The sequence below is a fragment of the Pseudomonas brassicacearum subsp. neoaurantiaca genome (genome assembly GCF_013608025.1).
GTDB lineage: Bacteria > Pseudomonadota > Gammaproteobacteria > Pseudomonadales > Pseudomonadaceae > Aquipseudomonas.
The window spans coordinates 110,782-166,016 of the sequence record NZ_VDLV01000013.1; the positions used below are offsets into that span (position 1 = coordinate 110,782).

55 protein-coding genes (2 of these 55 only partly in view) are annotated in these 55,235 nt (G+C 62.2%); 23 read left to right on the top strand and 32 right to left on the bottom strand.

What is annotated here, in order from left to right:
• Positions 1-1,297, bottom strand: partial view of a DUF2868 domain-containing protein gene (locus FHK92_RS11390; RefSeq protein ID WP_181288157.1) — the 5' portion only. 71 nt of this gene lie to the left of the window's left edge; 1,297 of the gene's 1,368 nt are visible here — the first part of the coding sequence; its start codon is at positions 1,295-1,297; its stop codon lies off the left edge, out of view.
• A gap of 77 nt (positions 1,298-1,374) precedes the next feature.
• On the opposite strand from FHK92_RS11390, the gene FHK92_RS11395 reads away from it, so the two are divergent.
• Entirely contained in the window at positions 1,375-1,887 is a 513-nt protein-coding gene (locus FHK92_RS11395; RefSeq protein ID WP_181288158.1) for a dihydrofolate reductase, read from the top strand.
• Positions 1,888-2,006: 119 nt separating this feature from the next.
• On the opposite strand, the gene FHK92_RS11400 is transcribed toward FHK92_RS11395, so the two are convergent.
• Positions 2,007-3,398, bottom strand: coding sequence for an L-cystine transporter (locus FHK92_RS11400; protein ID WP_181288159.1), 1,392 nt, complete (start codon positions 3,396-3,398; stop codon positions 2,007-2,009).
• 241 nt (positions 3,399-3,639) lie between these two features.
• Between FHK92_RS11400 and FHK92_RS11405 the strand changes: the two genes are divergently transcribed.
• A complete protein-coding gene (locus FHK92_RS11405; protein WP_181288160.1) occupies positions 3,640-4,695 on the top strand; it encodes a haloacid dehalogenase-like hydrolase in 1,056 nt (351 codons plus the stop codon).
• A 232-nt stretch (positions 4,696-4,927) separates the two neighbouring features.
• Here FHK92_RS11405 and ilvD read toward each other — a convergent pair whose 3' ends face one another.
• The 3 genes from ilvD to FHK92_RS11420 form a co-directional block, all read right to left on the bottom strand.
• Positions 4,928-6,769 (bottom strand): dihydroxy-acid dehydratase, encoded by a 1,842-nt coding sequence (ilvD, locus tag FHK92_RS11410; protein WP_181288161.1) that lies wholly within the window; start codon positions 6,767-6,769, stop codon positions 4,928-4,930.
• Positions 6,770-7,174: 405 nt separating this feature from the next.
• On the bottom strand, positions 7,175-8,371 hold the full coding sequence (locus FHK92_RS11415) for a class I SAM-dependent rRNA methyltransferase (protein ID WP_181288162.1): 1,197 nt from the start codon (positions 8,369-8,371) through the stop codon (positions 7,175-7,177).
• Positions 8,372-8,474: 103 nt separating this feature from the next.
• On the bottom strand, positions 8,475-9,014 hold the full coding sequence (locus tag FHK92_RS11420) for a type 1 glutamine amidotransferase domain-containing protein (RefSeq protein WP_181288163.1): 540 nt from the start codon (positions 9,012-9,014) through the stop codon (positions 8,475-8,477).
• Here FHK92_RS11420 and FHK92_RS11425 point away from each other — a divergent pair.
• The 4 genes from FHK92_RS11425 to FHK92_RS11440 all read left to right on the top strand — a co-directional run bounded on the left by FHK92_RS11425 (position 9,013) and on the right by FHK92_RS11440 (position 11,280).
• Positions 9,013-9,156, top strand: a complete 144-nt coding sequence (locus FHK92_RS11425) for a hypothetical protein (RefSeq protein ID WP_181288164.1) — start codon at positions 9,013-9,015, stop codon at positions 9,154-9,156. The two genes, FHK92_RS11420 and FHK92_RS11425, sit on opposite strands and share 2 nt — an antisense overlap.
• A gap of 90 nt (positions 9,157-9,246) precedes the next feature.
• Positions 9,247-10,062 carry an HDOD domain-containing protein gene (locus tag FHK92_RS11430; protein ID WP_181288281.1) on the top strand — a complete coding sequence of 272 codons (816 nt, stop codon included), beginning with the start codon at positions 9,247-9,249 and terminating at the stop codon, positions 10,060-10,062.
• 30 nt (positions 10,063-10,092) lie between these two features.
• On the top strand, positions 10,093-10,905 hold the full coding sequence (gene mutM, locus FHK92_RS11435; protein ID WP_181288165.1) for a bifunctional DNA-formamidopyrimidine glycosylase/DNA-(apurinic or apyrimidinic site) lyase: 813 nt from the start codon (positions 10,093-10,095) through the stop codon (positions 10,903-10,905).
• 54 nt (positions 10,906-10,959) lie between these two features.
• Complete coding sequence (locus tag FHK92_RS11440; RefSeq protein ID WP_181288166.1) at positions 10,960-11,280, top strand: multidrug transporter; 321 nt, start codon at positions 10,960-10,962, stop codon at positions 11,278-11,280.
• Between the two features lie 139 nt (positions 11,281-11,419).
• Here the strand turns inward: FHK92_RS11440 and FHK92_RS11445 are convergent, their stop codons facing one another.
• From FHK92_RS11445 to FHK92_RS11465, 5 genes are all read right to left on the bottom strand, one after another.
• Positions 11,420-11,671 carry a YfhL family 4Fe-4S dicluster ferredoxin gene (locus FHK92_RS11445; RefSeq protein ID WP_003206534.1) on the bottom strand — a complete coding sequence of 84 codons (252 nt, stop codon included), beginning with the start codon at positions 11,669-11,671 and terminating at the stop codon, positions 11,420-11,422.
• 133 nt (positions 11,672-11,804) lie between these two features.
• Positions 11,805-12,284 (bottom strand): pantetheine-phosphate adenylyltransferase, encoded by a 480-nt coding sequence (coaD, locus tag FHK92_RS11450; protein WP_007897855.1) that lies wholly within the window; start codon positions 12,282-12,284, stop codon positions 11,805-11,807.
• Positions 12,285-12,399: 115 nt separating this feature from the next.
• Positions 12,400-13,995, bottom strand: coding sequence for a GMC family oxidoreductase (locus tag FHK92_RS11455; protein ID WP_181288167.1), 1,596 nt, complete (start codon positions 13,993-13,995; stop codon positions 12,400-12,402).
• Positions 13,996-14,138: 143 nt separating this feature from the next.
• Positions 14,139-14,684, bottom strand: coding sequence for a twin-arginine translocation pathway signal protein (locus FHK92_RS11460; protein WP_181288168.1), 546 nt, complete (start codon positions 14,682-14,684; stop codon positions 14,139-14,141).
• A 27-nt stretch (positions 14,685-14,711) separates the two neighbouring features.
• Positions 14,712-16,142: a coniferyl aldehyde dehydrogenase gene (locus FHK92_RS11465; protein WP_181288169.1), complete on the bottom strand. Its 1,431-nt coding sequence runs from the start codon at positions 16,140-16,142 to the stop codon at positions 14,712-14,714.
• Between the two features lie 151 nt (positions 16,143-16,293).
• Here FHK92_RS11465 and FHK92_RS11470 point away from each other — a divergent pair, with 151 nt between their 5' ends.
• Both FHK92_RS11470 and FHK92_RS11475 read left to right on the top strand, forming a co-directional pair.
• Positions 16,294-16,965 carry a TetR/AcrR family transcriptional regulator gene (locus FHK92_RS11470; protein ID WP_181288170.1) on the top strand — a complete coding sequence of 224 codons (672 nt, stop codon included), beginning with the start codon at positions 16,294-16,296 and terminating at the stop codon, positions 16,963-16,965.
• Between the two features lie 36 nt (positions 16,966-17,001).
• Positions 17,002-17,856, top strand: a complete 855-nt coding sequence (locus FHK92_RS11475) for a sulfurtransferase (RefSeq protein ID WP_181288171.1) — start codon at positions 17,002-17,004, stop codon at positions 17,854-17,856.
• 126 nt (positions 17,857-17,982) lie between these two features.
• On the opposite strand, the gene FHK92_RS11480 is transcribed toward FHK92_RS11475, so the two are convergent.
• From FHK92_RS11480 to FHK92_RS11495, 4 genes are read right to left on the bottom strand one after another with little or no spacing between them, the layout of a single operon-like run.
• Positions 17,983-18,981, bottom strand: a complete 999-nt coding sequence (locus tag FHK92_RS11480) for a hydrolase (protein WP_181288172.1) — start codon at positions 18,979-18,981, stop codon at positions 17,983-17,985.
• Between the two features lie 31 nt (positions 18,982-19,012).
• Positions 19,013-19,624, bottom strand: a complete 612-nt coding sequence (rsmD, locus tag FHK92_RS11485; protein WP_181288173.1) for a 16S rRNA (guanine(966)-N(2))-methyltransferase RsmD — start codon at positions 19,622-19,624, stop codon at positions 19,013-19,015.
• On the bottom strand, positions 19,624-21,114 hold the full coding sequence (locus tag FHK92_RS11490; protein WP_181288174.1) for a M16 family metallopeptidase: 1,491 nt from the start codon (positions 21,112-21,114) through the stop codon (positions 19,624-19,626). The genes rsmD and FHK92_RS11490 overlap by 1 nt, the downstream gene beginning before the upstream one ends.
• Complete coding sequence (locus FHK92_RS11495) at positions 21,107-22,462, bottom strand: M16 family metallopeptidase (protein WP_181288175.1); 1,356 nt, start codon at positions 22,460-22,462, stop codon at positions 21,107-21,109. Before FHK92_RS11495 ends, FHK92_RS11490 begins: the two co-directional genes overlap by 8 nt.
• A 344-nt stretch (positions 22,463-22,806) precedes the next feature.
• On the opposite strand from FHK92_RS11495, the gene ftsY reads away from it, so the two are divergent.
• The 4 genes from ftsY to rpoH all read left to right on the top strand — a co-directional run bounded on the left by ftsY (position 22,807) and on the right by rpoH (position 26,870).
• Positions 22,807-24,216 (top strand): signal recognition particle-docking protein FtsY, encoded by a 1,410-nt coding sequence (gene ftsY / locus FHK92_RS11500; protein WP_181288176.1) that lies wholly within the window; start codon positions 22,807-22,809, stop codon positions 24,214-24,216.
• Positions 24,213-24,884, top strand: a complete 672-nt coding sequence (gene ftsE / locus FHK92_RS11505) for a cell division ATP-binding protein FtsE (protein WP_003177474.1) — start codon at positions 24,213-24,215, stop codon at positions 24,882-24,884. Before ftsY ends, ftsE begins: the two co-directional genes overlap by 4 nt.
• Entirely contained in the window at positions 24,881-25,903 is a 1,023-nt protein-coding gene (ftsX, locus tag FHK92_RS11510; protein ID WP_181288177.1) for a permease-like cell division protein FtsX, read from the top strand. Before ftsE ends, ftsX begins: the two co-directional genes overlap by 4 nt.
• Positions 25,904-26,015: 112 nt before the next feature.
• Entirely contained in the window at positions 26,016-26,870 is an 855-nt protein-coding gene (gene rpoH, locus FHK92_RS11515) for an RNA polymerase sigma factor RpoH (protein WP_030137921.1), read from the top strand.
• Between the two features lie 183 nt (positions 26,871-27,053).
• Here the strand turns inward: rpoH and mtgA are convergent, their stop codons facing one another.
• Positions 27,054-27,776, bottom strand: a complete 723-nt coding sequence (gene mtgA, locus FHK92_RS11520; RefSeq protein WP_181288178.1) for a monofunctional biosynthetic peptidoglycan transglycosylase — start codon at positions 27,774-27,776, stop codon at positions 27,054-27,056.
• A gap of 73 nt (positions 27,777-27,849) precedes the next feature.
• Here mtgA and FHK92_RS11525 point away from each other — a divergent pair, with 73 nt between their 5' ends.
• From FHK92_RS11525 to trmB, 4 genes are all read left to right on the top strand, one after another.
• A complete protein-coding gene (locus FHK92_RS11525; RefSeq protein WP_181288179.1) occupies positions 27,850-28,230 on the top strand; it encodes a DUF423 domain-containing protein in 381 nt (126 codons plus the stop codon).
• 84 nt (positions 28,231-28,314) lie between these two features.
• Positions 28,315-28,515: a sulfur carrier protein ThiS gene (thiS, locus tag FHK92_RS11530; RefSeq protein WP_018609493.1), complete on the top strand. Its 201-nt coding sequence runs from the start codon at positions 28,315-28,317 to the stop codon at positions 28,513-28,515.
• 54 nt (positions 28,516-28,569) lie between these two features.
• Positions 28,570-29,364, top strand: a complete 795-nt coding sequence (locus tag FHK92_RS11535) for a thiazole synthase (RefSeq protein ID WP_003177480.1) — start codon at positions 28,570-28,572, stop codon at positions 29,362-29,364.
• 9 nt (positions 29,365-29,373) lie between these two features.
• Positions 29,374-30,099, top strand: a complete 726-nt coding sequence (gene trmB / locus FHK92_RS11540; RefSeq protein ID WP_181288180.1) for a tRNA (guanosine(46)-N7)-methyltransferase TrmB — start codon at positions 29,374-29,376, stop codon at positions 30,097-30,099.
• Positions 30,100-30,244: 145 nt separating this feature from the next.
• Here the strand turns inward: trmB and FHK92_RS11545 are convergent, their stop codons facing one another.
• The 9 genes from FHK92_RS11545 to FHK92_RS11585 all read right to left on the bottom strand — a co-directional run bounded on the left by FHK92_RS11545 (position 30,245) and on the right by FHK92_RS11585 (position 37,034).
• On the bottom strand, positions 30,245-30,568 hold the full coding sequence (locus FHK92_RS11545; protein ID WP_014340681.1) for a DUF3392 domain-containing protein: 324 nt from the start codon (positions 30,566-30,568) through the stop codon (positions 30,245-30,247).
• A gap of 18 nt (positions 30,569-30,586) precedes the next feature.
• On the bottom strand, positions 30,587-31,786 hold the full coding sequence (hemW, locus tag FHK92_RS11550) for a radical SAM family heme chaperone HemW (protein ID WP_258232645.1): 1,200 nt from the start codon (positions 31,784-31,786) through the stop codon (positions 30,587-30,589).
• Positions 31,783-32,379: an RdgB/HAM1 family non-canonical purine NTP pyrophosphatase gene (gene rdgB / locus FHK92_RS11555; RefSeq protein WP_181288181.1), complete on the bottom strand. Its 597-nt coding sequence runs from the start codon at positions 32,377-32,379 to the stop codon at positions 31,783-31,785. The genes hemW and rdgB overlap by 4 nt, the downstream gene beginning before the upstream one ends.
• Positions 32,376-32,810 (bottom strand): DUF4426 domain-containing protein, encoded by a 435-nt coding sequence (locus FHK92_RS11560; protein WP_181288182.1) that lies wholly within the window; start codon positions 32,808-32,810, stop codon positions 32,376-32,378. The genes rdgB and FHK92_RS11560 overlap by 4 nt, the downstream gene beginning before the upstream one ends.
• A 25-nt stretch (positions 32,811-32,835) precedes the next feature.
• Positions 32,836-33,456: a methionine biosynthesis protein MetW gene (metW, locus tag FHK92_RS11565; protein ID WP_181288183.1), complete on the bottom strand. Its 621-nt coding sequence runs from the start codon at positions 33,454-33,456 to the stop codon at positions 32,836-32,838.
• 7 nt (positions 33,457-33,463) lie between these two features.
• Positions 33,464-34,603: a homoserine O-succinyltransferase MetX gene (gene metX / locus FHK92_RS11570; protein WP_181288184.1), complete on the bottom strand. Its 1,140-nt coding sequence runs from the start codon at positions 34,601-34,603 to the stop codon at positions 33,464-33,466.
• Between the two features lie 289 nt (positions 34,604-34,892).
• A complete protein-coding gene (locus FHK92_RS11575) occupies positions 34,893-35,483 on the bottom strand; it encodes a YggT family protein (protein WP_030137912.1) in 591 nt (196 codons plus the stop codon).
• Between the two features lie 10 nt (positions 35,484-35,493).
• On the bottom strand, positions 35,494-36,312 hold the full coding sequence (gene proC, locus FHK92_RS11580; protein WP_181288185.1) for a pyrroline-5-carboxylate reductase: 819 nt from the start codon (positions 36,310-36,312) through the stop codon (positions 35,494-35,496).
• Between the two features lie 29 nt (positions 36,313-36,341).
• Positions 36,342-37,034: a YggS family pyridoxal phosphate-dependent enzyme gene (locus FHK92_RS11585; RefSeq protein ID WP_181288186.1), complete on the bottom strand. Its 693-nt coding sequence runs from the start codon at positions 37,032-37,034 to the stop codon at positions 36,342-36,344.
• Positions 37,035-37,090: 56 nt separating this feature from the next.
• Here FHK92_RS11585 and FHK92_RS11590 point away from each other — a divergent pair, with 56 nt between their 5' ends.
• The gene (locus FHK92_RS11590; RefSeq protein WP_030137909.1) at positions 37,091-38,125 is read left to right on the top strand and encodes a type IV pilus twitching motility protein PilT; all 1,035 of its coding nucleotides are present in this window, start codon (positions 37,091-37,093) and stop codon (positions 38,123-38,125) included.
• A gap of 127 nt (positions 38,126-38,252) precedes the next feature.
• Here the strand turns inward: FHK92_RS11590 and FHK92_RS11595 are convergent, their stop codons facing one another.
• Positions 38,253-38,864: a C40 family peptidase gene (locus tag FHK92_RS11595; protein WP_181288187.1), complete on the bottom strand. Its 612-nt coding sequence runs from the start codon at positions 38,862-38,864 to the stop codon at positions 38,253-38,255.
• Positions 38,865-39,112: 248 nt separating this feature from the next.
• Here FHK92_RS11595 and FHK92_RS11600 point away from each other — a divergent pair, with 248 nt between their 5' ends.
• Positions 39,113-39,541, top strand: a complete 429-nt coding sequence (locus FHK92_RS11600; RefSeq protein ID WP_181288188.1) for an NINE protein — start codon at positions 39,113-39,115, stop codon at positions 39,539-39,541.
• Between the two features lie 124 nt (positions 39,542-39,665).
• Here FHK92_RS11600 and FHK92_RS11605 read toward each other — a convergent pair whose 3' ends face one another.
• The 7 genes from FHK92_RS11605 to gshB all read right to left on the bottom strand — a co-directional run bounded on the left by FHK92_RS11605 (position 39,666) and on the right by gshB (position 45,716).
• On the bottom strand, positions 39,666-40,937 hold the full coding sequence (locus FHK92_RS11605) for a dihydroorotase (protein ID WP_181288189.1): 1,272 nt from the start codon (positions 40,935-40,937) through the stop codon (positions 39,666-39,668).
• Positions 40,934-41,938: an aspartate carbamoyltransferase catalytic subunit gene (locus FHK92_RS11610; protein ID WP_003177495.1), complete on the bottom strand. Its 1,005-nt coding sequence runs from the start codon at positions 41,936-41,938 to the stop codon at positions 40,934-40,936. Before FHK92_RS11610 ends, FHK92_RS11605 begins: the two co-directional genes overlap by 4 nt.
• Before the next feature lie 24 nt (positions 41,939-41,962).
• Positions 41,963-42,469 carry a bifunctional pyr operon transcriptional regulator/uracil phosphoribosyltransferase PyrR gene (gene pyrR, locus FHK92_RS11615; RefSeq protein ID WP_181288190.1) on the bottom strand — a complete coding sequence of 169 codons (507 nt, stop codon included), beginning with the start codon at positions 42,467-42,469 and terminating at the stop codon, positions 41,963-41,965.
• Between the two features lie 82 nt (positions 42,470-42,551).
• A complete protein-coding gene (ruvX, locus tag FHK92_RS11620; protein ID WP_181288191.1) occupies positions 42,552-42,989 on the bottom strand; it encodes a Holliday junction resolvase RuvX in 438 nt (145 codons plus the stop codon).
• Positions 42,989-43,558, bottom strand: a complete 570-nt coding sequence (locus tag FHK92_RS11625) for a YqgE/AlgH family protein (RefSeq protein WP_181288192.1) — start codon at positions 43,556-43,558, stop codon at positions 42,989-42,991. The genes ruvX and FHK92_RS11625 overlap by 1 nt, the downstream gene beginning before the upstream one ends.
• 193 nt (positions 43,559-43,751) lie before the next feature.
• Positions 43,752-44,648: an energy transducer TonB gene (locus FHK92_RS11630; RefSeq protein WP_181288193.1), complete on the bottom strand. Its 897-nt coding sequence runs from the start codon at positions 44,646-44,648 to the stop codon at positions 43,752-43,754.
• 96 nt (positions 44,649-44,744) lie between these two features.
• Complete coding sequence (gshB, locus tag FHK92_RS11635; protein WP_181288194.1) at positions 44,745-45,716, bottom strand: glutathione synthase; 972 nt, start codon at positions 45,714-45,716, stop codon at positions 44,745-44,747.
• A gap of 224 nt (positions 45,717-45,940) precedes the next feature.
• Here gshB and FHK92_RS11640 point away from each other — a divergent pair, with 224 nt between their 5' ends.
• The 5 genes from FHK92_RS11640 to FHK92_RS11660 all read left to right on the top strand — a co-directional run.
• A complete protein-coding gene (locus FHK92_RS11640; RefSeq protein WP_181288195.1) occupies positions 45,941-46,372 on the top strand; it encodes a response regulator in 432 nt (143 codons plus the stop codon).
• Positions 46,373-46,416: 44 nt separating this feature from the next.
• Positions 46,417-46,779, top strand: a complete 363-nt coding sequence (gene pilH / locus FHK92_RS11645) for a twitching motility response regulator PilH (protein ID WP_181288196.1) — start codon at positions 46,417-46,419, stop codon at positions 46,777-46,779.
• Between the two features lie 10 nt (positions 46,780-46,789).
• Complete coding sequence (locus tag FHK92_RS11650) at positions 46,790-47,329, top strand: chemotaxis protein CheW (RefSeq protein WP_181288197.1); 540 nt, start codon at positions 46,790-46,792, stop codon at positions 47,327-47,329.
• A gap of 157 nt (positions 47,330-47,486) precedes the next feature.
• Positions 47,487-49,547, top strand: coding sequence for a methyl-accepting chemotaxis protein (locus tag FHK92_RS11655; RefSeq protein WP_181288198.1), 2,061 nt, complete (start codon positions 47,487-47,489; stop codon positions 49,545-49,547).
• A gap of 203 nt (positions 49,548-49,750) precedes the next feature.
• Positions 49,751-55,235: the 5' portion of an Hpt domain-containing protein gene (locus FHK92_RS11660; RefSeq protein ID WP_181288199.1), read on the top strand. The gene runs 434 nt beyond the window's last position; only the first 5,485 of its 5,919 coding nucleotides appear in the window; its start codon is at positions 49,751-49,753; the stop codon falls past the right edge of the window.

The following is a 55,235-nucleotide window of genomic DNA, read 5'->3' on the forward strand; positions in this document are numbered from 1 at the left end:
CGTTGTGCCAGTCTCCCAGGCGCTCGGCATCCAAGGCTTCGCCGGGTGGCGCCTGCAGCAGCCAGACGCGGGTGGCGCTGGCGCTGCGGGCCAGTTCGGCGATCAACGCGAGGCTGCCGCGATCCGGCGAGCGCCGAGGGTCACAGGCGATCGCCAGGCGCGCCGGAGGAAAGCGCGACAGTTGTTCCAGGAGTTTGTGGCGAGACTCGCGGCTGTCGAGGATGCCCGCGTTTTTGACGAATTCGGGCAGCTTCGGCGGCCAGGGACGTTCGTCCAGCTCGATCGCCACCAGCAACGCGCCGTTGCTTTCCATCGCACCCACAGCGCTTTCGATTGGATGAAGCTGCGCGGGTGCGGCATCGTTGACCCCCAGGCGTTCGCTGCTGGGCATCAATCGCTCGCGCAACTGCGCGTAGCCGGGCAGATTCAAGTCCAGGCGAAGGCTGGCGCGACCACGATGCCAACGCCACAGGCACAGCAGCGTCAGGCACAGGCGTGGAAACACACCGTAGACCAACAGGACGCCGACCAACCAACCGGCCCAGGCCTGGCGGGCGCTTTCGATATTCAGAGCGGTGTCACCGCTGGCGCGGATCATCTCGACGGTCGGCACGCTGAAGCCCAGCACGGCCGGCAGCGCACCGAGGGCCTGGGTCATGGCGACAAAGGTCTCGCCACCGAGGATGGTGGTTTCCCAGACGAAGCCATAACGCCGGGTCGCCATCAGCAGCAAGACGATGACCAACGCGCTGAGCATCGCCAGTAGCCACAAGCCGTTGACCAGCGCGCCGAGTGCCCAGCGGCTGAGCCGGTGCCGTTGTAGCAATAGCAGCAAGGCTGGCGCCAGTTGGGCAGCCTTGGCGTCGCGGGCCAGTTTTTCGCTGAGCCACAGCCAAAGGCGTCCCAGCGTGGCGCCTTGCTCCCCGGCGAACAGCAGGCCAAGGGCCCAGCCGATGAGCAGAATCAGATTCAACCCCAACAGGCTGCCCAAGGCCCAGAAGACATTGACCGGCGCACGTCCATCGCCCAGGGCGGCAAACCCCAGGCCGGCACCGCTGATGATCGCGACCAGGGCCAGTGCGATCAGCGCCAGTCGGGCCCCTTGCAGCCAATGGCGCAGGGCTTGGGTTAGGCCATCGCGGTCGGCCAGCCAGCGGGCGCGGTGGCGGATGCGGGTGGATAAATCGCCTCCTGCCGCGCGGGCGAGGCGATTGGCTTCCTGGTCCTCGAGCGGGCCGGCGTGTTCTTCACGCAGGCGTATCGTCTCGGTCAACCAGAGGTTTTGCAGTTCTGTCACGGGGGCTTCCGTTGCTCGAATGAGCAAAGAGCATAACCGCTGTGGCGCCGGTCCGGGCCTCTGGTATCCTCGCGGTCATGAAAAAAACACTTCCCTTAAGCCTGATCGCAGCCCTCGGTGAGAACCGTGTGATCGGCATCGACAACAGCATGCCCTGGCACCTGCCGGGGGATTTCAAGTACTTCAAGGCCATCACCTTGGGCAAGCCGATCATCATGGGGCGCAAGACCTGGGATTCCCTCGGTCGGCCGCTGCCGGGACGCTTGAACATCGTGGTGAGCCGCCAGCCGGACTTGGTTTTGGAAGGCGCGGAAGTTTATTCCACGCTTGAAGCCGCTGTGGAGCGGGCCGAAGCCTGGGCGTTGGAACAGGGCGTGGATGAGCTGATGCTGATCGGCGGTGCCCAGCTCTATGCGCAGGCGCTGGATCACGCCGATCGGCTGTACCTGACCCGCGTGGCGCTGAGCCCGGAAGGGGATGCGTGGTTTCCGGCGTTCGATTCGAGCCAGTGGACACTGGTGTCGAACCAGCCGAATCCGGCCGAAGGGGACAAGCCGGCCTACAGTTTCGAAGTCTGGGAAAAGCGCTAAAAGCATCGCGAGCAAGCTCGCTCCCACATTGGATTTTTGGCGAACACGAAATCTGTGTTCAGTGCTGATCCCTGTGGGAGCGAGCTTGCTCGCGATAGCTATCTATCAGGCGCCACCCATCAAGCGTGCACCAACTCCCCATGCTCCTCGGCATCCAGCAGCGCCTTGTCAGTCTGTTGCATCACCTGGCTGGTGATCGCCCCGGCGGTGATCGAACCACTGACGTTCAACGCGGTGCGGCCCATGTCGATCAGCGGCTCGACTGAAATCAGCAGCGCCACCAGCGAAACCGGCAAGCCCATCGCCGGCAGCACGATCAGCGCGGCAAACGTCGCGCCGCCACCGACGCCGGCCACCCCGGCCGAGCTCAACGTCACGATGGCGACCAAGGTTGCGATCCACACCGGGTCCAGCGGGTTGATGCCCACCGTCGGCGCGACCATCACCGCCAACATCGCCGGATAGAGCCCGGCGCAGCCGTTCTGGCCGATGGTGGCGCCGAACGAGGCGCTGAAACTGGCGATCGCCCGGGGAATGCCGAGGCGACTGGTCTGGGCTTCGATGCTCAACGGGATGGTTGCAGCGCTCGAGCGGCTGGTGAAGGCGAACGTCAGCACCGGCCAGATCTTGCGGAAGAAGCGCAACGGGTTGATCCCGGCAGCCGATACCAGCAGGCCATGGACCACGAACATCAAGCCCAGCCCCAGATAGGACACCACCACGAAACTGCCAAGCTTGATGATGTCCTGCAGGTTGGAGCCGGCGACCACTTTGGTCATCAATGCCAATACGCCGTACGGCGTCAGTTTCATTACCAGGCGTACCAGACGTGTCACCCAGCTTTGCAGGGTGTCGATGGCATTGATCACTTTCTGACCTTTCTCGGCGTCATCCTTGAGCAACTGCAATGCCGCGACGCCAAGGAACGCGGCGAAAATCACCACGCTGATGATCGACGTCGGCTTCGCTCGTGCCAGGTCGGCAAACGGGTTCTGCGGGATGAAGGAAAGCAACAGTTGCGGAATATTCAGGTCGGCGACCTTGCCGGCGTAGTCGCTCTGGATCACTTGCAGGCGCGCCAGTTCCTGTGTGCCGGCCACCAGCCCCTCGGCGGTCAGGCCGAACAGGTTGGTCAGGCCGATGCCGATCAGCGCCGCGATGGCGGTGGTGAACAGCAGCGTGCCAATGGTCAGGAAACTGATCTTGCCCAAGGACGAGGCGTTATGCAGTCGCGCCACGGCGCTGAGGATCGAGGCGAAGACCAGCGGGATCACGATCATCTGCAACAACTGCACGTAGCCATTGCCCACCAGGTCGAACCAGCCGATCGACGCTTTGAGCACCGGGTTGCCTGCGCCATAAATCGTATGCAGGGCGATGCCGAACACCACGCCCAGCACCAGCGCCAGCAATACCTTCTTTGCCAGGCTCCAAGAGCCGTGGCGGGTTTGCGCCAGGCCGAGCAGCAGGCCAATGAACACCAACAGGTTGAGTATCAGCGGCACATTCATGAAATAGCTCCGATAAGACTTTGCCAGCCGCCAAGCGCCGCGACTGTGAGCCGGAGAGCCTAACAGTCTGAAATCTAAAGAATTAATACTAAAAAAGAATGTTTACTGTCGCTTTTGGAATAAGCCGCTGGCGCTCAGGGACATGCCGCTGCCGTTATCGAGACGCAAGCGGTCGCCCACAGGCGAGATTTGTCACAGGCATTTGTTAGCGTCGAACTCTTACAACCTGGGAGTAATGCCGATGAAGCTCGTACCTCACTTGCTCGCTGTCGCTTTAGGCCTGAGCCTCGCCGGCCAAGCGCTCGCCACCGACCTCAAGCACTGGCCGGCGGAACAGGCCAAGGCCTTGGAGGCCATGATTGCGGCCAATGCCAACAAGGGTAACTACGCGGTGTTCGACATGGACAACACCAGTTACCGCTATGACCTCGAAGAGTCGTTGTTGCCGTTCATGGAGAACAAGGGGCTCATTACCCGGGAAAAACTCGATCCATCCTTGAAGCTGATGCCATTCAAAGACACGGCAGATCACAAGGAAAGCCTGTTCAGCTATTACTATCGCCTGTGCGAAGTGGACGATATGGTTTGCTACCCGTGGGTGGCCCAGGTCTTCTCCGGGTTCACGCTCAAGGAGCTGAAGGGTTACGTCGATGAATTGATGGCTTCCGGCAAACCGGTGCCGACCACTTATTACGATGGCGACAAGGTGGTCCAGTACAACGTCAACCCACCGAAAGTCTTCACCGGCCAGGCCGAGCTGTACAACAAGCTGATGGAAAACGGCATCGAGGTCTATGTCATGACCGCCGCTTCCGAAGAACTGGTGCGCATGGTCGCCTCGGATCCGAAGTACGGCTACAACCTCAAGCCGCAGAACGTGATCGGCGTGACCACGCTGCTCAAGGATCCCAAGACCGGTGAGCTGACCACGGCACGCAAGCAGATCACTGCCGGCAAGTATGACGAAAAGGCCAACCTGGACCTGGAATACACCCCTTATCTGTGGACCCCGGCGACCTGGATGGCTGGCAAGCATGCCGCGATCCTGACCTACATCGACGAATGGAAAAAACCGGTACTGGTGGCAGGCGATACGCCGAGCAGCGACGGCTACATGCTGTTCCACGATGTGGACGTGGCCAAGGGCGGCATCCACTTGTGGGTCAACCGCAAGGACAAGTACATGACTCAGATCAACGGCATGATGGCCAAGCACGCCGCGGCCCAGGCCAAGGAAGGACTGCCGGTGACGGCGGACAAGAACTGGGTGATCGTCAAGCCGGAAGATATCCAGTAAATCTCCCGTCCCATGGAAACCAAAGAGCCCCGTGGCGAGGGAGCTTGCTCCCGCTGGGCTGCGCAGCTGCCCCAAAGTCGTCAGCCCACGCATTGAGGTGAGGGCCGAATTTTGGGGCCGCTTCGCGACCCAGCGGGAGCAAGCTCCCTCGCCACAAGTCATCACCTGGCTCAAATGGCCGAACTGAAGCCATGAAAAAGCCCCGCACTTGGCGGGGCTTTTTTATCGGCGCTTAAAGGCCGTCAAGCATCGCCTTGTTGCGCACCGCGCCCTTGTCGGCGCTGGTGGCGAGCAGGGCGTAGGCCTTCAGGGCCGTGGTGACTTTGCGCGGACGCACTTCCACCGGTTTCCAGCCTTTCTTGTCCTGTTCGATGCGGCGCTCGGCCAGTTCTTCGTCGCTGATCAGCAGGTTGATCGAGCGGTTTGGAATGTCGATCAGGACCTTGTCGCCATCACGCACCAAGCCGATGGCACCGCCAGCCGCCGCTTCCGGCGAGGCGTGGCCGATGGACAAGCCCGAGGTACCGCCGGAGAAACGACCGTCGGTCAGCAGGGCGCAGGCTTTGCCCAGGCCCTTGGACTTCAGGTAGGAAGTTGGGTAGAGCATTTCCTGCATGCCCGGGCCGCCCTTCGGACCTTCATAACGAATGATCACGATATCGCCGGCCTTCACTTCGTCGGCGAGGATGCCGCGCACGGCGCTGTCCTGGCTTTCGAAAATCTTCGCGTTGCCTTCGAATACATGGATCGACTCGTCGACGCCGGCGGTCTTCACCACGCAGCCGTCCAGGGCGATGTTGCCGTACAGCACGGCCAGGCCGCCTTCCTGGGAGTACGCGTGCTCGACGCTGCGGATGCAGCCGTTTTCACGGTCGTCGTCCAGGGTTTCCCAGCGGGTCGACTGGCTGAACGCGGTTTGTGTCGGGATGCCCGCCGGGCCGGCCTTGAAGAAGTGATGCACGGCCTCGTCGGTGGTCTGGGTGATGTCCCACTTGGCGATGGCCTCGGCCATGGTCTTGCTGTGCACGGTCGGCAGGTCGGTGTGCAACAGGCCGCCACGGGCCAGGGAACCGAGGATGCTGAAGATCCCGCCGGCGCGGTGCACGTCTTCCATGTGGTACTTCTGGATGTTCGGCGCGACCTTGCACAGTTGCGGTACGTGACGTGACAGGCGGTCGATGTCGCGCAGGTCGAAATCGATCTCGGCTTCCTGGGCCGCGGCCAGCAAGTGCAGGATGGTGTTGGTGGAACCGCCCATGGCGATGTCCAGGGTCATGGCGTTTTCGAACGCCTTGAAGTTGGCGATGTTGCGCGGCAACACCGACTCGTCGTTTTCGCCGTAGTAGCGCTTGCACAGCTCGACGATAGTCCGGCCAGCCTGCAGGAAAAGTTGTTCGCGGTCGCTGTGCGTGGCGAGGGTCGAACCGTTGCCCGGCAGGGCCAGGCCCAGGGCTTCGGTCAGGCAGTTCATCGAGTTGGCGGTGAACATGCCGGAGCACGAACCGCAGGTCGGGCAGGCGCTGCGCTCGTACTCGGCAACCTTCTCGTCAGAGGCGCTGGAGTCGGCGGCGATCACCATGGCGTCCACCAGGTCGAGGCCATGGCTGGCGAGCTTGGTCTTGCCGGCTTCCATCGGGCCGCCGGAAACGAAGATCACCGGGATGTTCAGGCGCAGGGCGGCCATGAGCATGCCGGGGGTGATCTTGTCGCAGTTGGAAATGCACACGATGGCGTCGGCGCAGTGGGCGTTGACCATATATTCGACGGAGTCGGCGATGATCTCGCGGCTCGGCAGCGAATAGAGCATGCCGTCGTGGCCCATGGCGATGCCGTCGTCCACGGCGATGGTGTTGAATTCCTTGGCAACGCCGCCGACGCGCTCGATTTCACGGGCAACCAGTTGGCCGAGGTCCTTGAGGTGGACGTGGCCCGGTACGAACTGGGTGAAGGAGTTGGCAATGGCGATGATCGGCTTCTTGAAGTCGTCATCCTTCATCCCCGTGGCGCGCCACAAGGCACGGGCGCCGGCCATGTTGCGGCCATGGGTGGATGTTTTCGAGCGGTAATCAGGCATGGAGCACTCCGGGCGGCTAATCAAAATATCAAAGGGGGAGTGAGCTTCTGTTGACCTCTGGAACACTCGGGATTGGCTGTGTGTGCAGACGTGGCCGATGACTTTGCAGGATCGCTGCGCGCCTCAGCATGAGCTCATAAACCCGCCGGGGATGAATGGCGATGAATGGGCCGATTCTACACCGCTGGCGCCAGGATGAAATGACGCAAAGCGCTGAACCGACGCCAATGTCGCGCTCGGGATGACGACTGGCAACGTTCAGCCAGGTAATGTCCTTCGTTGACGGCGGTGCATACGCGTATTGAGCGTTATCAGGCACAGCAAAAAAACTCGCAGCCAAGGCTGCGAGTCGGATATCGGTCAAAAGGAAGTGCGAGGCGGCGTTCAGTACCGCCCCGCAAGGGCTCAGCTGTTCGGTAGCAACCGGCAGGTGATGCTTTTGATATAGCGCGTTTCGGCAATGGCCGGATGCACCGGGTGATCGGGGCCCTGCCCGCCACGCTCCAACAGTTGAATGTTACGGTCCAGGTGACGGGCACTGGTCAGCAGGATGTTCTGCAGATCGTCTTCGGGCAGGTGCATCGAGCACGAAGCGCTGACCAGGATGCCGTCCTTGGTGAGCAGGCGCATGGCTTGCTCGTTCAGGCGGCGGTAGGCGCCTTCGCCGTTCTTCATGTCTTTCTTGCGTTTGATGAAGGCCGGTGGGTCGGCCACGATCACATCGAAGCGTTCTTCGCTGGCTTTCAGTTCCTTGAGGGCTTCGAACACGTCGCCTTCGATGCAGGTCATTTTTTCGGCGAAACCATTCAGTGCGGCGTTGCGCTCGACACCGTCGAGGGCGAAGGCCGAAGCATCGACGCAAAATACTTCACTGGCGCCGAAAGCGGCGGCTTGCACGCCCCAGCCGCCGATGTAGCTGTACAGGTCCAGTACGCGTTTGCCTTTGACGTACGGCGCCAGGCGTGCGCGGTTCATGCGGTGGTCGTAGAACCAGCCGGTTTTCTGGCCTTGGATGACTGGCGCTTCGAATTTTACGCCGTTCTCCTCGAGGGCAACCCACTCCGGCACCAGGCCGAACACGGTCTCGACGTAGCGTTCCAGGCCTTCGGCGTCACGGGCTGCGGAGTCGTTCTTGAACAGGATGCCGCTGGGCTTGAGCACTTGGGTCAGCGCGGCGATCACGTCGTCTTTATGGGCTTCCATGGTGGCGGAGGCGATCTGCACCACCAGGATATCGCCGAAACGGTCGACCACCAGACCCGGCAGAAGATCGGAGTCACCGTAGACCAGGCGATAGAAAGGCTTGTCGAACAGCCGCTCGCGCAACGACAACGCCACATTGAGGCGATGCACCAGCAGGGACTTGTCCAGTGGCAGCTTCGCATCGCGGGACAGCAGGCGCGCGCAGATCAGGTTGTTGGGGCTCATCGCGACGATGCCCAGCGGCTTGCCACCTGCGGCCTCGAGGATTGCCTGGTCGCCGGCCTTGAAGCCGTGCAGCGGGGTGGCGGCTACATCGATTTCGTTACTGTAGACCCACAAGTGGCCGGCGCGCAGGCGACGGTCGGCGTTGGCTTTGAGGCGCAGGCTAGGCAGGGACATGACGTCGCTCCGGAAAAAAGAGCGGGAGTATACCGTGTTGCAACCGTTGCGGGGCTTGTGGTGGACATGCGGCGAGGGAGCTTTGCTCGCCTCGCCACCATGGTCACGCAGACAACGCGCTGATCAACTCGCGATTGAACGCCGGAATGTCGTCCGGCTGGCGACTGCTGATCCAGGTTCCGTCCTTTACCACTTCCTGATCGACCCAGTTCGCGCCGGCGTTGACCAGGTCGTCCTTGAGGGTCTTGTAGCTGGTCATGGTCTTGCCCTTGACCAATCCGCTCGACACCAGCAACCAGCCGCCGTGGCAGATTACCGCGATGGGTTTGCCTGCCGCCTCGAAGCCCTTGACCAGGTTCTGGGCGTCGGGGTCGATGCGGATGGTGTCGGAGTTCTGCACACCGCCGGGCAGCACCACGGCATCGTATTGGTCGATATTGGCGGCCTTGAAAGTCAGGTCGACCTTGAAGTCGTCGGCCGGCTTGTCATGGTTCCAGCCTTTGACCTGGCCTTCGCTGGCCGAGACGATCTCCACCTTGGCCCCGGCCTGCTCCAGCGCTTGCTTGGGGCCGGTCAATTCGGCCTGTTCGAAACCGTTTGTCACCAGGATGGCCACGCGTTTGTCATTCAGGGAGCCAGGCATGAAAAATCTCCTCAAGCTGAGTGGGTTGGCTGCCGACCTAAGCCTGTATGCAGGCTTGGCTGTCGGCCCTACGAAATCCGAAGCCGAGGCTTTAATGAAAGTTCCGCCGAGCTACCCGGCGGTGTATCGGATTGCGCTTTAAGCGTTAGAATCCCCGCCTGGCCCAGAGTGCGTACCCATGTCCAAAGAGCTTTCCGCCGAACAGATCCAACAGTCCCTGCAAGGCATCAGCGTGCCGCCCCAGCCGCAAATCATGGTGGATTTGCAGATGGAGCAGTACATGCCCGACCCGGACCTGGAGACCATCGCCAAGCTGATATCCCAGGACCCGGGCCTCTCGGGCGCGTTGCTCAAGATCGTCAATTCGCCGTATTACGGCCTGAGCAACAAGATCACCTCGATCCAGCGCGCGGTGAACCTGCTGGGCAGCCGTTCGATCATCAACCTGATCAATGCGCAGTCCATCAAGGGCGAATTACACGATGACGCGATCGTCACCCTGAACCGTTTCTGGGACACCGCCCAGGATGTGGCGATGACCTGCCTGACCCTCGCCAAGCGCGTCGGCCTGCAGAACGGTGACGAAGCCTATGCCCTGGGCTTGTTCCATGATTGCGGCATACCGCTGATGCTCAAGCAGTTCCCCACGTACATGAGTGTGCTGGAAGAGGCCTACGCCAATGCCAGCCCCGAGTGCCGGGTGGTCGACACCGAGAACCGCGTGTTCAACACCAACCATGCGGTGGTCGGTTATTACACCTCCAAATCCTGGCGCCTGCCGGATCACGTCAGCCAGGCCATCGCCAATCACCACAATGCCCTGGCGATTTTCAGTGACGAAACGTCGCGCAATAACAGCCCACTGAAGAACCTGCTGGCGATCCTCAAGATGTCGGAGAATATTTGCGCCTCCCATCGCGTGCTGGGCAACCAGGCCGACGATCACGAGTGGGACTGCGTCGGGCCGCTGGTGCTCGATTACATCGGGTTGTCGGAATACGATTTCCAGACCCAGAAACAGGAAATTCGCGACCTCGCCTCTCGTTGAGTGCCAGCGTTCGCCTGATTCGAGAGCCCCATGCCAGAACTGCCGGAAGTCGAAACCACCCGTCGAGGCATCGCGCCTCATCTTGAAGGCCAACGGGTCAGCCGCGTGGTGGTCCGTGACCGCCGCCTGCGCTGGCCGATCCCGGAAGACCTCGACGTGCGGCTCTCGGGCCAGCGCATCGTGCAGGTGGAGCGGCGGGCCAAGTACCTGTTGATCAATGCCGAGGTCGGCACGTTGATCAGCCATCTGGGCATGTCCGGGAACTTGCGGCTGGTTGAGATCGGCATGCCGGCCGCCAAGCATGAGCATGTCGACATCGAGCTGGAGTCCGGCCTAGCCCTGCGCTACACCGACCCTCGCCGTTTCGGCGCGATGCTCTGGAGCCTGGATCCGCTCAACCATGAGCTGCTGATTCGCCTCGGCCCCGAGCCCTTGACCGACCTGTTCGATGGCGAACGACTGTTCCAGCTGTCGCGCGGGCGTTCGATGGCGGTCAAGCCGTTCATCATGGATAACGCAGTGGTGGTGGGCGTGGGCAACATCTACGCGACCGAAGCGCTGTTCGCCGCCGGGATCGATCCGCGTCGCGAAGCGGGAGGCATCTCGCGGGCGCGCTATTTGAAACTGGCGATCGAGATCAAGCGCATCCTTGCCCATGCCATCGAGCGCGGCGGCACCACGCTGCGGGACTTCATCGGCGGCGATGGCCAGCCGGGCTATTTCCAGCAGGAACTGTTCGTCTACGGTCGGGGCGGGGAGTTGTGCAAAGTCTGTGGCACGGGGCTGCGGGAAATCCGCCTGGGCCAGCGCGCCAGTGTCTGGTGTCCGCGCTGCCAGAGATGATCTGTCCTACGGTCTATAGTCAGCTATCAGACTGCTTAGACGAAGGATGGCCTCATGAATCTGCTTCGACCTATCGTTCTGGCGCTCTTGCTGGGCGCCAGTTTGCCTGCTTCTGCGAACACCGAGAGCGGTGACCCGCGCTACACCATCCAGAATCCGCCGGCCTACGCCATGATTGGCGATTTGCTGATTGCACGGCCGTTGCTGCTCGCCGCCACGGTGATTGGCGCCGGGGCGTTTGTCGTGTCGTTGCCCTTTACCGCGCTAGGCGGTGGGGTTGGCGATGCGGGGAAGGCGCTGGTGGTGGATCCGGCGAAGGCTACCTTCGTGCGTTGCCTGGGGTGTATCGGGGAGGGGTTTGAGCGGCAGGATTGAGCATTGGGCGCGGCTGACGCCCTCATCGCGAGCAAGCTCGCTCCCACAAGTAGTTTGCGTCAGCCGCCAATAATGTAAGCAGAGCAATCCCTGTGGGGGCGAGCTTGCTCGCGATGAGGCCAGTAGGGCCCCTGAAAATTCAAGCCTTGCCAGTAATCTTGCGATACTTCGCCATCAACTGTTCTTCAGTTTCCGGGTGCGCTTCGTCCAACGGGATGCAATCCACCGGGCACACCTGCTGGCACTGGGGCTCGTCGTAATGGCCGACGCATTGGGTGCACAGGTTCGGGTCGATGACGTAGATCTCTTCGCCTTGGGAAATGGCTTCGTTCGGGCATTCGGGTTCGCAGACGTCGCAATTGATGCAGTCGTCGGTGATGATCAGGGACATGCAGGCTCCTGCCGGGGCATTGGGCCCGGGCATCTGAAAACGTATGGGCGCAATTGTGCCGCATTGGCGAGCGCAGTGCACGCGGGCGCGATGGACTGCGCCGTGCTGCGAGGCGACTCGCAGCGCCGACAGGTTATTTCTTGAAGCGCAGGGTCAGCGCGTCGGCCACGGCCGGGTGGACAAACTTGGTGATGTCCCCGCCCAACGCTGCGATTTCCCGAACCAGGGTCGAGGAAATGAAGGAATAGCGCTCCGACGGCGTCAGGAACAGGCTTTCAACGTCCGGCGCCAGTTGCCGGTTCATGTTCGCCAGCTGAAATTCGTATTCAAAGTCCGAGACCGCGCGCAGGCCGCGCAGGAACACGTTGGCGTTCTTTTCCTTGGCGAAATGCGCCAGCAGCGTCGAGAAGCCGACCACTTCCACATTGGGCAGGTGCTTGGTGACCTCGCGGGCCAGTTCCACACGTTGTTCCAGCGGGAACAGCGGGTTTTTCTTCGGGCTGGCGGCGACGGCAATGATCACATGGTCGAACAGGCGCGAGGCGCGTTCGACCAGATCGCCATGGCCCTTGGTAATAGGGTCGAAGGTACCTGGGTACAACACTCGGTTCATCGCGTCGTCCTGGCGGGAGTGCGTTGGGGAGTCGGATGGTATCGCAGCCTTCTCGGTCGGCCAAGTCGGCTGTTACGTAGAAAAGAACTATAGACGCTGCGAATGGTGCGGATTTTCATGGTTTTTTCAGGCGTTCGGCCAGGTTCGATGCCAGTTGTGCCGTCAGCCCATACACCGACAACTGTGGGTTGGCGCCGATGCTGGTGGGGAACAGCGAACCGTCGTGGATCGAAAGGTTGCCCAGTTGATGGTGGCGGCCAAGGCTGTCGGTCACGGCTGACCTTGGATCATCGCCCATGGCGCAGCCGCCCATTACATGGGCACTGCCCAGACGCGTGCGGTAGAGAGCGAGGTCGAGCCCGTCGATCATCGCCCGTGCTTCAGCCAGGGTGTTTACGTAACGGGCATCGCTGTGCATAGGCATGACCGCCCTGGCTCCGCCGGCAAACTGGATTTCGGCCATGCTGTGGAACGCTCGGCGCAGGCCGTCCCAGGCATAGGGCGAAACCTGATAGTCGAGCACCGGCGTGCCGTCGCTGCGTAACTCGACGGTACCGCCGGGGCTGTCGGGATGAAAGCCATCACGCAGCAGCGCCAGCATGGCGTGGGTATGGGGCAGGTGCGCCATGTGCCCGGCATTTTCCGCGCCGAAACCGCCTAGCAACGTGGCGGCGAGCGCGGGATGCAAGGGCGGCACTTCAAGCTTGTAGGACATTTTGCCGGTGACACCGTCCTGCCATTGGAAGTGGTCCGAGTAGATCGACTGCGGCGCGCCGTAGAACGGATTGATGACTTCATCGAACTGGCCGGCCGACATGTTCACCAAATGCAGGAACGTGCGCTTGCCCAGGCGCTCGTGAGGGGCCGGCGCATTGGAGCGCAGCAACAGCGCGGGGCTGTTGATGCCGCCGCCGGCAAGCACGTAGTGCCGGGCCTTGACGGTGATGCGTCGCCCGGTCGGCGCCACGCAACGCTCGTCCATGGCTTGGCATTCCAGGCCGACGACAATGTCGTTTTGGATCGTCAGGCGCTCGGCCCGGGCCAGGTAAAGCAGCGCGCCGCCCTTGTCCAGCGTGGCAGGGATGGTGGTGACGAGCATCGACTGCTTGGCGTTGGTCGGGCAGCCCATGCCGCAATAACCCAGGTTCCAGCAACCGCGCACGTTGCGCGGGATGACGTGCCAGCTATAGCCCAACTGCTCGCACCCTTTGCGGATTACGTCGTTGTTGGCGTTGGGGGGAATCAGCCAGGGCGCTACACCAAGACGCTGTTCCATGCGTTCGAACCAAGGCGCCATTTCGGCGGCACTGTGACCTTTGACGTTGTGCTCGGCGGCCCAGTGTTCGAGGGTTTGCGTCGGCGTGCGAAAGCTTGAAGTCCAGTTGATCAGGGTCGTGCCGCCCACCGCCCGCCCTTGGAGAATGGTAATGGCGCCGTCCTTGCTCATGCGCCCGAGACCCTCCTGGTACAGGCTGGTATAGGCCTCGTCCTCCCGCAGCTTGAAGTCCTGGCTGGTCTTGAGCGGTCCTTCCTCGATCAGCAGCACCTTGTAGCCCGCGGCGCTGAGAATCTCCGCCGTGGTACCGCCGCCGGCACCGCTGCCGATGATCGCCACATCGGCTTCCAGCGTCAGGTCCTCGGCCAGTTGCGCGCCGTTGTAGGTGGTCCAGCCACGGGCGAGGCCTTCGCGGAACGGGTCGGGTACGGGCATGCCAAGGTTCCCTTGTTGTTATGGATTGCGAGGAAGATCCCGGTGGGAGCGAGCCTGCTCGCGAAGGTGTCGGACAGTTGCGCTGTGTCGGCTGACACACCGCAATCGCGAGCAGGCTCGCTCCCACAGTGTTCGCTTGGTCTTCAAACCACTGGCGGTCCTGGATACCCGCAATGGGCCCAGGATTCGGGGCAGCTGTACCAGGCCATCATCACCATTTGCAGCAACGAGCCGTGGCCTTGGCGCAGCAAGCTCAGCGAGCTGTTTTCCCATCGCGCCAGGAACGCTTGGATCTCCTCGGCGCTGGCGTTTTCCCACGTCCCCCAGATACCGGTCAGTGGTCCGCGAGTGAGGCCCAGCGTGAGCACATCGAAGAGTTGGCGTGTGAGCTTGAGCATGGACGGGGACAGATGCGCCAGGCCGCGATCCAGGCTCTGCAAGGTGGCCTCGGTGGCGGCGTCGAGTGTTTGCACCGTCACCGCGCCGCCCAGCATCACCGCGATGACCGCACGCAGAAACGGCAGGTCGCTATCACGCAATGCCGCCAGGCCGCTGGCCGGTTGGCTGGCGGAGCACCCGCTCAACGTGGCCCCCAATCCGACCGTGGCGAGAAATGCGCCGGCGCCGAGGCTCAAGTGCAGCAAGCCCCGCCGCGACAGGGTGGGCGTATCGGTCAGGCTTGGGTTCATTATTGTTATTCCCCTGGAAGGCACTTGTCAGCGGATGAAAAGCTTCTGGATCAGTTTCTGCAACGGCTTGCCGTAGGGCGGATAAATCAGTTTCGCGGCGTTGAATCGCTGCTTCACCAGCACGCCCTTGGCCTTGCTGAAGGTCAGGAAACCCTCGTGTCCGTGATAGTGCCCCATCCCGGAGGCACCGATGCCGCCGAACGGCATGTCGTCCTGGGCCACATGCAAAAGCGTGTCGTTCAGGCAGACGCCGCCGGAGTGGGTTTCGTTGAGTACGCGGCTCTGCTCGGCCTTGTTGTAGCCGAAATAGTAGAGCGCCAGCGGACGAGGCCGCTGATTGATGTAGGCAAACGCCTGGTCCAGACCTGCATAAGGCACGATCGGCAGCAGCGGGCCGAAGATTTCGTCCTGCATGACGGTCATCTCATCCGTGACGTTGAGCAGCAGACTATGGGCCATGCGTCGTCCCTGGCCCTGGTCGAACAACTCGATCAGCAAGGCGCCCTTGCTGGTGGCATCGCTGATGTAGCCGTTGAGCCGTGCCAGTTGTCGCTCATTGATGATTGCGGTGTAGTCCGGGTTGTCAGCCAGCGTCGGATAAAACCCGCGCACCGCCTCACGGTACGCCTCGACGAACGCCCCGACGCGGTTCTGCGGCACCAGCACGTAATCGGGCGCGACGCAGGTCTGTCCGGCGTTGAGGGTCTTGCCGAAGGCGATGCGTTCTGCGGCGTCCTTGAGTGGGACATCCTCAGACACGATGGCGGGGGACTTGCCACCCAGCTCAAGGGTGACGGGGGTGAGGTTCTCAGCGGCGGCACGCATCACATGCTTGCCGATGCTGGTGGCGCCGGTAAACAACAGGTGGTCGAAGGGCAGCCGGGAGAACGCAACGCCGACGTCCGCTTCGCCCAGCACGACGCACACCAGGTCCTGGGGAAAGATCCGCGCCAGTAATTGCTTGATCAGCAAACCGGTGGCAGGCGTCGACTCGCTGAGCTTGAGCATCACCCGGTTGCCCGCCGACAGCGCCCCCACCAACGGCCCGATAGCCAGGAAAAGCGGGTAGTTCCAAGGCACGATGACCCCGACGACGCCCAGCGGTTGATAGACGACCTTGGCCGACGCCGGCTGGAACGCCAAGCCGACCTTGCGTCGGGAGGGTTTCATCCAGCCCTTCAGGTGCCGGCTGGCGTAATGGATGCCATGCAGGCTCGGCATCAGCTCGGCGAGTAGCGTTTCGTCTGGACTGCGGTGGCTGAAATCCTGGCTGATCGCACTGATCAACGCCTGCCGTTCATCACTCAACAGTTCGCCCAATGCCTTGAGCCATTGCAGGCGCTGTTCAGCCGGTGGCATGGGATGGGCTGCGTAGGCGTGGCGCTGGGCATCGAACAATGCCCGGAGCTCTTCCAGTTGCTGTTGGGATTCGTGCAGGTAAGCAACGTCGGCGGGCATGGCGGGCACCGGATTTATTGTTGGATTCGGTGCTTTCTAGAGCTAATGCTCTAGAAAGTCAAATGAGGATCTGTAAAATTGCTTGGGTTTTATCCCGTGACCGATAGGTCGTAAGATGCCTTCCACTGACTTTTGAATTAAAGCCCAACCCATGGCCCCACGAATAAAAACCAGCGAGCGCATCGTGCAGAACAGCCTGGAGTTGTTCAATCGGCAGGGCGAGCGCAGTGTCAGCACCAATCACATTGCCGCCCACATGGACATGTCCCCGGGCAACCTCTATTACCACTTCCCCAACAAGCAGGCGATCATCGCCGTGCTGTTCAGCGAATACGAAAACCTGGTGGACAGCTTCCTGCGTCCGCCCCAGGGCCGCGCGGCCACGGTGGACGACAAGCGCTTCTATCTGCAGGAACTGTTGTCAGCGATGTGGCGCTACCGCTTCCTGCACCGAGACCTGGAGCATTTGCTCGACAGTGACGCGGAACTGGCGGCTCGCTATCGGCGGTTCTCCCAGCGCTGCCTGATCCACGGCACCGCGATCTACGAAGGCTTCGTCGCCGCCGGCATCCTGAAGATGGACCGGGTGCAGATCGAATCCCTGACCCTCAATGCCTGGATTATCCTCACCTCCTGGGTGCGTTTCCTATGCACGACCCGGGAAAACTCCAGCCATCTGAGCGAGCAGGCCATCAAGCGCGGTGTCTATCAGGTGCTGGTGTTGGAGGCGGGTTTTGTGACCGATGAAGCCCGTGAAGCGGTGGATGATTTGTTCAAAGAGTATTACGTCCCGCTGGCCCAGACCCTTGAGGAGGGGCAGTAGGTTCGGTCGTCCTTGTTTCAATTTCAGGAGTTCACCATGCCCATCGCGCAACTTATCAGCCCCCAGGCCCTTGAACAGAGGCGGTCGCAGCCCGGGTTGGTCATCCTTGATTGTCGTTTTGCCCTGGATGATCCGGACTATGGCCAGCGCAGTTATGCCGAAGGCCATATTGCCGGCGCGTCGTTTGCGGACCTGGAGCGGGATTTGAGCGGGCCGGTTCTCAAGGGTGTGACCGGGCGCCACCCGTTGCCCGGTCCAGACGCCTTGATCGCGCGCCTCCGGGCCTGGGGCATCAATAACGACAGCGACATCGTGCTGTATGACGATGGCCCCGGTGCCTATGCCGCCCGGGCCTGGTGGCTGCTGGCCTGGCTGGGCAAGCGGGACGGCGTCTATCTCCTCGACGGAGGGCTCAAGGCCTGGCACGCAGCCGGCTTGCCCCTGAGTCTGGATCCGCCTGCCACGGTGCCCGGAACCTTCATTGGCGCGCCGGATGCGGATTTGCTGGTCGATGCCGACACGTTGCAGCAACGCCTTGGCCAACCGGACATGACCTTGTTGGATGCACGAGCGCTGCCGCGCTTCAAGGGTGAAGTCGAGCCGATCGACCCGGTGGCCGGACACATCCCGGGGGCGCAATGCGCGGCCTTCACCGACAACCTCGGCGCGGATGGCCGGTTCCTGCCGGCCGACCAACTCAAGCAGCGCTTCGCTGAAAAACTGGGCGATCGCTCGCCGACTGGGCTGGTGGCCTACTGCGGTTCCGGCGTGACGGCGTGTCATAACCTGTTTGCCTTGAGCCTGGCTGGTTATACCTTGGGGCGGCTGTATGCCGGCTCGTGGAGTGAATGGATCAATGATCCTCAGCGCGGTGTGGCGAAGGGCGAGTAATAGCTGCTCAGAGCCAATGTAGGAGCGAGCTTGCTCGCGATGACGGTGTGTCAGTCAAGTTCAATGCGGCTGACCCACCGCTATCGCGAGCAAGCTCGCTCCCACAGGGTGAGGCTTGTGTCTTCGTCACCCGCGGCCCAGGCTGGCCAGCCAATCCGGGATGCGCCGTTCCAAGTAATACCCGGGACACCGCAAGGTTCCGTCGACAAACCCCACATGCCCACCCCGGGCGTGTAGCTCAAATTGGGTCGAGGCGGATAACTCGCCGGGTTCGGGCAGGCTGTGGGGGAATACGAACGGATCGTCGGCGGCCTGGATGACCAGGGTCGGCGTGCTGATATCCGCCAGGAAGTAACGGCTGGAGGCACGACGGTAATAATCCGCTGCATCGGAAAACCCATGCAGCGGTGCCGTTACCCGGCCGTCGAAGTCCCAGAATGTGCGCATGTTCTCCAGCGGACCAAGCGCCGCCAGGGTTGCCAGGCCCTCATGGCGACCGTCGTGCAGGAACTGGCGTTGCTTGTTGCGCACGTAGGCCACCAGTTGCCGCATGAAGTGCGCCTGATAGAACTTCGAAAATCCCTGGCCGATGCGATCGGCGCACTGGTCGAGGCGAAACGGTACCGAGACTGCCACCGCGCCCTGCAGTTGACTGTTGCTGCCGGTTTCCCCCAAGTGCTTGAGCAATACATTGCCGCCCAATGAATAACCCACTGCAAACAATGGCGCCAAGGGTCGCCGGGCTCGCAGATGAGTCAGGGTGGCCGCCAAGTCTTCGCTGACGCCTGAGTGATAGCTGCGGGGCAACAGGTTCGGCTCGCCCGAGCAACCGCGCCAATTCAACGCCGCACTGGCCCAGCCCTGGCGATCGAGAGCCTGCTGCAACCCGGCCACATAAGGCGAGTTGGAAGAGCCCGTCAACCCATGAAGCACCAGTACCAGTGGCGCCTCGGCGCTGTGGGGGCCGTACCAGTCGAGATCGAGGAAATCGCCATCCTCGAGCCACAAGCGCTCGCGTTGGCGATCGATGTGTGTGGTCTTGCGCCACAAGGGGCCCCACAAGGTTTGCAGGTGTGGGTTACCGAGCCCCGCAGCAGGGACGAAGCGTTCAGATGCGGCGGACATCATTATTGTTCTCGATGCACTGGTCAGCCGTTCAGCCAATGTCCTTTGTCAGACGCTGCCATAAGGCGTAATACACCCGTCCGGATTTCTGCTCGCGGTGCAAGCGCCAGTTGCCCGGCAAGCCCAGGGTGGACGGGGCGGATTCGCTTTCAGTGTAGACCCAGGCATCCTCGGCCAGCCACTGACGTTCCTCGAGCAAGGCACAGACCGTCGGCAACAGGTTCTGGTTGAAAGGCGGGTCGAGAAACACCAGGTCGAAGGCCGTCGCCGGTTGGCTGTCGAGGTAGCGCAGCGCATCGGCGGTTTGCACCTGGCCAACGGTGCAGCGCAGGGTGCCCAGGTGTTCCTTCAGGCTGGAGACTGCAATATTGCTGGCGTCCAGCGCCTGGCCCATGGCGGCGCCACGGGACAGTGCCTCGAGAAACAGCGCGCCGCTGCCGGCAAACGGGTCGAGCACCTTGGCGCCAGCCACGTAAGGGGCGAGCCAGTTGAACAGGGTTTCGCGTACCCGGTCTGGGGTCGGCCGCAGGCCAGGTGCATCGGGGAAGCTGAGGCGCCTGCTGCGCCATTCGCCGCCAATGATGCGCAACTGGTTCACACCGTTATGCGCGGGCTTCTTGCTGGGATTGGATGGACGGGCCATTAGTGCTCCGGGACCCCGAGCGGCTGCTCGGCAGGTTTGTCAGTGGGGGCCGGCAACGGCTTTTGCGGCACGCTCGGGCCAGCGGTGACGATGACCATCTTGTCGGTGCTCAAGTGTTTGTTGAGCGCGGTCTTCACCTGCTCGACCGTCAGTTCCTGGGTCTGGCGCATGAAGTCCTCCAGGTAGCTCAGCGGCAGGTCATAGAAACCCATGGCGCCGAGCTGGCCGACGATGTCGGCATTGCTGGCGGTGGACAGCGGGAAGCTGCCGGCCAGCTCGCGTTTGGCGTCATCGAGTTCCTTCTGGGTGGGACCGTTCTTGAGGTAGTCGGCGAACACGTCCTGCACCAGTTTCAGGGTGCCCTCGCTCATTTCGGCGCGGGTTTGCAGGTTGATCATGAACGGGCCACGGGCTTGCATCGCCGTGAAGCCGGAGTAGACGCCATAGGTCAGGCCGCGCTTCTCGCGGACTTCCGTCATCAACCGCGTACCGAAACCGCCGCCACCAAGGATCTGGTTGCCGAGGGTAACGGCCGCATAATCCGGATCGTCGCGATCGATGCCCAGTTGCGCCAGCATCAGGTTGGTTTGCTTGGACGGGAACTCGATATGGCCGATGCTCGCCTTCGGTTCTGTCGGTGGTGGGGTTTTCGCCAGGGCCGGACCTTTGGGCAGCGCGGCGGAGACCTCGCTGGCAACCGCTTCGGCTTCGGCACGGGACAAATCCCCCACCAGCGCAATCACCGCGTTGCCGGCGGCATAGGCCTTGGCGTGGAACGCCCGGGCCTGGGCCAGGGTGATCGGCGGGATGCTGTCTGCGGTGCCATCGCTGGAGTGGGCATACGGATGTTCGCCGTACAGGCGCTTCATCAGCTCCAGGCCCGCCAGTTTGCCGGGGTTCTGCTTCTGATACTCGAAGCCGTCGAGCATCTGGTTCTTGATGCGAGCGAAGGAATCGGCGGGGAAGGTCGGTTTGCCGACGACTTCGGCGAACAGCTTCAGCGCCGGCTCACGCTTGTCCGCTGCGCTGAGGCTGCGCAGGGATGCCACGGCCATGTCCCGGTAGGCGCCGTTGCCGAAGTCCGCGCCAAGGCTTTCGAACCCTTGGGCAATGGCACTGACGTCTTTGCCGGCCACGCCTTCGTTGAGCATGGCATTGGTCAGCAGGGCGAGGCCGGGGGCGTCGCCGTCCTGGCTGCTGCCTGCGGCAAAGGTCAGGCGCAGGTCGAACATCGGCAGCTCCCGGGCTTCGACGAACAGCACCTTGGCGCCCTCGGCGGTTTTCCAGGTCTGCACGTCAAGCTGGCGTCGACTGGGCGCCTTGTCGTTCAGTTCGGCCAGGGATTGCAGTTTGCTGGTGGACTTGGCCTTGTCCAATGCCTGGCTGGCCTTGGGGGCGCTTGAAGGTACCAGGTAAAAGGCCAGGGCGCCGACCAGGGCGATCAAGACCAGGCCGATCAGCACCAGGCGCGATGATTTGCGCTCACTCATGAGCTTTCTCCTCGGGCAGGACGTGCGCAACGCTCAGGCGCGAGCGGGTGAAATACAGCTGGGCTGCCTTCTGGATATCTTGCGGGGTCACGCTTTGCAGTTCGGCGAGTTCGCTGTCCATCAGCTTCCAGGACAGCCCGACGGTTTCCAGCTGGCCGATGGCGGTGGCCTGGCTGGTGATCGAGTCGCGCTCATACACCAGGCCGGCGATGACCTGGGCGCGGACGCGTTCCAGTTCCTCGGCGGTCGGTGCGGTGGTTTTCAACTGTTCAAGCAAGCGCCACAAGCCCGCTTCGGCCTGTGCGAGGGTCTTGTTTTTCTGTGTGTTGGGCGTCGCCGACAAGGTGAACAGCGTGTCGCCGCGGGTAAAGGCGTCGTAGTTCGACGAGCCGCCGGACACCAGCTCTTCGCCGCGCTCCAGCTGGGTTGGGATCCGGCCGCTATAGCCGCCGTCCAGCAGCGCCGAGATCAGCCGCAGCGCATTGACCGAAGCCTTGTCCGTCGCGGTGGCAATGCTTGGCACATTGAAGGCCAACATCACGCTGGGCAGTTGGGTCTGCACATGCAGGGTGATCTGGCGCTCGCCGGGTTCGGCCAGCTCCAGCGGGATTTTCGCGACCGGCACCGGGCGCCGGCCAATCGGACCGAAATAACGCTGGGCCAGGGATTTGACCTCGTCTGGCGTCACGTCGCCGACTACCACCAGCGTGGCGTTGTTAGGGGTGTACCAGGACTCGTACCAGTGGCGCAGCTCCTCGACCGTCATCCGATCCAGGTCGGCCATCCAGCCGATCGTCGGCGTGTGGTAGCCGCTGGCCGGGTACGCCATGGCCTTGAAGCGTTCGAAGGCCTTGGACATCGGCTTGTCATCGGTGCGCATACGGCGCTCTTCCTTGATGACTTCGATCTCGCGGCTGAACTCTTCTGGGGGCAGGCGCAGGCTGGCCATGCGGTCGGCTTCCAGTTCGAAGGCCACGCCCAGGCGATCGCGCGCCAGCACCTGGTAGTAGGCGGTGAAGTCGTCGCTGGTGAAGGCGTTTTCTTCGGCACCGAGGTCACGCAGGATCAGCGACGCTTCGCCGGGGCCGACTTTCTCGCTGCCCTTGAACATCATGTGTTCCAGGGCATGGGACAAACCGGTCTGGCCCGGAGTTTCGTAGCTGGAACCAACCTTGTACCAGACCTGGGACACCACTACCGGCGCGCGATGGTCTTCGCGAACGACGACCTTCAGGCCGTTGTCGAGGGTAAATTCGTGGGTGGGTTGTGGATCGGCAGCCAGGGCTGAAAAAGGCAGGCAGACCGTGCCGAGCAGCAGGCCAGCGGCGCAGCGGGCAAGAGCATTCATTCGTGTTTAAACCTGTTGGGCTGCCTGCCGGGTCTTAGCCGCAGCAGGCGAGGAGGTGCTAGGATAACGGTCCGTTTTACTGGCGGCCACGCCTATCGGGTCTTTTGTCGGCCCAAGGTTGTCTGGGTTCTAGGCATTAACGGTGGGTTTTTTCGTGGATCCCCGCGTTTTCGCCGATGATGCCGTACCAGTCCTTCGAAAAAATTGACCAAGAGGTGTCCTGGCGACATTTCGACAATCTGTTGCGCGTGAACAAGCTGGATGAAACGCAGTCTGTTCAGCATCGAATATTTATCACCGAGGCGCCCTCGTGGCGCGTCGCTACCGTGAGATAGCCGTCCTCCATGTTTGGTTCCAACGACGACAAGAAGACCCCAGCTGCGGCTGGCGAGAAGAAAAGCCTGTTCGGATGGCTGCGCAAGAAGCCGCAGGAAACCGTTGCCGAACAGCCACAACCGCAGCCCGAGCCCGTTGAAGCCCCGGTGGCCGAAGAGGCCGCGCCCATTGTCCTGCCGATTGCCGAACCGGTATTGCAGCCGGCCGAGCCTGAAGCCGAGCCAGTGGTCGAGCCGGTGCTCGAGCAACCGCTGACTCCGCCCGCCGGACAGACGCCCTGGCTGACCCTGCCCGTGGCGGAAGAGCCGGTCGCGCTGGTGGAGGACGCCCAGGCGCCCCACGTCACTCCGCCAATTCCTGCCCCGACGCAACCGGAGGAAGCATCGACCGCCGTAGTCGTGCCTCCGTTACCAGAACTTGTACCAGAGCCAGAGCCAGCAGAAATCCCGGTCCCGGCCGAAGCGCCCCGGCCCATCGAAGAGAACAAAGTCGGCTTCTTTGCTCGTTTGAAGCAGGGCCTGTCCAAGACCAGCGCCAGTATCGGCGAAGGCATGGCCAGCCTGTTCCTGGGCAAGAAAGTCATCGACGATGAATTGCTGGAAGACATCGAAACCCGCCTGTTGACCGCCGATGTCGGCGTCGAGGCCACTTCCGTGATCATCCAGAGCCTGACCCAGAAGGTCGCGCGCAAACAGCTGACCGATGCCGATGCACTGTACAAATCCCTGCAAGGCGAACTGACCAACCTGCTCAAACCGGTGGAACAACCCCTGGTGGTGGCCTCGCAGAACAAGCCGTTCGTGATTTTGGTCGTCGGCGTCAACGGCGCTGGCAAGACCACCACTATCGGCAAGCTGGCGAAGAAGCTGCAGCTCGAAGGCAAGAAGGTCATGCTTGCTGCCGGCGATACCTTCCGTGCCGCCGCGGTCGAGCAACTGCAAGTGTGGGGCGAACGCAACAAGATCCCAGTGATCGCCCAGCACACCGGCGCCGATTCCGCCTCGGTGATCTTTGATGCCGTACAAGCGGCCAAGGCACGGGGCATCGATGTGCTGATCGCCGACACGGCCGGTCGCCTGCACACCAAAGACAACCTGATGGAAGAATTGAAGAAGGTGCGCCGGGTGATCGGCAAGCTCGACGCCGATGCGCCCCACGAAGTGCTGCTGGTGCTGGATGCCGGTACCGGCCAGAACGCCATCAACCAGGCCAAGCAATTCAACCAGACCGTCGAACTGACGGGGTTGGCCCTGACCAAACTCGACGGCACCGCCAAGGGCGGGGTGATTTTCGCCCTGGCCAAGCAGTTCGGCCTGCCGATTCGCTACATCGGCGTGGGCGAAGGCATCGATGACTTGCGCACCTTTGAAGCCGAGCCTTTTGTCCAGGCACTGTTTGCCGAGCGGGAGCATTCATGATTCGTTTCGAACAGGTCGGTAAACGCTATCCGAACGGCCACGTCGGCTTGCATGAGCTGAGCTTTCGGGTCCGTCGGGGCGAGTTTCTGTTTGTCACCGGCCATTCCGGCGCCGGCAAAAGCACCTTGCTGCGCCTGTTGCTGGCGATGGAGCGACCGTCCACCGGTAAACTGCTGCTGGCCGGCCAGGACCTGAGCACCATCAGCAATGCCCAGATCCCGTACCTGCGGCGGCAGATCGGCGTGGTATTCCAGAATCACCAATTGCTGTTCGACCGCACGGTGTTCAACAATGTGGCGTTGCCATTGCAGATCCTTGGCCTGTCCAAGGCCGAGATCATCAAGCGTGTGGACTCGGCGCTGGAGCGCGTGGCCCTGTCGGACAAGACCGACCTGTACCCGGGCGACCTGTCCACCGGCCAGCAGCAGCGCGTGGGCATCGCCCGCGCCATCGTCCACCGTCCGGCCTTGCTGCTGGCGGATGAACCCACCGGTAACCTCGACCCGCGACTGGCGGCAGAGATCATGGGCGTATTCGAAGACATCAACCGCCTGGGCACCAGCGTACTGATCGCCAGTCACGACCTGGCCCTGATTGCACGCATGCGTCATCGCATGCTCACCTTGCAGCGCGGTCGACTGATTGGTGACGGGGAGGCTGGTGTATGAGCGCAACTCGAAGCCCTAAAGTGGCCGAACGCGTGGCACCCAAGGCCACCGATCCGCAGCCGCCGAAAAAGAAACGCGACGATGACGACGGTCCGGATTTCGCCACGCTGCTGCATGCCTGGATCGAAAGTCATCGCGCCAGCTTGGTCGACAGCCTGCGGCGCCTGGGCAAGCAGCCCATCGGCAGTTTCTTTACCTGCATGGTGATGGCAGTGGCCTTGAGCCTGCCTATGGGCCTGTCATTACTGCTGAATAATGTCGAGCGCCTGGGCGGCTCCTGGCAGCGAGCGGCGCAGATCTCCCTGTATTTGCAACTGGATGCGACGCCAGGCGAAGGCGAGGCGCTGCGTGAGCAGATCAAGGCCATGCCGGGCGTGGCCGATGCCGAGTACGTGGGGCGTGAACAGGCGCTTGAAGAGTTTCAGCAACAATCTGGCCTGGGCGAAGCGCTCAAGGAGCTGCCGGAAAACCCGCTGCCGGGCGTGGTGCTGGTGACCCCGAACGAGGTCGACAAGCCGACCCTTGAAGCATTGAGACAAAGACTTTCCGAGTTGCCGAAGGTACAACAGGCACAACTTGATCTAGTCTGGGTCGAGCGTCTGGCGGCGATACTCAAGCTCGGCGACCGGTTTGTCTTCGGCCTGACGGTGCTGCTGGTTTCCGCATTACTTTTGGTGATAGGCAATACCATTCGTCTTCATATTGAAAACCGCCGCACCGAGATAGAAGTGATTAAACTCGTCGGCGGTACGGACAGTTATGTACGCAGGCCCTTCCTTTATATGGGGGCGCTGTATGGCTTCGGTGCCGGCATCCTGTCCTGGGGAGTTTTGGCGTTCGGCCTGGATTGGCTGAACGATGCGGTAGTGGGGCTGGCCGGTTTGTACGGCAGCGATTTCTCGCTGGCCGGTGTGCCAGTCGCCGACGGTCTGTCGCTCTTGCTTGGCGCGGTGCTGTTGGGTTATATCGGTGCATGGATTGCGGTAGCACGCCACCTGCGTGAGCTTGCTCCAAAATAGTGTTTTTTGCGCGTATTGACCTTTCAGTTTTTGTGGGAACTTGTCCTACGGTTCCCGGTCAATTTTCGCAGTGCTGAACTGCACGAGTTATGTGAGTCGGAGGTTTTTTCGTATGACCACTTCTTTGCAACCTGCTTATGCTCTAGTCCCGGGTGCAAACCTTGAGGCCTATGTGCACACGGTGAACAGCATTCCATTGCTGTCGCCCGAGCAGGAGCGTGAACTGGCCGAGAGTCTCTATTATGAGCAGGATCTTGAGGCGGCTCGGCAGATGGTGCTCGCCCACCTGCGTTTTGTCGTACATATCGCCCGCAGCTATTCCGGCTACGGGCTGGCCCAGGCCGACCTGATCCAGGAAGGCAACGTTGGCCTGATGAAAGCGGTCAAGCGTTTCAACCCGGAAATGGGTGTACGCCTGGTGTCGTTTGCGGTGCACTGGATCAAGGCGGAAATCCACGAATTCATCCTGCGCAACTGGCGCATCGTGAAAGTCGCGACCACCAAGGCCCAGCGCAAGCTGTTCTTCAACCTGCGCAGCCAGAAGAAGCGTCTGGCCTGGCTGAGCAACGAGGAAGTCCATCGCGTAGCCGAAAGCCTTGGCGTAGAGCCTCGGGAAGTGCGCGAGATGGAAAGCCGCCTGACTGGCCATGACATGGCCTTCGACCCGGCCGCGGAAGCGGACGACGACAGTGCTTTTCAATCGCCGGCCAACTACCTGGAAGACCACCGGTATGACCCGGCGCGTCAACTGGAAGACGCCGACTGGAGTGACAACTCCAACACCAACCTGCACGAAGCGCTGGAAGTGCTGGACGAGCGCAGCCGCGACATTCTCTACCAGCGCTGGCTGGCCGAGGAAAAGGCCACGCTGCACGACCTGGCGCAGAAGTACAACGTGTCGGCCGAGCGGATTCGCCAGCTTGAGAAGAGCGCGATGAACAAGCTCAAGGTGTCGATCGCTGCTTGACCTGCGATAGAGGCCACAAACAAAACGCCCCGATCAGTGATGATCGGGGCGTTTTTGTTTGTACGATGTAATCCCCTGTGGGAGCGAGCTTGCTCGCGATAGCGGTGGGTCAGCCATATTGAGTTGACTGATACACCGCCATCGCGAGCAAGCTCGCTCCCACAGGGGCCTTCAATGTTGCGGCTACTGCGCCCAGGGCGCCCGCCGCGCATGATCGAGTTCCAGCAAATAACCGTCGCCCCCCAATTGGCTCATCTGCTGGCGAATCCAGCCTGCTCGCCGCAGTACATAGGGGCTCGGTCGGCTGGCGCTCCATTTTCGCGGGTTGGGCAACACCGCGGCCAACAAGCTGGCCTGCTGCCGGGACAAGGCACCAGCACCGACACGAAAATGATGCCGCGCCGCTGCTTCCGCCCCGAACACCCCGTCGTCCCACTCGACGCTATTCAGATAGACCTCAAGGATCCGCTGCTTGGGCCAGAACACCTCGATCAGTGCGGTGAACCAAGCCTCCAGTCCCTTGCGCAGCCAACTGCGGCCCGACCACAAGAACAGGTTCTTCGACACTTGCTGGCTAAGGGTGCTGGCGCCACGAATTGAACCGCCGCGCCCGTTATGGGCGAACGCGGCCTGGATTGCGCTGATGTCGAAGCCCCAGTGCTCGGGGAATTTCTGGTCTTCGCCAGCGATCACTGCAACCTTGAGATTGTCGGAAATCTGGTCCCATGGTTGCCAGTCACGCTGCAGGTCGATGGGTTCGCCACCGAACCAGGATTCAACCTTGCGCTCGATCATCAGCGCGGTGAACGGCGGCGGCACCACGCGAAACAGCAGGACCAGCACAACACTGCCGACGGCGAACCAGAGCAGGGCTTTAACGAATCGTCGAAACAATGTACGCAGCATAGAGATGGCTTGGCCGAACCCGTCGAGCGGGCCATTATACAGACCCTGTCCACCGAGTCTGATCGGAGTTCCCATGTTGCGTAGCTTTCTGATGCTGGCGGCTTTTTTCGGCTTCACCGGCGTGGCGCTGGGTGCGTTTGCCGCCCATGGCCTGAAAAACCGTCTGAGCGCCGACTACCTGGCGATTTTCCACACCGGTGTCACCTATCAACTGGTGCATACCCTGGCGCTGCTGGGTGTCGCGCTGCTGGCCACGCACATTCCGGGTCGTATCGTTACTTGGGCCGGGATCTCATTTGTGATCGGCATTCTGCTGTTCTCGGGCAGCCTGTATTTGCTGACCCTTACAGGCATCACTAAGTTGGGCATGATCACGCCTTTGGGCGGCGTAGCCTTTCTGATCGGCTGGTTGTGCCTGGGCATCGCGGCGTGGCGCCTGCAACTTGCGGCTTGAAGCTTGTAGCTGACCAAGGGACTTGGGTCACCCAGACTGATCGGGCTAGAATGCCAGCCCCTAAAAATGATGACGGCATCCGGCATGCGCATTCAATTGAACGGCGAACCCCTTGACCTGCCCGACGGTGAAACCGTTGCGGCCCTGCTGACCCGTCTGGAACTCACCGGGCGCCGCGTCGCGGTGGAACTCAATCTGGATATCGTCCCGCGCAGCCAGCACGCCGAAACCACGTTGAACGACGGTGATTCGGTCGAAGTGGTCCACGCCATCGGCGGCGGCTAGTCGCCTCGGTTTCGCAGCATTTCGCAAGAACCTCACCCCTACAGAGGATTTCCCATGAGCATCGTTCGTAGCGACAAGCCCTTCGTCCTGGCCGGTCGTACCTACCAGTCGCGCTTGCTGGTAGGCACCGGCAAGTACCGCGACATGGAAGAGACCCGCCTGGCCATCGAAGCCTCGGGCGCCGAGATCGTGACCGTCGCCGTGCGCCGGACCAACATCGGCCAGAACCCGGGCGAGCCGAACCTGCTGGATATCCTGCCGCCGGATCGCTACACCATCCTGCCAAACACCGCCGGTTGCTTCGACGCCATCGAGGCCGTGCGCACCTGCCGCCTGGCCCGTGAGCTGCTCGATGGCCATAACCTGGTGAAGCTGGAAGTGCTGGCGGACCAGAAAACCCTGTTCCCCAACGTGATCGAAACCCTCAAGGCTGCCGAGACGCTGGTCAAGGAAGGTTTCGACGTGATGGTCTACACCAGCGATGACCCGATCATCGCCCGGCAACTGGCGGAAATCGGCTGCATCGCGGTCATGCCGCTGGCCGGCCTGATCGGCACCGGCCTGGGGATCTGCAACCCGTACAACCTGCAGATCATCCTCGAAGAAGCCAAGATTCCGGTGTTGGTGGATGCCGGTGTCGGTACCGCCTCCGACGCCACCATCGCCATGGAGCTGGGCTGCGAAGCGGTGCTGATGAACTCGGCCATCGCCCATGCCCAGCAACCGATCCTGATGGCCGAAGCCATGAAGCACGCCATCGTTGCCGGTCGCCTGGCCTACCTGGCCGGCCGCATGCCGAAAAAACTCTACGCCAGCGCGTCCTCGCCGCTGGATGGTCTGATCAAGTAAGAGCCATTGATGACTGAATCGAACGACACGCCTGTCCTCCCGGAAGAAGGCGAAGAGCGCCAGCACCGCCGCATCAAGAGTTTTGTGATGCGCGCCGGGCGCATGACTGAAGGCCAGCAACGCGGCCTGGAGCAGGGCGCCCCGCTTTACGTCCTGCCCCTGGCCGATGCGCCGGTGGATTTTGACCAGGTCTTCGGCCGCTCGGCCCCGCGCTCGCTGGAAATCGGCTTCGGCATGGGCCATTCGTTGCTGGAAATGGCCGCCGCTTCGCCGGAGCAGGACTTCATTGGCGTGGAAGTGCACCGCCCGGGCGTCGGAGCATTGCTCAACGGCGTGCTGACCCAAGGCCTGACCAACCTGCGGGTCTACGATTGCGACGCCATCGAAGTGCTCAACCGTTGCGTGGCCGATAACAGCCTCGACCGGCTGATGCTGTTTTTCCCGGATCCGTGGCATAAAAGTCGTCACCACAAGCGCCGGATTGTTCAGGCGTCGTTCGCTGAGCTGGTGCGCAGCAAGTTGAAGGTTGGCGGTGTGCTGCACATGGCCACCGACTGGGAGCCTTACGCCGAGTACATGCTGGAAGTGATGAACGTCGCCCCGGGTTATCGCAACCTGGCCGAAGACGGCAAGTGCGTACCGCGCCCGGCCGAACGGCCGATCACCAAGTTCGAACGCCGTGGCGAACGGCTTGGGCATGGAGTTTGGGATTTGAAGTTCGAGAAGTTGGCGTAAACACCAGAAGACCCATGGTGAAATGAGACCCCCTGTGGGAGCGAGCTTGCTCGCGATGAGGGCATGACATTCAACATCAATGTTGACTGTTACACCGCCATCGCGAGCAAGCTCGCTCCCACAGTTGTTTTTGGTTGTGGCTGGCTCAGCGGCGATCCGCCACCACCCCGATTAATACCAATACGACTAACAACACCGGCGCCAGGCTGTAGTTATTGAACTGGCTCAAGCCCCGGACGATCCACGGCGTGGCGTAGATCAGCGCGGCGCCGCTGCCGATCATGCACAGCAGGGCAATCAGCGGGACGCGCAACGCGCCGGCGATGCTGCCCAGGCGTTGTTCGACCCAGCCCTTGATGTCGGCACCAAACAGCACCAGCAGGCAGCCTACCAATGCCAGGGAGATTTCCGACAGGTTGCTGCGGCTCCAGCGGGACACGGTGGCGAGCAGGTCGAGTACCAGATCCATTCGATTTCCTTGTATTGATCAGCTCAGAAATTTCTGCAGCAAGTCGTTGAGAAACAGCTGTCCGCGCTCGGTCGCCGCCAGACGTGACGGTTCGACCTGCAACAACCCACTTTGTTCGGCCTCGCGCCGGCCTTCGGCGAGGCTCTCCAGGGGCAGGCCGGTGCGCTCCGGGTACAGCCGCGCTTCCACACCTGCGGTCAGGCGCAGGGCATTCATCAGGAACTCGAACGGCAGCTCCTCGTTGGCCAGGGTTTTCTCACCCGCCTGGAAGCTTTTGGCCGGGTTCAGGTAGTCCTTGGGCAAGCGTGTCTTCCAGGTGCGCACGATGCGCCCGTCCGGATGGCTGAGCTTGCCGTGGGCCCCGGCGCCGATGCCGATGAAGTCGCCGAAGCTCCAATAGTTGAGGTTGTGCCGCGCCGCCCGGCCGGGCTGGGCATACGCCGAGACTTCGTACTGGGCGTAGCCGTGCTCGGCCAGCAATGTCTGCCCGGCTTCCTGGATGTCCCACAGCGTGTCGTCTTCCGGCAACGTCGGCGGCTGGTTCCAGAACACGGTGTTCGGCTCCAGCGTCAGCTGATACCAGGACAAATGAGTGGGCTTCAGCGCAATGGCCTGGCGCAGGTCGCTCAACGCATCTTCGAGGGACTGGTCGGGCAAGCCGTGCATCAGGTCGAGGTTGAAGTTATCGAACCCGGCCTGGCGGGCCATGCCAGCGGCGCGCACCGCCTCGTCACCGTTGTGGATCCGGCCCAGTGCTTCGAGCTTGGCCTGCTGGAAACTCTGGATGCCAATGGACAGGCGATTGATGCCCAGCGCCCGGTAGGCGACGAACTTCTCTTGCTCAAACGTGCCCGGGTTGGCTTCCAGGGTGATTTCAATGTCCGGCGCGAAGGGGATGCGTGCCTCGACACCTTGAAGCAACCGCCCCAAGGCTTTGGCGCTGAAAAGGCTTGGCGTACCACCGCCGAAAAATATCGAACTCAGTTCACGACCATGAACCGCATGTAGATCCTGATCGAGGTCGGCCAGCAGGGCGTCGACATATTCTTCTTCCGGCAACTGCGGACTGGCGGTGTGGGAGTTGAAGTCGCAATACGGACATTTGCGCACGCACCACGGGATATGTATGTACAACGCCAAGGGCGGCAGCGCCGGCAGCGGCGCTCGAGGGGTTTGTGCGCCGCCGTGGATCAGCGGTGCGGGGGCGTCGGTGGTCATTGCAGGCCCAGGCGCTGGCGCAGCAGGGCCATGGCGCGGGCGCGGTGGCTCAGTTGGTTCTTTTCCACGGGGCCCAGCTCGGCGCTGGAGCAATTGCGCTCAGGTACCCAGAACAATGGGTCGTAGCCGAAACCGTGCTCGCCGCTGGCCTCGGTCAGAATACGTCCTTGCCACAAGCCTTCGCAGAGGATCGGCAACGGATCGTCGGCATGGCGTACCAGGGCGAGCACACATACGAACTGCGCACCGCGCTCGGCTTCAGGAACGTCCTTGAGGGCTTCGAGCAGCTTGGCGTTGTTCGCCGCGTCACCCTTGCCATCGGCGTAACGGGCCGAATAGATGCCCGGCGCGCCGCCGAGGAAGTCCACCGCCAGGCCGGAGTCGTCGGCCAGCGCCGGCAGGCCGGAAATGCGCGCGGCGTTGCGGGCCTTGAGAATGGCGTTTTCGACGAACGACAGGCCGGTCTCTTCCGGTTCCACCTGGCTGAACTCGCCGATCGAGCGCAATTGCACCGACCCGCCGAGCATGGCCTGGAGTTCCTTGAGTTTGCCGGCGTTGTGGCTGGCCAGCACGAGTTGGGTGAGCTTGATCATTGGCCCGGGAACAGTTCCTGGTTGAAGTTGAGGGTGTTGATCTTGTCGCCGATTTGCACCTTGATTTCAAAGGTGCGGGTTTCCTGCTGCTCCACCGGGTATTGGGCGACGTAGTAAATCGCGCCTGGCTCGGTGATCTGGCGGAAGCTGAGCGGGACCGTCTTGCTGGTCAGGTCCTTGACCGTGCCGCTGACCTGGGCGATCAGCGGCTTGCCTTCCTTGATCACCGAGACATTGATCACGCCCTGGTTCTTGCTGCGGATCAGTTCGGCGCCCTTGGCGATGTCGGGCGTGAGGAAGGTGGAGTTGAACGTGTTGTAGTGCACGGTGACGTCACCGAACACTTCCTTGCGCTCGCCCTTGATGACATCGGCGGCCATGACGCCGACGCTCAGGCAGGCGGTGATGAGAAACAACCCTAGACGTTTCATGTCGTGCTCCTGGAAAGGTCGGCGTTTACACCGCGACCTGATGATCGGCGAGGCCTGGGCTGCTGACCCGATAGATGCCTATCTCACCTAACAGATTAGGCCAAAGCTTGCTCGCCCACCCGTGGCGGTGTTGCTGGTCTACCGCCAATCGATCGATAACCTTGGCTTCACGCTCGCGGCACAACTCCTCGAAGTCTTCGAAGGTACAGAAGTGAATGTTCGGCGTGTTGTACCAGGTGTAGGGCAGGAATTCCGAGACCGGCATCCGTCCCTTGCTCGCCAGATACCAACGGCAGCGCCAATGGCCGAAGTTGGGGAAGGTAATGATGCACTGGCGCCCGACCCGCAGCATTTCGTCGAGGATCTTGTCCGGGTAGTGCACGGCTTGCAGGGCCTGGGTCATGACCACGATGTCGAAGCTGTTGCTGGCGAAGTTGCCCAGGCCCTTATCCAGGTCCTGCTCGATGACGTTGATGCCTTTGGCCACGCACTCGGCAATGTTGTCCGGGTCGTTTTCCAGGCCGTAGCCGCTGACCTGCTTGTTGTCCCGCAGCCAAGTCAGCAATTCGCCGTTGCCGCAGCCCAGGTCGAGCACGCGGCTGCCGGCGGGGATCCATTCCTGGATGATGTCCAGATCGGCTCTCATGGCGTCCTCACAGCGTAATACGGTTCATGTAGTTTCCGAACGCCTGCAGGTAGCGCGGGATCGGAATCAAAAAGGCGTCGTGGCCCTGGGGCGCGTCGATTTCCAGGTAGCAGACGTCCTTGCGCGCGGCCATCAGCGCGTCCACCAGCTCTCGGGAGCGGGCCGGGGAGAAGCGCCAGTCGGTGGTGAACGACATCACGCAGAACTTGGCCGTGGCGTTGGCAAAGGTTTTCGCCAGGTTGTCGTCGAAGTTCGCCGCCGGATCGAAGTAGTCCAGCGCCTTGGTCATCAGCAGGTAGGTGTTGGCGTCGAAGCGTCCGGAGAACTCTTCACCTTGGTAGCGCAGATAGCTCTCGACCTGGAACTCGACGCTGTGGAAGTCGTAGTTGAGCTTCTCGCTCTTGAGGCCACGGCCGAATTTCTCGCCCATGGAATCGTCGGAAAGGTAGGTGATGTGCCCGACCATTCGCGCCAGCATCAGCCCGCGCTTGGGGATCACGCCGTGTTCCTGGAACGAACCGCCGTGGAATTCGGGGTCGGTGAGGATCGCCTGGCGCGCCACTTCGTTGAAGGCGATGTTCTGCGCCGACAGCTTGGGTGCCGAGGCGATTGCCAGGCAGTGGCGCACGCGGTCCGGGTAGGTGATGGTCCATTGCAAGGCTTGCATGCCGCCCAGGCTGCCGCCGATCACCGCTGCCCACTGGTCGATGCCGAGGCGGTCGGCCAGGCGCGCCTGGCTGTGCACCCAGTCTTCCACGGTCAACACAGGGAAATCGGCGCCGAAGGGCTTGCCGGTGTCCGGGTTGAGGCTGCTGGGGCCGGTGGAGCCGTTGCAACCGCCGAGGTTGTTCAGGCTGACGACGAAGAATTTGTTGGTGTCGATGGGCTTGCCGGGGCCGATGCAACTGTCCCACCAGCCGGGCTTGCGATCATCGACGCTGTGGTAGCCAGCGGCGTGATGATGCCCCGACAAGGCGTGGCAGATCAGCACGGCATTGCTCGCCGTGGCATTGAGGGTGCCGTAGGTTTCGTAGATCAGGGCATAGGCTGGCAACGAACGGCCGCAGGCCAGGGCCAGGGGCTCGCTGAAATGCGCCATTTGCGGCGTCACCAGACCAACGGAATCGGGGGGAAAGGCAGCTGGCATCGACCCTGCTCGCGTTGAAATGAGGCGTAAGTCTAAAGACCGCTGGGGCGGGCGGCAAGCAAACGGCGGCGCTGATTGGCCGCCGCTTTACCCGTGGCGAGGGAGCTTGCTCCCGCTGGGGCGCGAAGCGGCCCCCGTAGGAGCTGTCGAGTGCAACGAGGCTGCGATCTTCCCACTGCCCATTGAGTCGTGAGCGAAAGATCAAGATCAAAAGATCGCAGGCTTCGCCAGCTCCTACAGAGCCCAGCGGGAGCAAGCTCCCTCGCCACAGGAAAAGTTGCAGGGTGCTTTAGATCAGCACCCGCAAAATTTCCGGCATCATCGTCATCGCCGCCAAATTGTTGATCACCAGCATGTCGAGCAGCTTGAGGACCATGAACGCCAGGATCGGCGAGATATCCAGGCCGCCGAGGTTCGGCACGATGCGACGGAACGGCGCCAGGGCCGGCTCGCAGATCTGGTTCACCAGTTCGGCGCCCGGGTTGTGGCTGCCCGGTGCGACCCAGGACAGGATCACGCTAATGATCAGGGCGAAGAAGAATATCTTCAGGAACAGCGCGGTGACGCCGATGATCGACCAGATGAGCAGTTGCAGCGGGTTGCCGGTGGTGCCGTAGGTCAACAGCAGGGTCAACGCCATCAGTGCCAACTGCACCAGGATCGCCAGCACCAATGAGGACATGTCCAGGCCGAACAGGCTCGGGATGATCCGGCGCAACGGCTTGAGCAGCGGCTGGGTGGCCTTGACCACGAACTGACACAGCGGGTTGTAGAAGTTGGCGCGCACCAGTTGCAGCACGAAGCGCATCAGCACGATCAGCAGGTACAGGCTGCCGAGGGTTTGCAGGACGTAGACCGCTGCAGTGTTCAATCCAATCATGAATGGCTCCTTATTGGCCCAGTTGTTCGGCCATCTCGGCCGAGCGGTGCGCGGCGGCGCCGAGTGCTTTTTCCACCAGGGCTTCGAAGCCCCCGGCCTGGAACGATTTGATGGCCGCTTCGGTGGTGCCGGCCGGGGAAGTCACACGACGGCGCAGTTCGGCTGCATCGACGTCGCTGGACACCGCCATGTGGGCGGCGCCGAGGGCGGTTTGCAAGGTCAGCTGGGCGGCGGTCTCGCGGGGCAGGCCGAGCTTCTCGCCGGCGGCGGTCATGGCCTCGATCAGCAGGAAGAAATACGCCGGGCCCGAGCCGGAGACGGCGGTGACAGCGTCCAGTTGCTGCTCGCTGTCCAGCCACAGCGCCAGGCCAACGGCCGAAAGCAGTTCTTCGGCCTGCTGGCGCTGTTCGGCGCTCACTTGGCCGGTTGCATACAGGCCGCTGACACCCTGGCGCAGCAGGGCCGGAGTGTTGGGCATGCAGCGCACGATCGGCTGGGCGCCAAGCCAGTTGTTCATGCTCGCGCAGGTAATGCCCGCGGCGATCGACACCACCAGTTGATGAGGCTTGAGACTCGGGCGAAGGGCTTCGCAGACGACCTTCATCGCTTGCGGCTTGACCGCCAGCACGATGACGTCCACGCCGTCGATGGCCTGGGCGTTGTCGGCGAAGGTTTCGATGCCGTGCTCGGCGCTGACCCGCTTGCGGGTCTCTTCACCCGGATCGCTGGCGCGAATCATGGATGCGTCCAGGCCCTTGGCCCGCAGGCCGCCGATCAGGCTGGCGGCCATGTTGCCGGCGCCGATAAAGGCAATACGCGTGTTGCTCATGACAGGTCCTTATAAAGAGATGAATGGGATCAGCTGGGTGATTGGCCGTAGTCGCGAGCGCCAAACAATGCAGTACCGATGCGAACCCAGGTGGCGCCTTGGGCAATGGCGGATTCGAGGTCATGGCTCATGCCCATGGACAACGTATCCAGGGGCAGGTCCAGGCTGGCTTGCAGGCGCTGGACGGCCGCAAACGCCGCATCCTGCTCGGCGCGAGCATCGGTCGGTTCGGGAATGGCCATCAACCCGCGCAACGTGAGGCGCGGCAAGGCGGTGATGGCCTTGGCGAGGGCAGGCAGGTCCGTCGGTGTGCAACCGGATTTACTGGCTTCGCCACTGACGTTGACCTGGATGCAGATGTTCAGCGGCGGCAGCTCGGCCGGGCGCTGCTCGGAAAGGCGTTGGGCAATTTTCAGGCGATCCACGGAGTGCACCCAGTCGAAATGTTCGGCGATAGCGCGCGTCTTGTTCGATTGAATGGGGCCGATGAAGTGCCAGATCAAGGGCAGGTCGGTCAGTTCAGCCTGCTTGCCGAGCGCTTCTTGCAGGTAGTTTTCGCCGAAGTCCCTGAGGCCGGCGGCATAGGCTTCGCGCAGTGCCTGGGCGGGCTTGGTCTTGCTCACTGCCAGCAGTTGGACGCTGCCTGCGGCACGCTGGGCGGCTTGCTCCGCCGCATGGATGCGCGATCTAACCTGAGCAATGTTGTCTGCTATCGTGGTCATAAAGAAAGGCCAGCGGGTCTGAGGTTCGCGGCATTCTACTGGAATTGAGGAGCGCTATGGATATCACTGAACTGTTGGCCTTCAGCGCCAAACAGGGGGCGTCGGACCTGCACCTGTCCGCCGGGCTGCCGCCGATGATCCGTGTCGACGGCGATGTGCGACGGATAAACCTGCCGGCACTGGACCATAAACAGGTTCATGAGCTGATCTACGACATCATGAACGATCGGCAACGGGTGGATTACGAGAAATTTCTGGAAACGGATTTCTCCTTCGACGTGCCGGGCGTGGCGCGGTTTCGGGTCAACGCCTTCAACCAGAATCGTGGAGCGGGGGCGGTGTTCCGGACCATCCCGTCGAAAGTCCTGACCATGGAAGACCTGGGCATGGGCGAGGTGTTTCGCAAGATCACCGAGGCCCCACGCGGGCTCGTGCTAGTGACCGGGCCGACCGGGTCAGGCAAGTCCACGACCCTGGCGGCGATGATTGATTACCTGAATAGCCACAAGCACCATCACATCCTCACCATCGAGGATCCTATCGAATTCGTCCATGAACCGCGCAAATGCCTGATCAACCAGCGCGAGGTGCACCGTGACACCCAAGGTTTCTCCACGGCGTTGCGTTCGGCACTGCGGGAAGACCCGGACGTGATCCTGGTGGGGGAAATGCGCGACCTGGAAACCATCCGCCTGGCCCTGACCGCTGCGGAAACCGGGCATTTGGTATTTGGCACATTGCACACGACTTCGGCAGCGAAAACCATTGACCGGGTGGTGGACGTGTTCCCCGGCGACGAGAAGTCCATGGTTCGTTCGATGCTCTCGGAGTCGCTACAAGCGGTGATCTCCCAAACGCTGGTCAAGAAGATCGGCGGCGGACGGGTCGCGGCGCACGAAATCATGCTCGGCACCTCGGCGATCCGCAATCTCATCCGGGAAGATAAGATCGCGCAGATGTATTCGTCGATCCAGACCGGCGGCTCGCTGGGGATGCAGACGCTGGATATGTGCCTGAAGGATCTGGTGAACAAGGGATTGATCAGCCGCGAACATGCGCGGGAGCGGGCGCGTACGCCGGATAACTTTTAGAGATGTGGTGCTTTTGCAGGCCCCATCGCGAGCAAGCTCGCTCCCACAGGACTTTCAGCGAATGGAAATCTAGTGTGGGAGCGAGCTTGCTCGCGATGGGGTCATCAGCTACAGCAAAAATGCTGGCTCAGCGCTGAACCACCCGCATCGCACCCGGCTCTTTCGGCAGCACGCGCTTGGCAACGACGTAGTGGGCGTCCCAGTACGGCTTGTTCAGCGTGTCGATAGTCACCGACTTGCCCCGCCGTGGGGCGTGGATGAAGCGGTCGTTGCCCAGGTAGATCGCTACATGATTGACCCGGCGGCTCTTGAGCTTGAAGAAAATCAGGTCGCCAGGCTTCAAGTCCTTGCGCTCGACTTTCTCGCCATGACCGGCCGCCATCGCATTGGAAGTGCGTGGCAGGTCGAACGTGGCGTCGTTGAAGGCGTACTTCACCAAACCGCTGCAATCGAAACCTTTGCTTGGGCTGCTGCCGCCCCAGCGGTAAGGTGTGCCCAGCACATTGACGGCGCGGCTCAACACGTTGCTGCTCGCTTTGGTCGCCATCGGCGGGACCAGCTTGCTGTTGGTCGTGCTCAGGCGCTGTGTGCCTGGGTTGCTTTTGCTCCCTGGAGCAGAAACATGGGATTTCGGGGTGTAGCCGTTGACGTTGGGAAGACGTTGCTCACGATTGGTGGCGTGGGCGGCCAGTGGCAATAATAGGCAGATGGTCAGCCATGTCTTTAAAAATGGACGCATTAGGCAGGGCTCATAAAGGTTAGCGCGCAACTTTATAACAGCTTTTTTCGCCGTTTCGGGGCCGTTTGTCGATCCGGAACCCAGCCTGAACGCCGCACAATTGCGACAATTGACCCGATTGTCCGACAAGACCCCCGTAATACGGGCGTTTCACAGGTCCGAGTCGCTCAGGACCGCTTGTCGGCGAGACACATAAAAGTCACAAAAAGTCCGAACAAATTTTTCTATCGAGGCAAATGAGGCCATTCATGAACAGCTATCAGCAGGACGCAACCCGTGACACCCATAGCAAAGTGATCGGGTATCTGCTCTGGATTCTCGGCTTTACCGGTGCGCACCGTTTCTATTACGGCAAGCCGGTGACGGGCACGATCTGGTTCTGCACCTTCGGCCTGCTGGGCATCGGTTGGTTGATCGACTTGTTCCTGATCCCGAGCATGGATCGCGAAGCGGATCTGCGTTTCACCCCGGGACCTATCGAATACACCGTGGCGTGGATTCTGCTGACTTTCCTCGGCGTCTTCGGCGTGCATCGCATGTATCAGGGGAAGTGGCTCAGCGGGATCATCTACCTGCTGACCGGAGGGGTGTTTTTCCTGGGGGTGCTGTATGACTTCTGGACGCTGAACGATCAGGTTTCGATTCGCAATGCGCAGAAGCGTGGGGCTTTTCAGTAAGACCGAGTCGCCTGCATCGCGAGCAAGCTCGCTCCCACATTGGATCGGAGGTGTTCACATATCCTGTGTTCACCGAGATTCCCTGTGGGAGCGAGCTTGCTCGCGATAGGAGCGACGCGGTTCTTCAGGCCTGGTGGGTAATCCGCCCATCCATCAGCGTATAGCGCACCACACCCGGCAGGCTATGGCCGAGGAACGGGCAGTTGTCGCCCTTGGAACGCCAGGCTTCGCCGGCCACGGTGGACGCGGCGGGGTCGAACAGCACCAGGTCCGCCGCAGCGCCCACGGCCAGTTTCCCTACAGGCAACTGCAATGCCTGGGCCGGGCCTGTGCTCAAGCGAGCCAGCAAGGTCGGCAGATCCAGCAAACCGTCCTCCACCAGCGTCATGGCCAGTGGCAACAGCAGCTCAACGCTGCTGATGCCCGGTTCGGTGGCGCCGAACGGGGCCAACTTGGCGTCGCGCTCGTGGGGCTGGTGATGGCTGGAGATGGCCGAGATCACCCCGGACTTCACCGCCTCGCGCAAGCCTTCGCGGTCGGCACGGGTGCGCAGCGGCGGCTGGACGTGATAGACGCTGTTGAAATCAATCAGCGCCTCATCGGTCAGGATCAACTGATACAGCGCCACGTCGGCGGTCACCGGCAAGCCACGGGCCTGGGCCTGGGCGATCAACGCCGCGCCACGGGCGCTGGTCAGTTGGCTGAAGTGGGCGCGCACGCCGCTTTGTTCCACCAGCAGCAGGTCCCGGGCCAGGGCCACGGTCTCGGCGGTTTCCGGAATGCCCGGCAGGCCGAGGAAACTGGCGGTCGGGCCTTCATGGGCCAGGCCACCTTCGGCCAAGTCGTGATCCTGGGAGTTGAAGATCACCGTCAGGCCGAAGGTCGCCGCATATTCCAGCGCACGGCACAGGGTACGGGTGTTGCGGAAACTGTTCAGGCCATTGCCGAACGCCACGCAACCGGCGTCACGCAGGGCAATCAGCTCGGCCAATTGCTCGCCGTCGAGGCCTTTGCTCAGTGCACCGATCGGGAAAACCTTGGTGTTGCCGGCTTCGCGGGCGCGGTCGAGGATCAGTTCGGCGACGGCCGAGGTGTCCAGCACCGGTTTGGTCTGCGGTGGGCAGCACAGGCTGGTCACGCCACCGGCAGCGGCGGCGCGGGTTTCGCTGACGATGCTGCCTTTGCGGCTGTAGCCCGGCTCGCGCAGGGCAACGTTGAGGTCCACCAGGCCAGGGGCGGCGACCAGGCCTTGGGCGTCGAGGGTTTCGACTGCCGAGAAGCCTGCCGGCGCCGCGCCAAGGGCGACGATCTTGCAGGCATCGATATGAATGTCAGTCACTTGATCCAGACCGCTGGCTGGATCGATCACGCGTGCGCCGAGAATGCTGAGCTTCACTGGGCGTTCTCCTGGTCGAATTGGCGCTGGGCCGTTTGCCCGCTCATGGCCATGGACAGCACGGCCATGCGGATGGCGATGCCGTAGGTCACTTGGTTGAGGATCACCGAATGCGGCCCGTCGGCCACCGCCGACTCGATTTCCACGCCGCGGTTGATCGGTCCCGGGTGCATGACGATGGCGTCCGGCTTGGCCCCGGCCAGGCGCGCGGTGGTCAGGCCGAACAGGCGGTAGAACTCGCCTTCGCTCGGCAGCAGGCCGCCGGTCATGCGTTCGCGTTGCAGGCGCAGCATGATCACCACGTCCACATCCTTCAGGCCTTCGGTCATGTCGGTGTAGACCTTCACGCCGTACTGCTCGACGCCGATGGGCAGCAAGGTTTTCGGCGCGATCACGCGGATGTCCGGGCAGCCGAGGGTCTTGAGGGCGAGCATGTTCGAGCGCGCCACCCGCGAATGCAGGATATCGCCGACGATGGCCACCGACAGGTTCTCGAAGCTGCCCTTGTGCCGACGGATGGTCAGCATGTCGAGCATGCCCTGGGTCGGGTGGGCGTGACGGCCGTCGCCGCCGTTGATGATTGCCACCTGTGGGCACACATGTTCGGCAATGAAGTGCGCCGCGCCGGAGTCACCGTGGCGCACGACGAACATGTCGGCGGCCATGGCTTCGAGGTTGCGCAGGGTGTCGAGCAGGGTTTCACCCTTGCTCGCCGAGGACGTGGAGACGTTGAGGGTGATCACGTCCGCCGACAGCCGCTGGGCTGCCAGTTCGAAGGTGGTGCGGGTGCGGGTGGAGTTTTCGAAGAACACGTTGCACACGGTCTTGCCGCGCAGCAACGGGACTTTCTTCACCGCCCGGGCGCCGACTTCGAGGAACGAGTCGGCGGTGTCGAGGATTTCTGTCAGCAGCTCGCGGCGCAGGCCGTCGAGGGACAGGAAGTGGCGCAGCTGGCCCTGATCGTTGAGCTGCAGCGGGCGCTTGGTTTCGAGAGGCGTCATCGCGATGGACTCTTACAAGGGCAGTTAAAGGGCAAGGTCTTGCAGTTCGAGTTGCAGCGGCGACGGCCCGGCGAGCTTGACTCGCTCGTGGGCGGCCAATGCCAGTGTCGCGCCGACCACGTTCGGCCGGATCGGCAGCTCGGCGGCGTCCAGGTCGAGCAGGCACACCAGCGTCACGCTGGCCGGGCGACCATAGTCGAACAGTTCGTTCATGGCGGCGCGGATGGTCCGGCCGCTCATCAGCACGTCGTCGATCAGCACCAGGTGCTGGCCTTCGATCTCGAATGGCAGGGCCGAGGGACGCACTTGCGGGTGCAGGCCGTTCTGGCTGAAGTCGTCGCGGTAGAAGGACACGTCCAGCGTGCCCAGCGGCGAGTCGCTGCCCAATTCATCGAGCAAGGCCTGGGCAACCCAGACGCCGCCAGTGCGGATGCCGATGTAGCGCGGTTCGCTGATGCCGCGTTGTTCCAGGTGCGCCGTGAGACGGATCGCCATCTGGCTGATCAGTTCGGCAGGATTGGGCAGGCTCATGCTGGCTCCTTCAGGTTTGCGGGTCGGTGCTCGTGACTCGGCTTATCGCTAAAAGAAAGCGCCTTGGCGGCGCTTTCAAAAATCAGGTTTCGAACAGGGCGGTATTGGCATCGAGCCAGCCTTGCAAGAGCAGGGCGGCGGCGATGGCGTCCACCGGATTGTCGCGGTAACTGCCTTTCTGCCCGCCGCGCACCAGGCGTTCGCCCTTGGCCTCGAAGGTGGTCAGGCGTTCGTCATGGGTATAGAAGGGCAGGTTGAAGCGGCCGTTGAGGCGGCGGGCGAACTTTTCCGCGCGAATGCACATGTCGCTGGGCGTGCCGTCCATGTTCAGCGGCAGGCCGACCACCACGGCGTCGGGTTTCCATTCCTTAATCAGCGCTTCGACCTGGTTCCAGTCCGGAACGCCATTCTGCGCCTTCAAGGTGCACAACTCGCGGGCCTGGCCGGTAATGACCTGGCCGACCGCAACGCCGATCTGTTTGGTGCCGTAATCGAAGCCCAGCAGCAGGCGCAGGGCCATCAGGCGTGTCCTGCCTGGCTGGTGAGCAGGCTGAGATTGACCCCCAACCGACTGGCCGCCGCTTCCAGGCGCAGTTCGCTGCTGGTGTTGAACAGGATGTCGGAGTCGAACGGGCAGGTCAGCCAGGCGTTGTCGGCCAGTTCGGCTTCCAGTTGTCCGGGTTCCCAACCGGCATAGCCGAGGGCGATCAGGCTTTTTTCCGGGCCGACGCCGTCGGCGATGGCAAACAGCACGTCCTGGGAGGTGGACAGCGACACGCCGTCCAGATCGACGGTGGCCTGGAATTTAGGACCCGACGGGTGGAGCACGAAGCCGCGATCGGTCTGCACCGGGCCGCCGATGAAAATCGGTACGTGCTGGCACAGCAGTGGCGGCTCGACCTCGGGGCGCAATTGCTCAAGGATGTCCGCCAGGTTCAGCTCCTGCGGGCGGTTGACCACCAATCCCATGGCCCCATTGGCCGTGTGCTCGACGATGTAGGTCAAGGTGTGGGCAAAGTTCGGATCGGCCATGTGCGGCATGGCGATCAGGAAATGATGCTTGAGGTAGGTGGGGCTGACGTTTTTCATAGGCGCTAGTGTGGCGGCGCGGGGGCGAACTGACAAGCCGGGAAATGCCTGAGACTGTCACCGAACCCCTGTGGGAGCGAGCTTGCTCGCGATGCGGTGTGTCAGTCGCCATCTATGCTGAATGCTCGATGGCTATCGCGAGCAAGCTCGCTCCCACAGGGATATCTATTACGGCTGAAAGATTGGCGGTGGCTCAGTTACTGGAAAGCCGATCACCCCGGGCGAACTTCCAGGTGCGGATGATTTCCAGACGGTCGATGTCCGACAAGTCGCCGGTAAACGGCGCGAACGGCGCGGCCAGACGCACGATCCGCTGGGCGGCCTGGTCCAGCAAGGGTTGGCCGGAGGATTCGAGCACCAGCACCTCGTACAGCGAACCGTCGCGGTTGATCGAGACCATTAGCCGCAGGTTGCCGTAGATCTGTTTGCGCCGGGCTTCTTCGGGGTAATTGAGATTGCCGATGCGCTCGACCTTCTTGCGCCACTCGTCCTTGTACCAGGCACCCTTGTCGCGCATGGTCGAGGCGGCACTGAGGCGGTGAATGCGCGGACGCTTGGCGTACAGTTGCTGTTCCTGGGCCAATTCGGCTTCCAGGCTGGCGATGTCGCTGGAAAGCTGTGAGCTGTCGAAGGTCGGCTCCGGTGCCTTGGGCTTCGGATCGGGCTTGACCTCTTCCTTGACCGGGGCCTTTTTCGGCTTCGGCGCCACGGTGGTCACGGCAGCCTTGGGCGCCGTCTCTTGAACCTCCGGCTTGGCGGCCGGCGGTGGCGTGATCTTCTGGACTTTGTTGTCCTGGAACGGCGCGATCTCGGTGGTCTTGGGGGTCGCTTTCTTTTCCAGGGTGCCGCTGCCTTGCTGGTTTTCCTGGGCGAGGAAGTCGGCCTTCCTGGGCTTGGTCTCGCTCTTGAACGTCGCCAGGGTAATTTCCAGGGTCTGGCTGATCTGCTTGGGTTCGACCGTGGCGAAGCCGACGCCCAGCAGCACGGCCAGGTGGGTCAGCGCCGCCAGGAACAGGGTAAAACCGAGACGATCAGCCGGGCGCACGCCACGATGGGCGAGCTCTAGGGGCAGATCGGACGGGAGTGTCATGACAAAAAAACCAACATCGCGGGTTTCACAGGCCGGGCATGATAACGCAATGTTGGTTTTTAGCTTCAAGCCTCAAGCGGCAAGCGACAAACTGCATCAAACTTGCCGCTTGTGGCTTGCCGCTTGGAGCTGCTTCTCGATGGCATCCATCAGCATCCCGCCAATGTCGGTGCCGAAGGCATTGTCGATCTCGCGGATGCAGGTCGGGCTGGTGACGTTGATTTCCGTCAGGTGCTCGCCGATCACGTCCAGGCCGACGAACAGCAGGCCTTTTTCCCGCAGCGTCGGGCCGACCTGGGCGGCGATCCAGCGGTCCTTGTCGGTCAGCGGACGGGCTTCGCCACGACCACCGGCCGCCAGGTTGCCACGGGTTTCGCCGGCCGCCGGGATGCGCGCGAGGCAATAATCCACGGGTTCGCCGTCGATCATCAGGATGCGTTTGTCGCCGTCAACGATGGCCGGCAGGTAGCCCTGGATCATGATCTGCTGCTTGCCATGCAAGGTCAGGGTTTCCAGGATCACCGACAGGTTCGGGTGGCCGGCGGTGTGGCGGAAGATCGAAGAGCCGCCCATGCCATCCAGCGGCTTGAGGATCACGTCGCCGTGATGATCGGCGAATTCACGCAACACGTCCGGACGACGGCTGACGATGGTCGGCGGCGTGCATTGCGGGAACAGCGTGGCGAACAGCTTTTCATTGCAGTCGCGCAGGCTCTGCGGCTTGTTGACCACCAGCACGCCAGCGCTTTCGGCCTGTTCCAGCAGATAGGTCGAGTACACGAACTCCATGTCGAACGGCGGATCCTTGCGCATCAGGATCACGTCCAGGTCGCTCAGCAGCGCGTCGCTTTCGTCACCCAGTTCGAACCATTTCTCCGGGTTGGCGAAGACTTTCAGCGGTTTCATCCGCGCCCGGGCCTGGCCTTCGGCCTGGTAGAGGTCGCGCTGCTCCATGTAGAACAGTTCCCAGCCGCGCTTCTGAGCGGCCAGCAGCATGGCCAGCGAGCTATCCTTCTTGTAGGAAATGCTGGCGATTGGGTCCATGACAATGCCGACGCGTACGCTCATGGCTTGGTTCCTCATAATTTCGATGGGCACAAATGGCTTGAAAAAGTGGCGTCAGAGTGGCGCCCGGAAGATTGGCGGTCAAGGAAAAACCACCGTGCCGAGCGGCTGATAGATCGGCGATGGAGACTGTGCTAAAAAGGCTGCCATGTGACGTGCGGGCCTTGAACATCAAGGGTTTGCGCTGTCGTTCACACTTACGCGTTAAAAACCGGTTCGCAGTGGCAATGGCAGAGCAATTTACGCAGCAGCAACCCAGCGCCTTGAAGGTCATGGTTATCGACGACTCGAAGACCATCCGCCGCACCGCCGAAACCCTGCTGCGCAACGTCGGTTGCGAGGTGATCACGGCGGTCGACGGCTTCGATGCGCTGGCCAAGATCGTCGACCATCATCCAGGCATTATCTTTGTCGACATCATGATGCCGCGCCTGGACGGTTACCAGACCTGCGCCTTGATCAAGAACAACGGGGCCTTCAAGGCCACGCCAGTGATCATGCTGTCGTCCCGCGATGGCCTGTTCGACAAGGCCAAGGGGCGCATCGTCGGCTCCGATCAGTTTCTGACCAAGCCTTTCAGCAAGGAAGAATTGCTGGGCGCGATACAAGCCCATGTCCCGGGCTTTTCCGCTGTCCAGCCGCACCAGGCACACTCATGACGCTCGGCCTGCGGGCCCGAGGTCTACAGAAAATGGGGAACACCATGGCACGAGTTCTGATCGTCGATGATTCGCCGACTGAAATGTACAAACTGACCGGCATGCTGGAAAAGCACGGGCATCAGGTTCTAAAGGCTGAGAACGGCGCCGATGGCGTGGCACTGGCCCGCCAGGAAAAACCCGACGCGGTATTGATGGACATCGTCATGCCCGGCCTCAACGGGTTCCAGGCCACTCGCCAACTGACCAAGGATCCGGATACCGGGCACATTCCGGTGATCATCATCACCACCAAGGACCAGGAAACCGACAAAGTCTGGGGCACCCGCCAGGGCGCGAAGGATTACCTGACCAAACCGGTGGACGAAGACACCTTGATCGCAACCCTGAACAAAGTACTGGGTTGAACACACGGCCATGAGCCAATCCCTGACCGCTTTCGAGCTGTTGCTGCGGATCGATCGGCGCTGTCGTTCGCTGGGCGCGGACCTGCCGTCCCAACCGGTCCACCGCGACACCTGGAGCGGCATCGGCTTTCGCCTGGGTGAACACTGGTTCGTGGCGCCCATGGGTGAAGTCAGCGAAGTGCTGCACGAGCCGCGTCACACGCCTTTGCCCGGGGTCAAGCCATGGGTTCGCGGAGTGGCTAACCTGCGCGGGCGTTTGCTGCCGTTGATGGATCTGTGCGGTTTCTTCGGCCATGAACTGTCCAGCGTGCGCAAGCAACGGCGGGTGCTGGTGGTGGATCATGAAGAAGTGTTCGCCGGTTTGCTGGTGGATGAAGTGCTCGGTCTGCAGCATTTTGCCCGCGACAGCCTGGAATCGAGCCCGTCGAATGACCTGGATGGCCCGGAGCTGGCGTTCGTCCAGGGCCGGTTTGATGGCGAGCGGCGGTGGCAGGTGTTCAGCCCGTTTGCCCTGGCCCGCTCATCGGGGTTCATGGATGTGGCGGTTTGAGAGCGGGCAACGCGGGCCATTGTGGGAGCGAGCTTGCTCGCGATTGGGCCAGCGCAGCCAACATTGATGCAAGCTGTACCGGCGCTATCGCGAGCAAGCTCGCTCCCACATTGGGGCGGCGGCGAGTTGGGGCCTTGAGCAGCACAGGCGAGAACCGATGATCAAAGCAAAAACAGGCAAGCCACTGGAAGCGTCGCGCAGTCGTTCGCAGATCATCGTGCTGTTCGTCGCGCTGATTGTCTTCATCATGCTGTTGTTCGCCAATTTCGCGTACCTCAACATCCAGTCCACCTATGACAAGCAATACATCGGCCACGCCGGTGAGCTGCGGGTGTTGTCCCAGCGCATTGCCAAGAACGCCACCGAGGCCGCCGCCGGCAAGGCCGCCGCGTTCAAATTGCTGAGCGATGCGCGCAATGATTTTGCCCAGCGCTGGGGTTACCTGAAGCAGGGCGATCCGGTGACTGGCCTGCCGCCTGCGCCCGCCACCCTGCGTCCGCAAATGCGCGCCGTGCAGCTGGATTGGGAGCGCCTGCTCAAGAACACCGATGCGATTCTTTCCAGCGAGCAAACCGTCTTGTCGCTGCATCAGGTCGCGGCGACGCTGGCCGAAACCGTGCCGCAACTGCAAGTCGAATACGAGAAAGTCGTCGAAATCCTCCTGCAACGTGGCGCGCCGGCCCCCCAGGTGGCCATGGCCCAGCGTCAGTCGCTGTTGGCCGAGCGGATTCTCGGCGCGGTGAATACCGTGTTGGCGGGGGACGAGAACGCCAGCCAGGCCGCCGATACGTTCGGTCGTGATGCCGCGCGGTTCGGCCAGGTGCTCAACGGCATGCTGCAAGGCGACCCGACCCTGAAGATTTCCAAGGTGCAGGACCGCGATGCCCGGGCGCGCCTGAGCGAAATCAGTGAGCTGTTCGAGTTCGTCTCGGGCTCGGTGGATGAAATCCTCGAGACCTCCCCGGAACTGTTCAAGGTCCGCGAATCGGCGGGCAACATCTTCAATCTGTCGCAAACTCTGCTCGATGAAGCCTCGCACCTGGCTTCGGCCTTTGAAAACCTCGCGGGAGGGCGCTCCGTCAACACCATTGGCGGTTATGTGCTGGGCCTGCTGGCGCTGATGTCGATCATCCTCATCGGCCTGGTGATGGTCCGCGAAACCAACCGCCAATTGCGCGAAACGGCGGAGAAGAACGAGCGCAACCAGAACGCGATCATGCGCTTGCTGGACGAAATCGAAGACCTGGCCGACGGCGACCTGACTGTCACCGCCTCGGTCACCGAGGATTTCACCGGGACCATCGCCGATTCCATCAATTATTCGGTGGACCAACTGCGCGATCTGGTGGCGACGATCAACCTCACCGCCGGCCAAGTCGCCGCCGCCGTGCAGGAAACCCAGGCCACGGCGATGCACCTGGCCCAGGCGTCCGAACACCAGGCCCAGCAAATTTCCGAAGCTTCGACTTCAATCAATGAAATGGCCCAGTCCATCGACCAGGTATCGGCCAATGCCGCTGAATCGTCGGCGGTGGCCGAGCGTTCCGTGGAAATTGCCAACAAGGGCAACGAGGTGGTGCACAACACCATTCATGGCATGGACAACATTCGCGAGCAGATCCAGGACACCGCCAAGCGCATCAAGCGCCTGGGCGAGTCGTCCCAGGAAATCGGCGACATCGTCAGCCTGATCGACGACATCGCCGACCAGACCAACATCCTGGCGCTCAACGCCGCGATCCAGGCGTCCATGGCCGGCGATGCCGGGCGCGGTTTTGCGGTGGTGGCCGATGAAGTGCAGCGCCTGGCCGAGCGTTCTTCCGCGGCGACGCGGCAGATCGAGACCCTGGTGCGGGCGATCCAGGCCGATACCAACGAGGCGGTGATTTCCATGGAGCAGACCACCACCGAGGTGGTGCGCGGCGCCCGGCTGGCCCAGGACGCCGGCGTCGCCCTGGAAGAAATCGAAGGCGTGTCCAAGACCCTGGCGGCGTTGATCCAGAGTATTTCCAACGCGGCGCAGCAACAGACCACCTCGGCGGGGCAGATTTCCTTGACCATGAACGTGATCCAGCAGATCACCTCGCAAACGTCCTCGGGCTCCACCGCCACTGCAGAGAGCATCGGCAACCTGGCGAAAATGGCCAGCCAACTGCGCCGCTCGGTGTCGGGGTTCACCTTGCCGGCGGTGCCGGCTGGCGATGAGGACAAGCAGTGACTGACCAGCTCTGCATATTGGAAAAGGGCAGGTTGCGAGGAGGCTTTTGTGGCGAGGGAGCTTGCTCCCGCTTGAGCGCGCAGCGCTCATAAAATTCTTGGGGGCGCTGCGCCCGAGGCGTCGGACCGGCCCAGCGGGAGCAAGCTCCCTCGCCACACGAGCTGATTTGCACTTCAGCAAACGACTGTTGATTTGGAGTGGTTATGGGTGATCGGCACGACTATGTGGCCTTGGAATGGGTCAAGGGCGAGATTGCCGAAACGCTGAAGCAGGCCCATCTGGCCCTCAACCGCCTGGTGGACGATCCGCAGGCAGCGGATGCCCTCGGCCAGTGCCTGGCCTGCATCCATCAAGTCCATGGCGGCCTGCAGATGGTCGAGTTCTATGGCGCGGCGCTGCTCGCCGAGGAAATGGAACAACTGTGCATCGCCCTGCAGGACAACCGTATCGTCCACCGCGACGAGGCCATCAGCCTGTTGCGCCAGGCGCTGGGCCAACTGCCGGCTTACCTTGATCGCGTGCACGGTGCCCGCCGCGACCTGCCGTTGGTGGTACTGCCATTGATCAACGACTTGCGCAGCGCCCGCGGCGAAGGCCTGTTGTCCGAGACCCGCCTGTTCAGCCCGGAACTGCCAGACATCGCGCCGCTCGACGATGACGCCTTGAAGCGGCTCGAACCGGCCGACCTGCCGAATACCTTGCGCAAATTGCGCCAGAGCCTGCAGGTCGCGCTGGTGGGATTGCTGCGTGAGCAGGACGACGTCACTCACCTCGGTTATCTGGCCAAGGTCTTCCATCGTCTCGAAGCACTGTGCGCCGGAGCGCCGCTCAATGCGTTGTGGCAAGTCGCCTCGGCGCTGGTCGAAGGCATGCGGGACGGGCGTATCGCCAACAGCCCGGCGCTGCGCAGCCTGTTCAAGGATGCCGACAAGGAACTCAAGCGCTTGCTGGAACAAGGCATATCCGGCATCAATCAGCCGGCCCCGCCACACCTGCTCAAGAGCCTGTTGTTCTATATTGCCAAGGCCGAACATCCCAGCGGGCAGATGCAAATCATGAAAGAACGCTACTCACTGGACGATGCGCTGCCCGACAGCGCCATGGTCGACGAAGAACGCGCGCGCCTAGCCGGGCCCGATCGCGATGCCATGCGCTCGGTCCTTGCCGCATTGTGCGAGGAGTTGGTCCGGGTCAAGGAGCGGCTGGACCTGTTCGTGCGCAGCGATCGCCAGCATGCCTCGGAACTGGACAGCCTGCTGGCGCCCCTGCGGCAAATCGCTGACACGTTGGCGGTGCTGGGGTTTGGCCAGCCGCGCAAAGTCATCATCGATCAGTTGGCCGTGGTGCTGAGCCTCGCCCAGGGCCAGCGCGAGCCTGACGATGCGACGCTGATGGATGTCGCCGGTGCCTTGCTCTATGTCGAGGCGACGCTGGCCGGCATGGTCGGCACCGTCGAACCTGAAAGCCGCGAAGACAATCACCTGCCGACCATCGACCTGACCCAGATCCACCAGATCGTCATCAAGGAAGCCCACACCTGCCTGCAACAGACCAAGGACATGATCGTCGACTACATCGACGCCGACTGGAACAGCGAGCAGCTCATGGACATGCCCGCGCTGCTGACCCAGGTGCGCGGCGCGCTGGCGATGATTCCGTTGAGCCGTGCCGCCAGGCTGGTGGAGGCGTGCAACGATTTTATCCGCGAGCACTTGCTGCTCGAGCATGCCCAGCCGGGGTGGGAGGAACTCGATCACCTGGCCGATGTGATCAGCGGCCTGGAATATTACCTGGAACGCTTGGGCGAAGACCCGCTGAAACCCGCCGAGAGCCTGTTGGACGGGGTCGAGCGCAGCCTGGGCATCCTCGGTTATTTCCCTGACGAAGCCCGCGTCCCGTTGCTCGATGATGTACTGAGCCCCAACGAAGCCCAGGTCATGCAGGATCTGCAGGAGCTGGACGATCCCCAGACCGTGCAGTCATTGGCTGAAGTCCTGGCCAACCCGGTCTCGGCGGTCAACCCGCCGGCGAGGAACATGCCGGGTAGCCTGCTGCCGCCACCGGTGGATGAAAGCCCGGTGGACGATGAACTGCGCGAGGTGTTCCTCGAGGAAACCGACGAAGTATTGGATGTCCTGCATGAATACCTGCCGCGCTGGACGACCGACCCCGACGATCACGGCGCCCTGACAGAGCTGCGGCGGGCTTTCCATACCCTCAAGGGCAGTGGCCGGATGGTCCGGGCGCTGGTGTTGGGGGAATTGGCCTGGGCGGTGGAAAACCTGCTCAATCGCGTGCTGGAACGCAGCGTCGAGCCGGGCGCTTCGGTCCGGCAGCTGGTTGACGAGACGGTGCAATTGCTGCCGGCGCTGGTCGCTGAATTTGCTGCTCATCACCAGCGCCAGCGTGACGATGTCGACCGCCTGGCCGCTCGCGCCCACGCGCTCGCCAAGGGCGGCGATGCCGAAGAGGACGATGAACAGGACGTGGCGGCGCTTGACCCGCTGTTGCTGAAGATATTCGACAACGAAGCCCAAGGGCACCTCGCCGCGCTCAATCGCTTCCTCGACCAGGCCGCCGAACACCTTCCACTGCAGGCCAACGACGAACTGCAACGTGCCTTGCACACGCTCAAGGGCAGCGCCTCCATGGCTGGCGTGCAGCCCATTGCCGAACTCGCCGGGGCGCTGGACGAACTGGCCCGGGAATACAAGGCGCACCTGATCGCCCTGGACCTGGATGAGGTGGAACTACTGCTCGAAGGCGAAGGGTTGTTGCGACGAGGGCTGCGTCAACTGCACAGCGAGCCGCTGGCGCCAATCCCAGGTGCCGCCGACCTTGTCCAGCGGGCCAAGGCATTGATGACCGAGCGCCTGCAAGCGGTCCTCGGCACACCGGACCAAGGCGCGCGGACCAAGCGTGATCCGCAGTTGATCAGCAACTTCCTGGCCCAGGGCATGGACATCCTGCTGGATGCTGAAAGCCTGCTGCAGCGCTGGCAACAACACCCTGGCGAAGGCCAGGAACTCAGCGCGTTGCTCGACGAGTTGACCACCCTGGGCGAAGGCGCGCATCTGGCCGACCTGCACCCGGTGGATGAACTTTGCGAAGCCTTGCTCGACCTTTATGGCGCGGTCGAAGAGAGCAGTTTGGCGGTCAGCGACGCATTCTTCCAGGAAGCGCAACGCGCCCATGAAGCGTTGATCGATATGCTCGACGAACTCGCGGCCGGGCAGGATGTGCGTTCCCAACCCGAGCGGGTGCAGGCTCTTCGCACGCTGCTCCAGGAAAGTCTCGATCCGGCCGCCACGGGGCTGATTCGCAGCGACGGCAGTCGCACCCTGAGCATTCGCGAGCTGGGCCAGGCGACGGCAGAAATGGAACACGGCGCGAGCGTCAATACGTCCGTGGACGATGACATCGCTTCGATCTTCCTCGAAGAAGCGCAGGACATCCTCGAAAGCGCTGCCCAAGCCCTGCAGCGTTGGCTGGCGGACCCCGACAACGGCGCGCCGCTGTCATCGCTGCAGCGGGATTTGCATACTCTCAAGGGCGGCGCGCGCATGGCCGATATCCGCCCGGTGTGCGACCTGGCCCAAGAATTGGAAAATCTGTATGAAGGGCTTGTGGACCGCCGCTACAGCTACAGCGAGGAGCTGGCGCAGCTACTCAACAACAGCCACGAGCGCCTCGACCTGTTGCTTGGGCAGTTGCAGCAAGGACAACCGTTGGGCGACCCCGTCGCGCTGATCGACGCCCTGCACCGGTTCCGCCAGGACAAGCCGAATACCATTGAGTTGCCGCAGCCTCCCCAAGGCGACGGGGCCGGCCATGACCCCGAACTCCTGGAAATCTTCCTCGAAGAAGGCTTCGACATCCTCGACAGTTCCGGCGCGGCGCTGCTGCGCTGGCAGGAGGATCCGTCGAACCGCCAGGCCGTGGAAACCCTGCTGCGCGACCTGCACACCCTCAAGGGCGGCGCGCGAATGGTCGAAATCGCGCCCATCGGCGACCTCGCCCATGAGCTGGAAAACCTTTATGAAGGGTTGTCGACAGGATTGCTGCAACCGAGCCCGGCGCTGTTTACGCTGGTGCAGAGCGGCCATGATCGTCTGGCACAAATGCTCGACGCCGTTCGCGCCGGCCAACCGTGCCCGCCCGGTGACCGGCTGATTGCGCGGATCCAGGCGGTCAACCATCCACAGGCGAGCGAGGTGTCAGAGGACGCTGTCGCGACGCCAATCACCCCATCGCCAACGCTGCCCGCGCGACCTGAGCCCGCTGTGCCGAGCGACGGTGCGGACATGGTCAAGGTGTCCGCCGAACTGCTCGATGACCTGGTGAACCTCGCCGGGGAAACTTCAATTTTCCGAGGGCGCATCGAACAACAGGTCAACGACGCGCGCGTGGCGCTGGGTGAAATGGAAACCACCATCGAGCGCATGCGTGACCAGTTGCGGCGCCTCGATACCGAAACCCAGGGACGGATCCTCAGCCGTCAACAGGTGGACGCCGAGCGCCTGGGCTACGAGGAGTTCGACCCGCTGGAAATGGACCGCCATTCGCAACTGCAACAGTTGTCCCGGGCATTGTTCGAGTCGGCCTCGGATTTGCTCGACCTCAAGGAAACCCTCGACCGCAGCAATCACGACGCGGAAAACCTGCTGCAACAGCAAGGGCGCATCAACACCGAACTGCAAGAAGGCCTGGTGCGTACGCGCATGGTGCCGTTCGAGCGCATGCTGCCGCGCCTCAAGCGCATCGTTCGCCAAGTGGCCCAGGAGCTGGGCAAGGACGTCGAATTCGTGGTCGACAATGCCGAGGGCGAGATGGACCGCAACGTGCTTGAACGCATGGCCGCGCCTTTGGAGCATATGTTGCGCAACGCCGTCGACCATGGCCTGGAGCCGGCTGACGTGCGCATCGCCGCCGGCAAGCCGGCCCGTGGGCGCATCAGCCTCGATTTGTCCCGAGAGGGCGGCGACATCATTTTCGACATCCGTGACGATGGCGCCGGTGTGCCGTTGGACGCGGTGCGACGCAAGGCGATCAAGCGCGGCCTGCTGGCGCACGACAGCGATATCAGTGACCGTGACGTGTTGCAGTTCATCCTCCAGCCAGGCTTTTCCACGGCGGAAAAAATCACTCAGATTTCAGGGCGTGGCGTCGGCATGGACGTGGTCCACGAGGAAGTTCGGCAATTGGGCGGGAGCATGTCCATCGACTCCACGCCAGGGCAGGGTGTGCATTTTCGCATCCGCCTGCCGTTCACCGTAGCGGTCAACCGGGCGCTGATGGTGCAGTGCCACGAAGACCAATACGCGATTCCGTTGAATACCATCGAAAGCATCGTCCGGGTGTTGCCGGCTGAACTGGATGGCTACTACCAGCTCGATCCGCCGACCTACACCTACGCCGGGCAACGCTATGAATTGTGTTACCTGGGCGAGCTGCTGAAAACCGGTGCCCGCCCGAAACTATTGGGCCAGAGCCAACCCTTGCCGGTGTTGCTGGTGCAATGCAATGAGCGGCATGTCGCGGTTCAGGTCGACGCCACCACCGGTACCCGCGAGATTGTGGTCAAGAGCCTTGGCCCGCAGTTTTCGGCGGTGCGCGGCTTGTCCGGGGCGACGATCCTGGGAGACGGTCGGGTGGTGTTGATTCTCGACCTGCTGGCACCGATCCGCG

Bases quoted from the DNA above. Each gene is read 5' to 3' on its own strand.
- thiS (WP_018609493.1), top strand. From the start codon at position 28,315: ATGCGCATTCAATTGAACGGCGAACCCCTTGACCTGCCCGACGGTGAA.
- FHK92_RS11600 (WP_181288188.1), top strand. From the start codon at position 39,113: ATGAACAGCTATCAGCAGGACGCAACCCGTGACACCCATAGCAAAGTG.
- FHK92_RS11460 (WP_181288168.1), bottom strand. From the start codon at position 14,684: ATGAACCCAAGCCTGACCGATACGCCCACCCTGTCGCGGCGGGGCTTG.
- ilvD (WP_181288161.1), bottom strand. From the start codon at position 6,769: ATGCCTGATTACCGCTCGAAAACATCCACCCATGGCCGCAACATGGCC.
- rpoH (WP_030137921.1), top strand. From the start codon at position 26,016: ATGACCACTTCTTTGCAACCTGCTTATGCTCTAGTCCCGGGTGCAAAC.
- FHK92_RS11405 (WP_181288160.1), top strand. From the start codon at position 3,640: ATGAAGCTCGTACCTCACTTGCTCGCTGTCGCTTTAGGCCTGAGCCTC.
- proC (WP_181288185.1), bottom strand. From the start codon at position 36,312: ATGAGCAACACGCGTATTGCCTTTATCGGCGCCGGCAACATGGCCGCC.
- FHK92_RS11420 (WP_181288163.1), bottom strand. From the start codon at position 9,014: ATGCCTGGCTCCCTGAATGACAAACGCGTGGCCATCCTGGTGACAAAC.
- FHK92_RS11445 (WP_003206534.1), bottom strand. From the start codon at position 11,671: ATGTCCCTGATCATCACCGACGACTGCATCAATTGCGACGTCTGCGAA.
- mtgA (WP_181288178.1), bottom strand. From the start codon at position 27,776: ATGCTGCGTACATTGTTTCGACGATTCGTTAAAGCCCTGCTCTGGTTC.
- FHK92_RS11610 (WP_003177495.1), bottom strand. From the start codon at position 41,938: ATGACGCCTCTCGAAACCAAGCGCCCGCTGCAGCTCAACGATCAGGGC.
- FHK92_RS11395 (WP_181288158.1), top strand. From the start codon at position 1,375: ATGAAAAAAACACTTCCCTTAAGCCTGATCGCAGCCCTCGGTGAGAAC.
- FHK92_RS11495 (WP_181288175.1), bottom strand. From the start codon at position 22,462: ATGAATGCTCTTGCCCGCTGCGCCGCTGGCCTGCTGCTCGGCACGGTC.
- FHK92_RS11590 (WP_030137909.1), top strand. From the start codon at position 37,091: ATGGATATCACTGAACTGTTGGCCTTCAGCGCCAAACAGGGGGCGTCG.
- FHK92_RS11585 (WP_181288186.1), bottom strand. From the start codon at position 37,034: ATGACCACGATAGCAGACAACATTGCTCAGGTTAGATCGCGCATCCAT.
- ftsX (WP_181288177.1), top strand. From the start codon at position 24,881: ATGAGCGCAACTCGAAGCCCTAAAGTGGCCGAACGCGTGGCACCCAAG.
- FHK92_RS11535 (WP_003177480.1), top strand. From the start codon at position 28,570: ATGAGCATCGTTCGTAGCGACAAGCCCTTCGTCCTGGCCGGTCGTACC.
- ftsY (WP_181288176.1), top strand. From the start codon at position 22,807: ATGTTTGGTTCCAACGACGACAAGAAGACCCCAGCTGCGGCTGGCGAG.
- FHK92_RS11595 (WP_181288187.1), bottom strand. From the start codon at position 38,864: ATGCGTCCATTTTTAAAGACATGGCTGACCATCTGCCTATTATTGCCA.
- FHK92_RS11400 (WP_181288159.1), bottom strand. From the start codon at position 3,398: ATGAATGTGCCGCTGATACTCAACCTGTTGGTGTTCATTGGCCTGCTG.
- FHK92_RS11655 (WP_181288198.1), top strand. From the start codon at position 47,487: ATGATCAAAGCAAAAACAGGCAAGCCACTGGAAGCGTCGCGCAGTCGT.
- hemW (WP_258232645.1), bottom strand. From the start codon at position 31,786: ATGACCACCGACGCCCCCGCACCGCTGATCCACGGCGGCGCACAAACC.
- FHK92_RS11560 (WP_181288182.1), bottom strand. From the start codon at position 32,810: ATGAAACGTCTAGGGTTGTTTCTCATCACCGCCTGCCTGAGCGTCGGC.
- FHK92_RS11640 (WP_181288195.1), top strand. From the start codon at position 45,941: ATGGCAGAGCAATTTACGCAGCAGCAACCCAGCGCCTTGAAGGTCATG.
- coaD (WP_007897855.1), bottom strand. From the start codon at position 12,284: ATGAACCGAGTGTTGTACCCAGGTACCTTCGACCCTATTACCAAGGGC.
- FHK92_RS11455 (WP_181288167.1), bottom strand. From the start codon at position 13,995: ATGCCCGTACCCGACCCGTTCCGCGAAGGCCTCGCCCGTGGCTGGACC.
- FHK92_RS11575 (WP_030137912.1), bottom strand. From the start codon at position 35,483: ATGATTGGATTGAACACTGCAGCGGTCTACGTCCTGCAAACCCTCGGC.
- FHK92_RS11650 (WP_181288197.1), top strand. From the start codon at position 46,790: ATGAGCCAATCCCTGACCGCTTTCGAGCTGTTGCTGCGGATCGATCGG.
- FHK92_RS11465 (WP_181288169.1), bottom strand. From the start codon at position 16,142: ATGCCCGCCGACGTTGCTTACCTGCACGAATCCCAACAGCAACTGGAA.
- FHK92_RS11490 (WP_181288174.1), bottom strand. From the start codon at position 21,114: ATGAGTGAGCGCAAATCATCGCGCCTGGTGCTGATCGGCCTGGTCTTG.
- pyrR (WP_181288190.1), bottom strand. From the start codon at position 42,469: ATGAGCCTGCCCAATCCTGCCGAACTGATCAGCCAGATGGCGATCCGT.
- pilH (WP_181288196.1), top strand. From the start codon at position 46,417: ATGGCACGAGTTCTGATCGTCGATGATTCGCCGACTGAAATGTACAAA.
- gshB (WP_181288194.1), bottom strand. From the start codon at position 45,716: ATGAGCGTACGCGTCGGCATTGTCATGGACCCAATCGCCAGCATTTCC.
- ruvX (WP_181288191.1), bottom strand. From the start codon at position 42,989: ATGGCCCTGCGCCTGCTGCTGGGCTTCGATTACGGCACCAAACAGATC.
- FHK92_RS11475 (WP_181288171.1), top strand. From the start codon at position 17,002: ATGCCCATCGCGCAACTTATCAGCCCCCAGGCCCTTGAACAGAGGCGG.
- rdgB (WP_181288181.1), bottom strand. From the start codon at position 32,379: ATGATCAAGCTCACCCAACTCGTGCTGGCCAGCCACAACGCCGGCAAA.
- ftsE (WP_003177474.1), top strand. From the start codon at position 24,213: ATGATTCGTTTCGAACAGGTCGGTAAACGCTATCCGAACGGCCACGTC.
- metX (WP_181288184.1), bottom strand. From the start codon at position 34,603: ATGCCAGCTGCCTTTCCCCCCGATTCCGTTGGTCTGGTGACGCCGCAA.
- metW (WP_181288183.1), bottom strand. From the start codon at position 33,456: ATGAGAGCCGATCTGGACATCATCCAGGAATGGATCCCCGCCGGCAGC.
- FHK92_RS11480 (WP_181288172.1), bottom strand. From the start codon at position 18,981: ATGTCCGCCGCATCTGAACGCTTCGTCCCTGCTGCGGGGCTCGGTAAC.
- FHK92_RS11630 (WP_181288193.1), bottom strand. From the start codon at position 44,648: ATGACACTCCCGTCCGATCTGCCCCTAGAGCTCGCCCATCGTGGCGTG.
- FHK92_RS11425 (WP_181288164.1), top strand. From the start codon at position 9,013: ATGAAAAATCTCCTCAAGCTGAGTGGGTTGGCTGCCGACCTAAGCCTG.
- mutM (WP_181288165.1), top strand. From the start codon at position 10,093: ATGCCAGAACTGCCGGAAGTCGAAACCACCCGTCGAGGCATCGCGCCT.
- trmB (WP_181288180.1), top strand. From the start codon at position 29,374: ATGACTGAATCGAACGACACGCCTGTCCTCCCGGAAGAAGGCGAAGAG.
- rsmD (WP_181288173.1), bottom strand. From the start codon at position 19,624: ATGGCCCGTCCATCCAATCCCAGCAAGAAGCCCGCGCATAACGGTGTG.
- FHK92_RS11415 (WP_181288162.1), bottom strand. From the start codon at position 8,371: ATGTCCCTGCCTAGCCTGCGCCTCAAAGCCAACGCCGACCGTCGCCTG.
- FHK92_RS11545 (WP_014340681.1), bottom strand. From the start codon at position 30,568: ATGGATCTGGTACTCGACCTGCTCGCCACCGTGTCCCGCTGGAGCCGC.
- FHK92_RS11625 (WP_181288192.1), bottom strand. From the start codon at position 43,558: ATGAAAAACGTCAGCCCCACCTACCTCAAGCATCATTTCCTGATCGCC.
- FHK92_RS11470 (WP_181288170.1), top strand. From the start codon at position 16,294: ATGGCCCCACGAATAAAAACCAGCGAGCGCATCGTGCAGAACAGCCTG.
- FHK92_RS11525 (WP_181288179.1), top strand. From the start codon at position 27,850: ATGTTGCGTAGCTTTCTGATGCTGGCGGCTTTTTTCGGCTTCACCGGC.
- FHK92_RS11440 (WP_181288166.1), top strand. From the start codon at position 10,960: ATGAATCTGCTTCGACCTATCGTTCTGGCGCTCTTGCTGGGCGCCAGT.